This is a genomic window from Sporolactobacillus kofuensis, assembly GCF_024125425.1.
Taxonomy (GTDB): Bacteria; Bacillota; Bacilli; order Bacillales; family Sporolactobacillaceae; genus Sporolactobacillus; species Sporolactobacillus kofuensis.
Genome location: NZ_JAMXWN010000016.1, coordinates 1 through 57,671, shown reverse-complemented (window position 1 = coordinate 57,671; position 57,671 = coordinate 1). Strand labels below are relative to the sequence as shown.

The 57,671-nt window shown below is 42.3% G+C and carries 50 protein-coding genes and 1 riboswitch (1 of these 51 running past the window's edge); of the genes, 35 read left to right on the top strand and 15 right to left on the bottom strand.

The window, feature by feature from the left end; all coding sequences use genetic code 11:
- The 3 genes from NIE32_RS12310 to NIE32_RS12300 all read left to right on the top strand — a co-directional run.
- Positions 1-566, top strand: the 3' portion of a protein-coding gene (locus NIE32_RS12310; protein ID WP_253077193.1) for a metal ABC transporter solute-binding protein. Its footprint begins 346 nt before the window's first position; 566 of the gene's 912 nt are visible here — the last part of the coding sequence; the start codon falls outside the window, past its left edge; the stop codon is at positions 564-566.
- A gap of 26 nt (positions 567-592) precedes the next feature.
- A complete protein-coding gene (locus NIE32_RS12305; RefSeq protein ID WP_253077192.1) occupies positions 593-1,366 on the top strand; it encodes a metal ABC transporter ATP-binding protein in 774 nt (257 codons plus the stop codon).
- A gap of 68 nt (positions 1,367-1,434) precedes the next feature.
- On the top strand, positions 1,435-2,253 hold the full coding sequence (locus NIE32_RS12300) for a metal ABC transporter permease (protein ID WP_253077191.1): 819 nt from the start codon (positions 1,435-1,437) through the stop codon (positions 2,251-2,253).
- A gap of 123 nt (positions 2,254-2,376) precedes the next feature.
- On the opposite strand, the gene NIE32_RS12295 is transcribed toward NIE32_RS12300, so the two are convergent.
- Positions 2,377-3,237 carry a CvfB family protein gene (locus NIE32_RS12295; protein WP_253077190.1) on the bottom strand — a complete coding sequence of 287 codons (861 nt, stop codon included), beginning with the start codon at positions 3,235-3,237 and terminating at the stop codon, positions 2,377-2,379.
- 175 nt (positions 3,238-3,412) lie between these two features.
- Here NIE32_RS12295 and NIE32_RS12290 point away from each other — a divergent pair, with 175 nt between their 5' ends.
- Together NIE32_RS12290 and NIE32_RS12285 are read left to right on the top strand one after the other, a co-directional pair.
- Positions 3,413-4,183 (top strand): Crp/Fnr family transcriptional regulator, encoded by a 771-nt coding sequence (locus NIE32_RS12290; RefSeq protein ID WP_253077189.1) that lies wholly within the window; start codon positions 3,413-3,415, stop codon positions 4,181-4,183.
- A gap of 273 nt (positions 4,184-4,456) precedes the next feature.
- Positions 4,457-5,383 carry a thermonuclease family protein gene (locus NIE32_RS12285; protein ID WP_253077188.1) on the top strand — a complete coding sequence of 309 codons (927 nt, stop codon included), beginning with the start codon at positions 4,457-4,459 and terminating at the stop codon, positions 5,381-5,383.
- A gap of 56 nt (positions 5,384-5,439) precedes the next feature.
- Here NIE32_RS12285 and yvfG read toward each other — a convergent pair whose 3' ends face one another.
- Positions 5,440-5,685, bottom strand: coding sequence for a protein YvfG (gene yvfG / locus NIE32_RS12280; RefSeq protein ID WP_253077187.1), 246 nt, complete (start codon positions 5,683-5,685; stop codon positions 5,440-5,442).
- A 42-nt stretch (positions 5,686-5,727) separates the two neighbouring features.
- Positions 5,728-6,396, bottom strand: a complete 669-nt coding sequence (locus NIE32_RS12275; RefSeq protein WP_253077186.1) for a B3/B4 domain-containing protein — start codon at positions 6,394-6,396, stop codon at positions 5,728-5,730.
- A 176-nt stretch (positions 6,397-6,572) separates the two neighbouring features.
- On the opposite strand from NIE32_RS12275, the gene NIE32_RS12270 reads away from it, so the two are divergent.
- The 7 genes from NIE32_RS12270 (at position 6,573) to lepB (NIE32_RS12240) (ending at position 12,909) form a co-directional block, all read left to right on the top strand.
- Positions 6,573-7,118 carry a methylated-DNA--[protein]-cysteine S-methyltransferase gene (locus tag NIE32_RS12270; protein WP_253077185.1) on the top strand — a complete coding sequence of 182 codons (546 nt, stop codon included), beginning with the start codon at positions 6,573-6,575 and terminating at the stop codon, positions 7,116-7,118.
- Positions 7,119-7,177: 59 nt separating this feature from the next.
- Entirely contained in the window at positions 7,178-8,074 is an 897-nt protein-coding gene (locus NIE32_RS12265) for an amidase domain-containing protein (protein ID WP_253077184.1), read from the top strand.
- A 250-nt stretch (positions 8,075-8,324) separates the two neighbouring features.
- Positions 8,325-8,798, top strand: coding sequence for a tRNA (cytidine(34)-2'-O)-methyltransferase (locus NIE32_RS12260; RefSeq protein ID WP_253077183.1), 474 nt, complete (start codon positions 8,325-8,327; stop codon positions 8,796-8,798).
- Between the two features lie 230 nt (positions 8,799-9,028).
- Positions 9,029-10,924 carry a PrkA family serine protein kinase gene (locus NIE32_RS12255; RefSeq protein ID WP_253077182.1) on the top strand — a complete coding sequence of 632 codons (1,896 nt, stop codon included), beginning with the start codon at positions 9,029-9,031 and terminating at the stop codon, positions 10,922-10,924.
- Positions 10,925-11,034: 110 nt separating this feature from the next.
- Positions 11,035-11,607: a signal peptidase I gene (gene lepB / locus NIE32_RS12250; RefSeq protein ID WP_253077181.1), complete on the top strand. Its 573-nt coding sequence runs from the start codon at positions 11,035-11,037 to the stop codon at positions 11,605-11,607.
- Positions 11,608-11,873: 266 nt separating this feature from the next.
- Positions 11,874-12,122 carry a hypothetical protein gene (locus NIE32_RS12245; RefSeq protein WP_253077180.1) on the top strand — a complete coding sequence of 83 codons (249 nt, stop codon included), beginning with the start codon at positions 11,874-11,876 and terminating at the stop codon, positions 12,120-12,122.
- Positions 12,123-12,339: 217 nt separating this feature from the next.
- Positions 12,340-12,909, top strand: coding sequence for a signal peptidase I (gene lepB / locus NIE32_RS12240; RefSeq protein WP_253077179.1), 570 nt, complete (start codon positions 12,340-12,342; stop codon positions 12,907-12,909).
- 206 nt (positions 12,910-13,115) lie between these two features.
- Here lepB (NIE32_RS12240) and yhbH read toward each other — a convergent pair whose 3' ends face one another.
- Complete coding sequence (yhbH, locus tag NIE32_RS12235) at positions 13,116-14,270, bottom strand: sporulation protein YhbH (RefSeq protein WP_253077178.1); 1,155 nt, start codon at positions 14,268-14,270, stop codon at positions 13,116-13,118.
- Positions 14,271-14,520: 250 nt separating this feature from the next.
- Here yhbH and NIE32_RS12230 point away from each other — a divergent pair, with 250 nt between their 5' ends.
- The 3 genes from NIE32_RS12230 (at position 14,521) to NIE32_RS12220 (ending at position 18,954) form a co-directional block, all read left to right on the top strand.
- A complete protein-coding gene (locus tag NIE32_RS12230; RefSeq protein WP_253077177.1) occupies positions 14,521-15,195 on the top strand; it encodes an HAD family hydrolase in 675 nt (224 codons plus the stop codon).
- Between the two features lie 195 nt (positions 15,196-15,390).
- Positions 15,391-17,133, top strand: a complete 1,743-nt coding sequence (locus NIE32_RS12225; protein WP_253077176.1) for a phospho-sugar mutase — start codon at positions 15,391-15,393, stop codon at positions 17,131-17,133.
- A 243-nt stretch (positions 17,134-17,376) separates the two neighbouring features.
- Positions 17,377-18,954, top strand: coding sequence for a peptide chain release factor 3 (locus tag NIE32_RS12220; protein WP_253077175.1), 1,578 nt, complete (start codon positions 17,377-17,379; stop codon positions 18,952-18,954).
- A gap of 217 nt (positions 18,955-19,171) precedes the next feature.
- Here NIE32_RS12220 and metE read toward each other — a convergent pair whose 3' ends face one another.
- On the bottom strand, positions 19,172-21,475 hold the full coding sequence (gene metE, locus NIE32_RS12215; RefSeq protein ID WP_253077174.1) for a 5-methyltetrahydropteroyltriglutamate--homocysteine S-methyltransferase: 2,304 nt from the start codon (positions 21,473-21,475) through the stop codon (positions 19,172-19,174).
- Positions 21,476-21,566: 91 nt separating this feature from the next.
- Positions 21,567-21,682, bottom strand: a riboswitch (SAM riboswitch).
- 190 nt (positions 21,683-21,872) lie between these two features.
- Here metE and NIE32_RS12210 point away from each other — a divergent pair.
- The 6 genes from NIE32_RS12210 to NIE32_RS12185 all read left to right on the top strand — a co-directional run bounded on the left by NIE32_RS12210 (position 21,873) and on the right by NIE32_RS12185 (position 31,839).
- Positions 21,873-23,729, top strand: a complete 1,857-nt coding sequence (locus NIE32_RS12210; protein ID WP_253077173.1) for a putative bifunctional diguanylate cyclase/phosphodiesterase — start codon at positions 21,873-21,875, stop codon at positions 23,727-23,729.
- Positions 23,730-23,888: 159 nt separating this feature from the next.
- The gene (locus tag NIE32_RS12205) at positions 23,889-25,175 is read left to right on the top strand and encodes a globin-coupled sensor protein (protein WP_253077172.1); all 1,287 of its coding nucleotides are present in this window, start codon (positions 23,889-23,891) and stop codon (positions 25,173-25,175) included.
- 443 nt (positions 25,176-25,618) lie between these two features.
- Complete coding sequence (locus NIE32_RS12200) at positions 25,619-26,584, top strand: AAA family ATPase (RefSeq protein ID WP_253077171.1); 966 nt, start codon at positions 25,619-25,621, stop codon at positions 26,582-26,584.
- Positions 26,581-27,756 carry a DUF58 domain-containing protein gene (locus NIE32_RS12195; RefSeq protein WP_253077170.1) on the top strand — a complete coding sequence of 392 codons (1,176 nt, stop codon included), beginning with the start codon at positions 26,581-26,583 and terminating at the stop codon, positions 27,754-27,756. Before NIE32_RS12200 ends, NIE32_RS12195 begins: the two co-directional genes overlap by 4 nt.
- A gap of 1 nt (position 27,757) precedes the next feature.
- Entirely contained in the window at positions 27,758-30,034 is a 2,277-nt protein-coding gene (locus NIE32_RS12190) for a DUF4129 domain-containing transglutaminase family protein (RefSeq protein ID WP_253077169.1), read from the top strand.
- A gap of 386 nt (positions 30,035-30,420) precedes the next feature.
- Positions 30,421-31,839: a SpoVR family protein gene (locus NIE32_RS12185; RefSeq protein WP_253077168.1), complete on the top strand. Its 1,419-nt coding sequence runs from the start codon at positions 30,421-30,423 to the stop codon at positions 31,837-31,839.
- A 168-nt stretch (positions 31,840-32,007) separates the two neighbouring features.
- Here NIE32_RS12185 and NIE32_RS12180 read toward each other — a convergent pair whose 3' ends face one another.
- The 4 genes from NIE32_RS12180 to NIE32_RS12165 form a co-directional block, all read right to left on the bottom strand.
- Positions 32,008-33,072, bottom strand: a complete 1,065-nt coding sequence (locus NIE32_RS12180) for a DUF871 domain-containing protein (protein WP_253077167.1) — start codon at positions 33,070-33,072, stop codon at positions 32,008-32,010.
- Positions 33,073-33,160: 88 nt separating this feature from the next.
- Positions 33,161-34,540, bottom strand: a complete 1,380-nt coding sequence (locus NIE32_RS12175; RefSeq protein WP_253077166.1) for a PTS transporter subunit EIIC — start codon at positions 34,538-34,540, stop codon at positions 33,161-33,163.
- A 5-nt stretch (positions 34,541-34,545) separates the two neighbouring features.
- Entirely contained in the window at positions 34,546-35,439 is an 894-nt protein-coding gene (murQ, locus tag NIE32_RS12170; protein ID WP_253077165.1) for an N-acetylmuramic acid 6-phosphate etherase, read from the bottom strand.
- Positions 35,440-35,578: 139 nt separating this feature from the next.
- Complete coding sequence (locus NIE32_RS12165; RefSeq protein ID WP_253077164.1) at positions 35,579-36,427, bottom strand: MurR/RpiR family transcriptional regulator; 849 nt, start codon at positions 36,425-36,427, stop codon at positions 35,579-35,581.
- Positions 36,428-36,654: 227 nt separating this feature from the next.
- On the opposite strand from NIE32_RS12165, the gene NIE32_RS12160 reads away from it, so the two are divergent.
- A complete protein-coding gene (locus NIE32_RS12160) occupies positions 36,655-37,224 on the top strand; it encodes an LOG family protein (RefSeq protein ID WP_253077163.1) in 570 nt (189 codons plus the stop codon).
- Between the two features lie 62 nt (positions 37,225-37,286).
- Here NIE32_RS12160 and pflA read toward each other — a convergent pair whose 3' ends face one another.
- Positions 37,287-38,045 carry a pyruvate formate-lyase-activating protein gene (gene pflA, locus NIE32_RS12155; protein ID WP_253077197.1) on the bottom strand — a complete coding sequence of 253 codons (759 nt, stop codon included), beginning with the start codon at positions 38,043-38,045 and terminating at the stop codon, positions 37,287-37,289.
- A 51-nt stretch (positions 38,046-38,096) separates the two neighbouring features.
- Positions 38,097-40,352: a formate C-acetyltransferase gene (gene pflB, locus NIE32_RS12150; RefSeq protein ID WP_253077162.1), complete on the bottom strand. Its 2,256-nt coding sequence runs from the start codon at positions 40,350-40,352 to the stop codon at positions 38,097-38,099.
- Positions 40,353-40,589: 237 nt separating this feature from the next.
- Here pflB and NIE32_RS12145 point away from each other — a divergent pair, with 237 nt between their 5' ends.
- Positions 40,590-40,895 carry a TFIIB-type zinc ribbon-containing protein gene (locus NIE32_RS12145; protein WP_253077161.1) on the top strand — a complete coding sequence of 102 codons (306 nt, stop codon included), beginning with the start codon at positions 40,590-40,592 and terminating at the stop codon, positions 40,893-40,895.
- 70 nt (positions 40,896-40,965) lie between these two features.
- On the opposite strand, the gene NIE32_RS12140 is transcribed toward NIE32_RS12145, so the two are convergent.
- Both NIE32_RS12140 and NIE32_RS12135 read right to left on the bottom strand, forming a co-directional pair.
- Positions 40,966-41,799: a Cof-type HAD-IIB family hydrolase gene (locus NIE32_RS12140; RefSeq protein ID WP_253077160.1), complete on the bottom strand. Its 834-nt coding sequence runs from the start codon at positions 41,797-41,799 to the stop codon at positions 40,966-40,968.
- A gap of 46 nt (positions 41,800-41,845) precedes the next feature.
- Positions 41,846-42,607: a DeoR/GlpR family DNA-binding transcription regulator gene (locus NIE32_RS12135; RefSeq protein ID WP_253077159.1), complete on the bottom strand. Its 762-nt coding sequence runs from the start codon at positions 42,605-42,607 to the stop codon at positions 41,846-41,848.
- A 614-nt stretch (positions 42,608-43,221) separates the two neighbouring features.
- On the opposite strand from NIE32_RS12135, the gene NIE32_RS12130 reads away from it, so the two are divergent.
- From NIE32_RS12130 to NIE32_RS12085, 10 genes are all read left to right on the top strand, one after another.
- Positions 43,222-43,422 (top strand): cold-shock protein, encoded by a 201-nt coding sequence (locus NIE32_RS12130; protein WP_253077158.1) that lies wholly within the window; start codon positions 43,222-43,224, stop codon positions 43,420-43,422.
- A gap of 177 nt (positions 43,423-43,599) precedes the next feature.
- Positions 43,600-44,145: a beta-class carbonic anhydrase gene (locus tag NIE32_RS12125; protein ID WP_253077157.1), complete on the top strand. Its 546-nt coding sequence runs from the start codon at positions 43,600-43,602 to the stop codon at positions 44,143-44,145.
- 108 nt (positions 44,146-44,253) lie between these two features.
- Complete coding sequence (locus NIE32_RS12120) at positions 44,254-44,448, top strand: alpha/beta-type small acid-soluble spore protein (protein WP_253077156.1); 195 nt, start codon at positions 44,254-44,256, stop codon at positions 44,446-44,448.
- Between the two features lie 195 nt (positions 44,449-44,643).
- Complete coding sequence (locus NIE32_RS12115; protein ID WP_253077155.1) at positions 44,644-45,480, top strand: Cof-type HAD-IIB family hydrolase; 837 nt, start codon at positions 44,644-44,646, stop codon at positions 45,478-45,480.
- Between the two features lie 126 nt (positions 45,481-45,606).
- Complete coding sequence (locus NIE32_RS12110) at positions 45,607-46,845, top strand: metallophosphoesterase family protein (protein ID WP_253077154.1); 1,239 nt, start codon at positions 45,607-45,609, stop codon at positions 46,843-46,845.
- Positions 46,846-46,904: 59 nt separating this feature from the next.
- Positions 46,905-49,712: an ATP-binding protein gene (locus tag NIE32_RS12105; protein ID WP_290443612.1), complete on the top strand. Its 2,808-nt coding sequence runs from the start codon at positions 46,905-46,907 to the stop codon at positions 49,710-49,712.
- A 102-nt stretch (positions 49,713-49,814) separates the two neighbouring features.
- The gene (locus tag NIE32_RS12100; RefSeq protein ID WP_253077152.1) at positions 49,815-50,492 is read left to right on the top strand and encodes a response regulator transcription factor; all 678 of its coding nucleotides are present in this window, start codon (positions 49,815-49,817) and stop codon (positions 50,490-50,492) included.
- A complete protein-coding gene (locus NIE32_RS12095; protein ID WP_253077151.1) occupies positions 50,489-51,883 on the top strand; it encodes a sensor histidine kinase in 1,395 nt (464 codons plus the stop codon). Before NIE32_RS12100 ends, NIE32_RS12095 begins: the two co-directional genes overlap by 4 nt.
- Before the next feature lie 97 nt (positions 51,884-51,980).
- Complete coding sequence (yhaM, locus tag NIE32_RS12090) at positions 51,981-52,964, top strand: 3'-5' exoribonuclease YhaM (RefSeq protein WP_253077150.1); 984 nt, start codon at positions 51,981-51,983, stop codon at positions 52,962-52,964.
- A gap of 97 nt (positions 52,965-53,061) precedes the next feature.
- Positions 53,062-53,355: a sporulation YhaL family protein gene (locus tag NIE32_RS12085; protein WP_253077149.1), complete on the top strand. Its 294-nt coding sequence runs from the start codon at positions 53,062-53,064 to the stop codon at positions 53,353-53,355.
- Between the two features lie 299 nt (positions 53,356-53,654).
- Here the strand turns inward: NIE32_RS12085 and NIE32_RS12080 are convergent, their stop codons facing one another.
- A complete protein-coding gene (locus NIE32_RS12080) occupies positions 53,655-54,545 on the bottom strand; it encodes a peptidylprolyl isomerase (RefSeq protein WP_253077148.1) in 891 nt (296 codons plus the stop codon).
- A 434-nt stretch (positions 54,546-54,979) separates the two neighbouring features.
- On the opposite strand from NIE32_RS12080, the gene NIE32_RS12075 reads away from it, so the two are divergent.
- Positions 54,980-55,576 carry a YpmS family protein gene (locus NIE32_RS12075; RefSeq protein WP_253077147.1) on the top strand — a complete coding sequence of 199 codons (597 nt, stop codon included), beginning with the start codon at positions 54,980-54,982 and terminating at the stop codon, positions 55,574-55,576.
- A 104-nt stretch (positions 55,577-55,680) separates the two neighbouring features.
- A complete protein-coding gene (locus tag NIE32_RS12070; RefSeq protein WP_253077146.1) occupies positions 55,681-56,913 on the top strand; it encodes an aminopeptidase in 1,233 nt (410 codons plus the stop codon).
- A 164-nt stretch (positions 56,914-57,077) separates the two neighbouring features.
- Here NIE32_RS12070 and NIE32_RS12065 read toward each other — a convergent pair whose 3' ends face one another.
- On the bottom strand, positions 57,078-57,491 hold the full coding sequence (locus NIE32_RS12065) for a YtxH domain-containing protein (protein ID WP_253077145.1): 414 nt from the start codon (positions 57,489-57,491) through the stop codon (positions 57,078-57,080).
- Positions 57,492-57,671: the final 180 nt, after the last annotated feature.

The window sequence follows — 57,671 nt, the reverse complement described above, 5'->3', positions numbered from 1 at the left end:
ATCAGGTGATTCGTGTTGGTGAAGACGTGATGAACAAGAAGAATGGTGACAACGAACATCTTTGGTATCAACCAGAAACATTGCCTGCACTTGCTCATCATCTCGCTGATCAACTTGCCAAAATTGATTCCGCCCATGCAGATCAATATAAAGAAAATGCCGCAACGTTCATCACAACCTTGAAACCTATTAATGAAGAAGTTGCAAAACTAAGAAAAAGATCGGATAATAAATTAGTTGACGTTTCCGAGCCTGTGTTTGATTACATGCTTGAAGCGCTCGGCTATAAAGTTGCGAATAATCACTTTGAACAAGCGGTCGAAGAAGAATCCGATCCTTCGCCAAAGGATATCGCGCAAATGCAGCAAGACATTAAGAAGAAAAAGATTGCCTTCTTCGTTACGAATACTCAAGAGATGAGTCCAACGGTTGAAAAAATGGTTAGTCTTGCAAATAAGCACAGCGTTCCGGTCATTAAAGTGACGGAGACACTGCCTGCCGGTAAGAATTATAAATCGTGGATGCTTGATCAATTAGCTCAGATAAATAAAGCGCAAAACAAGTAATGATAAGAAGCAAGGGGGGATTTTTGATGCTGAAGAACGTTCGTGTGGATCATTTACAAGTCAGTTTTAACGGCCAAGACGTGCTTCAAGATCTGTCTCTCGATGTGTCTGCGGGCGAACTCTTTGCCGTTATTGGTCCAAACGGGGCGGGAAAATCCACCTTGTTGAAATGTATTTTGGGCTTATTAAAGCCCCAATCTGGTTCGGTACAGATTGAAAGTGATCAGAAAAAAGCGGTTATTGGTTATGTGCCACAATCGCGCGTCATTGATGATGAGACACCAATCGAAACAAAAGACTTTATTTCTCTTGGTCAGTCTTCAGGATTATTGCCATGGCTTTCGAAGAAGGAAAGAAAATCCTTGAAAGAGATCATGGAATTTACAGATACACTGCGTTTTGCAAAGAAATCGATTGGAAAGCTGTCCGGTGGAGAAAGGCAGCGCGCTTTTCTCGCACAAGCACTTGTCCGTTATCCGGATTTATTGCTTTTAGACGAATCAACAGCAAACCTAGATCCTGCAGCGCAAGAAGAAATGATGAAGCTTGTGAAAAAAGTTGCACGAGAATGGCATGTTGCGGTCATCTTTATTAGCCATGATCTGCACCTTGTTAAAGAGTATGCCGATCGGTTATTACTGATTGCACCCGGACGCTACGAGATTGCTGAGAGTACAGAGGTTTTGGATCAGCCGGAAACGTTGCACTATTATTATCATTCCGAACTGTCAATGGATCATGAATCTACCATCTCGGTTGATCCTATGATTCATGCTCAATTCAGTGAAACGGTAAAGTAAAAAAGTAATTAAACGAGAACTAATGATCGATCAACCGGTCATTTTGCAGCCTGGAGGTTTCCATTCGAATGTTTCAATACGATTTCATGCAGCATGCGTTTATCGCTGGAACGTTGATCGCCATTATGTGCGGTGCGATTGGTGTTTTTATCATAGGAAGAAATCTTTCTTTTATCGCGCATACATTTTCACATATCGGTTTCGCAGGTGCCTCTTTCGCTGTATTTGCCGGCATTGATCCGCTCCTTGGATTATTACTCTTTACACTTCTTGGCGCGTTAGGGGTTGGGCAACTCGGTGTTCGCATGTTTCGGCGGGATGCTTCTGTGAGTGTGATTCTCAGCCTTGCCCTCGGTCTAGGTATTCTTTTTCTGTCCCTATCGAATGTCCAGGCGACTTTTACCAAGACCATTTTGTTTGGTAGCGTTGTCGGCATCGACTTACAGGATGTCGGACAGATCATTATACTCACTATCGTTGTTCTTCTCGCACTGGCGATTGGGTATCGATGGCTTAAATTCGATTCCTTTGACCAGTTAGGCGCGCAAGCGGCCGGGTTGCCGATTCGCTGGATTTCGATTGGCTTTCTCCTACTCATGGCCATTGCAGTGAGTGTCACCGTACAAATTGTCGGCGCGTTGCTCGTATTCGCACTCATGACGATACCGGCTGCTGCTGCTCGTTTCTATACACAGTCGATTTTTATCATGATTCTGCTCTCTGTAGTGATTGCTGTACTCGGTGTCTGGTTCGGCTTAACGGTCGGGTATTATACGAATGCCCCCGTCAGCTTCTTCATCGTATGCTTTGTATCGATCGTCTACTTTATCGGGATGATCTATCATCGCCTTATGGAGCGCAGGCGCACAGCGGTCACAAGAAGTTGAAAACGAATCATGAATGCGTGGAGAGAAAAGGTTGATCTTTTCTCTTCACGTTTTTTTATTGAAAAAGAGGCTGTGTCATCCATCGGTTTCGATGATGAGACAACCTCAATTTTCTCCTACAATTCACTCTTGTTTCAAATAACTCCATCCGTCTTTCTGATCGAGTTTTCCTTCTTTCATTAATTGACCGAGTGCTTTCTTAAAGTCGCCTTTGCTGATGTCAAAGCGCTGTTTGATATCTTCGGGTAGGCTCTTGTCCCAATAAGGCATGGCGCCGTCGCGACTTTCCATGTAGGACACAATCTTGTCCACATTCTGATCAATTGTCTCGTAGCTTCTTGGACGCATGGAAAGATTCAACGTTCCATTTTCCTTAACAGCAATAACGCGACATTCCACTGCTTCTCCGACACGCAGACGATCGGTTGTTTCGGATTGATGGATGAATCCAATGTACCCTTCGTCGGTCAGAACATGCGCACCGTTTAGGAGCAGGCGATAAACTTTTGCCTGAACATTTTTATTCCGTAATTCAGCAGGTGCCGGTACGGACAATGTATTGATTACCGTCTCGTCAGCTAGTCTGGCGAATAACCGCTGCTTTTTGTCAAACTTCAGGCTGCAGTAGATCTTGTCTCCAGGCTGTGGCCAGTAGAACCATTCATCAGGGAGATCATCTTTTGAGAGTAAAATATCTTTACTGATCCCAATGTCGACGAAAACCCCATATTTCTTCCTTAATGTGACGGCGGTTGCCCAGCCAAAAGTGCTCATCGTAATTTCAGGAATGGTCATCGTTGCCGCAAGTCTGCCCTGATGATCTTGATAAAGAAATACGGTCGCCTTTTCCTTCTCAGTAAGTTTGCCGGTCACATCATTGTCGTGCAGCAACACTTCTTGATTGCCATCGGTAAGAAAATAGCCGAAAGGTGCCTTATGTGAAACTTCAAGTTCGGCAACTGTTCCGGCGATAAGCTCTGCCAAATGATTTCCTTCTTTCTAACGTTCATCGTCGTTCATGCAACGTACTGTTCCTATTATAACATGACCGTTTCTTGCTCGATTCAAACGAGAAACGAAATTTTACCATCAACGCAAATCCGATTGGCTCAGGTGTATGATTTTCGTCACACTTTCGAGAAAAAATTAAGGATTCCTCTTGTATAATGAAAGAAAAGGGTTATTGAATGATAAGGGCGTGAATGCTATGGAAGAAGTCGCTTGCTTGAAACAGGACGGATTGAACAATACATGCATGTTTTCACGACAGAGTTTGCAGACGCTGAAATCGATGATGACTGAGACGACTTTCAAAAAAGGTTCGAATATTTTTTGGGAAGGCGATCATTCCGACAAGCTTTTCTTTGTGATTAGCGGTCGTGTGAAAGTATTCAAATCGGCTTACGATGGAAGAGATCTCGTGCTTCACTATTTCATGGACGGGGACTTATTTGGTGAGATCAGTTGTTTGGGGAGCATGGAGTGTGCTTATACAGCAACTGCAGTAACAGAGTGTACGATCGGCTTGATTTCAGAGAAGGATCTTGAGCCGCAACTACTTACGAATTCAAGTCTATCCTTTGAATTCATGAAATGGATTGGCATGATGGGGCAATTCACTCAAGTCAAAATGCGTGATTTGCTTTTCTATGGTAAGAATGGAGCACTCGCATCAACGCTACTTCGCATGCTTCATGGATACAGCAAAACGGAAGAGGATGGCATTCACTATACGATTAGTTTAACAAATTCCGATCTGGCTCAATTAATTGGCTCGACACGTGAAACGGTGAATCGCATGTTGCAATCGTGGAAGAATGATGGCGCCATCGACTATTATCATGGGTCGATTGTGATCAAAGACTTGAAGTATATTAAAGAAATTTGTCATTGCGAGGATCGTTGTCCACTGAACATTTGCCGATTATAATGCAGTTGACTGTGGGAGCGCGAGCCAAGTGAGACCCGGCAGATAGCATGGTTGACCGAGGAGGCTCACGGATCGCCCACGAGAAGCGAGCATCGAAAGCTCCAACCGAGAAAAAGTTACTCGATACTGTGCGCATCACTAGGTAACAAAGAAAGTTTGAATTTAGTATAATAGAATTCAGGACTTGGCTACGCCAGGTTTCTACGAAGCGACCCATTGACAGGTGTGGTCGCTTTTACTGTCCGGAAGGAAAAGAAGTGAGCGGGGGAAGAAATGATTAAAAACAAGATTGTTCAAGGGCTATTTATCCTATGCTCCGTACTGCTACTCGTGGGCTGCGAGCCCTTAGCAGATGGAGGAACTACTGACAGCACAAGCACAACACAAACGGCATCACAGTCAACAGACTCCAGTTCAGTGGAGTCTCGTTCAGCAGATGCATCGGTGGCGAGCAGTGGAACAGCCGTATCAGTAAAATCGAATCAGACACCTGCACAAGGTGTACGCGCAAAGATCGTTAAGGTTGTTGATGGTGATACATTTCAGGTGCTGTATCAGCAGAAGGTGACAACGGTACGCGTCCTCTTGATTGATACACCGGAAACCCACCATCCTCGGCTTGGCGTGCAGCCCTATGGACCTGAGGCAAGTGCGTATGCTCATCAATTGTTGGATGGGAAGACGGTGACACTTGAACTTGCGAAGAATGGTGGACATGATAAATACGGGCGGCTGCTTGCGTATGTGTTTATCGATGGAAAATCGTTTGAGGAGTTACAGCTTGCGCGTGGGCTTGCACGGGTTGCTTATATATTTCCGCCGAATACAAAGTACTTGGATCAGTATCGGGCGGTTGAACAGCAGGCGCGAGAGAAGAAATGGGGCATCTGGTCTGTCGCTGGGTATGCTCAAGCCAATGGTTACCATCCGGAAGTCATGAAAGGGACTCAGGCCTATGAAGAGACGAAGCATGGGCGTAGTCAGAGTCAGACGACAGGCAGCGCATCTGCTGCTCGGGGTCCAGGGCAATTTTCACCCGATCAAAATGGAAACTGTAAGGGTTCGATAAAAGGAAATATTTCTGAACGCGGAAAAATATATCATATGCCCTCAGATCGTTATTACAAGGTGACGAAAGCGGAGATTTGTTTTCAGACGCGCAGTGCAGCAACGAAAGCCGGATTCCGGGCAGCTCAATAAAGAACGGTTATAGAAACAGCGCAGTGAGTACTCACTGCGCTGTTTGCGTCTCTTGGTTATTGTTGAGGGATGTTTTGGTGTTCGGAAATTTCTTCTTTTACCGATTTATACGCACTATCAAGATTGCGGATTCGTCGTATCAATTCAAAGTTCTTATTGATTCGATCCTGAATGATCGCTGAAATCACGGTATGGTAATAACTATTCATGGTCTGCACAGGCGTTTGAACACCATTATTTTTTTTGATCTGCAGGTGCAAGGCCTCTTTGAAGTAATCAATGCTGAACAGGTCAGAATTCATTTTTCTCCCCCTAATCGAAATTTCTCTACAAATAAATGTATTCTAGTTCATTAATTTCCATTCATGATTTCCACCATGGACTTGCGTGAACATTTCCGCCATTTTTTGAATCAACTGCTTGGCTTCTTCCAGTTCCATGGAAGGACGGATGTAGACGATTTGCAATGCATTCGTTGTTTGTTCGGTTACGCACGTACGCTTTGAATCGACGATCGGGCTGCCGAATGCGCCGGTACGATCCACAGAAACGATTTTTCCAGATAGATGCATCACGCGGCCATTTAATCCCGGATAGCTGTCCTGATCTGATCCAATGGTAATCTGAATGGGTTCGGAGAGATGATCCAAATCGTAAATCCCCATTGGAATGCCATGCTGAACACTGAAGAAATTAATCAGATCAACGGCAGAATGGACGAAATGCGGGACACCATCCTTTTTGATCTTACGCAATAGTGCCTCTTGCGATGGACGATAGCGTGATGGATCTGTGCCGACTTTCTTAAAAATAGATCGCCACTCTGCAACACCAGGTACTTCACTGACCGGATGCTCCTGCAAAGACAGCTGAATAGTTTCATAATAGAGTGGCAAGCGATCACCAATAAGCGGAGGTAGCGTGTCAACGACGATGTTTTGATAATGGATGACACCAATTTTAAAATCGTTCACTGCATCTTTCAAGGAAGAAGAAATGGAAATTTCAAGCATGGCGAACCTCCTGATTGAAAAGATCGATCTACAGCTAGTGTATCACAAATGATCGGAATTTCTTGAAAAAGTCGATCATTTGTACGTATGGTTTTGTTAAAATGAGTGTAAGAGGATGTTACTCGGTTGTTCCTAAGATGATCGTATGAAAAAATTGTGAGTAGAGGAGTATAGCGATGAACAGACAAGACTATCTTGCAGTTGATGAAATCGAAACGGTGATCGGTAAACTGACGCTCACGGTCTATGAAGGACAATTATGCCATCTTGATTTCGGTTCATTGGCTGACAATAAAGAGCAGTTATTGCGCTGGGCGGAAAAATATGATTTTCCTGTGCTTCTGAAGATGGATGAGGTGCAGTGTGCGGAAACGGCGAAGCAATTACGGGAGTATTTTTCAGGTTCACGTACCTCTTTTTCACTCAAACTTCTGATGAAAGGTACAGATTTTCAGCAGAAGGTCTGGACCGCACTTGCAGACATTCCCTATGGCGAAACAAGATCCTATAAAGACATAGCCAAAGCCGTTCAGAATCCGAAAGGTGTCCGAGCAATTGGCATGGCAAATAACCGTAATCCGATCCCAATTGTTGTCCCTTGCCACCGTGTGATCGGTTCCAATGGAGCATTGATCGGCTATGGTGGAGGGATCAGTGTAAAAAAGGCATTATTGGAACTTGAAACGAACGGACAGGAAATTCAAACAATTATAAATGGATAACATATTCTGGAATGACCTCGCGTAGGCTGTAACGATACCATACAAAGCGGGGAATTCAATTGGATTGGACAGAGGCCTTTCAGAAACATTTAGAAATGTTGGGTGATTGCTGGGTTGACGACAAAGAAATGCATCAGCTTCCAATAAAAGATGAGGAACAAAGATGTGTAGGGAATAAGAAACAAGCACTGCAGGAGCAGGGGGCAGAGATCGAACATGTTCTTGTTCGTGCCGAAAAAACAGCGCTTGAAACCAAGCGTGAAGATCTCATTCTTGATTACACGCTGCATAGCCAATGGTTAATTAAGTTAAAAGATGATTTCTATCTGGAAGAAAGAAATGAACTACGTCGGGCTGTCATTCGAGAAAATCGTCTAGTCGCTGACCAGCTTATCCCATTAGGTACTGATCACGAAATAATTAGCAGTCGTGAAACGGCATATGAGCCACCGCTGAGCAGCCGATCACGTAAGTATGACCGTCTTAAAGCGGTTCGCTATGCCGATCTCTGGTGGAATCGCAGAAATCCACAGTATCCGATGGTACTTGATGATTGCACTAATTTTATCTCTCAATGCCTTCATGCCGGCGGTATTCAGATGTGGGGCGAGCCGATACGCAGTAGAGGCTGGTGGCAGCAGCAAACCAATTGGAGCTTCAGCTGGACAGTTGCGAACAGTCTGCGCTGGTATTTGAGCCGAGATAAAAGCGTTATTGGTGCACTCGAGAAAAGCAGTGCCGATCAACTCGTGCCTGGAGATGTGATCTGTTACGATTTCGAGGGGGACGGGCATTGGAACCATAACACGATTGTGACTGCTATGGATCCTGCAGGTTTTCCTTTGGTTAATGCGCATACCTATGATGCACGCCATCGTTCCTGGGCATATACAGATTCGCCGGCTTATACGAAACAGATTAAGTACAAATTTTTCCATATCCAAGATGAACTATGATTTTAGTGCGTGTGGTTGTGCTATAATTAGTTCGGTTTTCACTGTGTTTATTATTTATGCAGTTGGCCACTCCGGCCTTTTTTTATGCGATAAAATTTTAGCGGATGGCTTGGATTATGCTTGAAAATCCACATTTGCGAAAAAATAAAGCGCGCGAAACGATAGTCAAACCACGCAAATAGCGATACCTAGTTATTATTTTGAATAAAGACCACGGAAATTGAACAGAACTTAGGAGTGTTTGTCACATATGGGTAATCACGTTGTTCTCTATCAACCCCTTATTCCACCAAATACAGGAAACATTGCTCGGACTTGTGCCGGCACACATAGTGGTCTTCATCTTATTCGTCCACTTGGATTTTCAACAGATGATAAGCATTTGAAACGGGCGGGGCTGGATTATTGGTCTTCTGTAGACCTTCATTATTATGACTCGCTTGATGATTTTTTCTCGAAGCATCCGGAGGGTGACTATTATCTTGTTGAGACTGATGGTAGCCGTCCCTATGATGATTTTGATTATAGTGATCCGAGTAAAGAATACTTTTTCTTTTTCGGCCGCGAAACAACTGGATTGCCAAAGGAATTTATCAGCCAATACCAGAACCGTTGTGTGCGCCTTCCCATGACCGGTGCGATTCGATCACTCAACTTATCGAATTCGGCGGCGATTATCATCTATGAAGCGTTGCGTCAGCAGCGTTTCCCAGGTTTATCTTGAGGGCGCATCTTTTCTCATATAGATTTTAGATGATGATCTGTGCGTGACGCGCAAACAAATTATTTTTTATAGGCATCTTCCCGGTTTTATTGTTGAATTGATCGGTTTACCTATCAAATCATTAAGGACATTCTGTATCCGTCCCTAGTTTCCATGAAAGATTAGCAACTGCCTGCATACACTTAAGTACATGAGTGAATCTTAGGTGATTCTTTTCTGGGGGGGATACAATGAACTTTCTTGATAAACTCAAACAATTCCGCGACTATGAAGAACAGTTGAAGTGGGACGGTACGTTTGCAGACTACTTGGAACTCGTGAAGAAGAATCCGATGATTGAACAATCCGCACACTCGCGCGTCTATCAGATGATCATTTCTGCTGGTGTCACCGAGAAGGATGGGCACAAGCATTATCATTTCTTTGACGGTCAGATCTTTGGCTTAGATGAAGCGATCGAACGATTGGTCGAGGAATATTTTCATCCGGCAGCCAGAAGATTAGATGTGAAAAAGCGCATTTTGCTCCTGATGGGTCCGGTAAGCGGTGGAAAATCGACACTTGTTACCATGCTTAAGCGGGGACTTGAAAGATATTCATGGACGGATGAAGGGGCAATCTACGCCATTAAAGATTGCCCGATGCATGAAGACCCGCTGCATCTGATCCCGCCACATCTTCGCGAAGACTTCTTCAAGGAGACGGGTATCCGAATCGAAGGGAATCTTTCACCACTGAATGCGATGCGCCTTGAAAAAGAGTATGGTGGAAAAATCGAAGACGTACCGGTCGAACGGATCTTTCTGTCCGAAGATAAACGCGTGGGTATCGGCACGTTCAGCCCTTCTGATCCGAAATCGCAAGATATTGCCGATTTGACAGGGAGTATTGATTTTTCAACCATCGCTGAATATGGTTCAGAATCAGATCCACGCGCGTATCGTTTCGATGGGGAATTGAATAAGGCAAACCGTGGATTGATGGAATTTCAAGAAATGCTCAAGTGCGATGAGAAATTTCTTTGGCATTTGCTCTCGCTCACACAGGAAGGCAATTTTAAGGCAGGACGGTTTGCACTGATTTCTGCGGATGAATTGATTGTCGCTCATACTAATGAAACCGAGTATCGAACGTTTATCAGCAATAAAAAGAATGAAGCCCTTCATTCACGTATGATTGTCATGCCTGTTCCTTATAACCTCAGAGTGAGTGAAGAAGAGAAGATCTATGAAAAACTGATCTCTGAGAGCGATGTTGCTAATGTCCATATTGCGCCACACGCATTGAGAACGGCAGCTGTCTTTTCAATTCTGACCCGCTTAAAAGAATCGAAGAGCAGAGGCATTGATCTACTTAAGAAAATGCGCTTGTATGACGGAGAAATTGTTGAAGGGTTCAATGAGGCGGACATTAAAGAACTGAAGTATGAGTTCTCCGATGAAGGGATGAGCGGCATTGACCCGCGCTACGTCATTAACCGAATTTCTTCGGCAATTATTAAGAAGGGAATTCCGTCAATCAATGCCCTGGATATTCTGCGCTCAATAAAAGAAGGACTTGATCAGCATCCGTCGATCACGGACGAAGACCGTACCCATTTCTCAGAGTTCATTGCGCTTGCGCGACGTGAGTATGATGAAATGGCAAAGAGTGAGGTCCAGAAGGCGTTTGTCTATTCTTTTGAGGAATCGGCGAAGACATTAATGGATAACTATCTGGATAACGTAGAAGCGTATTGCAACAGCAGTAAAATTTTTGATCCGATTACTGGAGATGAAATTGATCCTGATGAAAAGCTAATGCGTTCGATTGAGGAACAAATCGGTATCTCGGAAAATGCCAAAAAAGCATTCAGAGAAGAGATCTTAATTCGTATTTCAGCCTATGCAAGGAAAGGAAAACGATTTAATTATCAATCTCATGAGCGCTTGAAAGAGGCGATTCAGAAGAAATTGTTCGCTGATTTGAAAGATGTAGTTAAAATCACGACATCGAGCAAGACCCCGGACGAGAATCAGCTCAAAAGAATTAATGAAGTTATTGCCAGACTTGTTGATGAATACGGTTATAATACGACATCGGCAAACGAATTATTAAGATATGTAGGAAGCTTGCTCAATCGCTGATCGCTGAGGTCAACTGTTGTGGGGATTGGTATTGGCAGGCAAATAAAGGGCCAGTTCGATTCCCAGTCTTTCGAACACACCCTCTTGAAGAAGGGGCATTTAATCCATCCATGAGTAAAACGAAGAGAGAATTTTGGAGTTGGATCAGAGCAATTGCAATTGCTGCATTGATCGCTCTACTCGTCCGCCATTTTATTTTCAGTAACTACATTGTCCGCGGCGAATCAATGATGCCGACATTACAAGACGGTAATCGATTGATCGTCAATAAGATTGGATACAGGATTTCCAGTCCGCATCGGTTTGATATCATCGTCTTTCACGCGACCAAAACCGATGATTATGTGAAACGGATCATCGGTTTGCCTGGTGACACGATTTCTTACAAGGACGACCAACTCTACGTCAATGGAAAGGCTGTTCCAGAGCCATACTTGCAGGAATACAAGAACGCTCTGCCCAAGGGAGAGCAGCTCACTGAAAATTTCAGTCTAAAATCGAAAACAGGTCAGCTGCGTGTGCCTAAGGGTGAATTATGGGTCATGGGTGACAACCGCCAAAATAGTGAAGATAGCCGATACTTTGGCTTTATTCAGGAAAAATCAGTTGTTGGCAAAGTTGCGGTTCGCTACTGGCCATTTAATGAGTGGACAGTACTTCATCTCATTTCCTTGCCAAGATAATCAATTCAAGGGCGTCGTACTCGGTCGACGCTCTTTTTCATTTATTCGTGTCGGAAAAGCTGAGTGTATGGTCCCCAAAGAGTGAAGACGGGTGTCTAGCAGGCATGATTAAGCTTAAGCTTGCTTCTCTTTGCGGAAGGTTCAATTCTGTTAGAAACGATAGCTGAACTGATACGCAAAAACTTTGAAAACTTTCATGCAATACAGTCAATTGCAAGACTATGTGCTTAATCATGATAATGAGTACCCATAAGGGGTGATGCTTCATGGTGAGGATTAGACTAACACCGGAAGATAGAAAACATTATGAACAAACCGCAGAAGGCAGAGCGTACCTAGAATATAACGATAAGGTAGGCGGGGAACCAATAGGGCTGATGGTACCAACCGGCTACCCACAGGGAGTTCATGAAATGGGCGGAGTGATCGCCGTTTATAACGAGTGTATCAGGCGCGGCATGACGTGGAAAGAACTTCTTAATTATCAAGAACCCCCTGATGATGCGCTTATCTAATGCACAAGTAAGGGGTGGCAAGGGTGCTGCTGATGAAGAAATGCTACTTATATATGAAACATGTAACAAGAGTAAAGGATCATACGTATATCAAATATCCGTAAGAATTCAGGGTGTGTTTCATACGTCATCACCTTGTGAAGAGTTCTCGGATAGGCATAATCAGATCTAGAGATCGTGAATAATCTACTGAATGTACTATGGGAGTCGTTGCCGCATGAGTCAAAAGAAAAAGAGAAGCGAAACATTTGCCTGGTTCCGGGCGATTGCACTTTCGATCCTGATCGTTATTGTTGTTCGGACGTTTATACTGGGCAACTACATTGTTGATGGACCATCGATGGAACCTACACTAAATAATGGCGACCGGTTGATTGTGAATAAAATTAATTATAAATTATCTCAGCCGAAACGATTTGATGTCGTAATCTTCCATGCGACCAAGACGGATGACTATGTAAAACGCGTGATCGGTCTTCCGGGCGACTCGATTCGCTATAAGAATGATCAGTTGTATGTTAATGGGAAACCGATCAAAGAACCGTTTTTAAATGAAGAGAAGCGCCATATGCTTTCCGGTCAATTGACTTGGGATTTTACATTAAAAGAGTTAACCGGAAAAGAAAGAGTTCCGAACGGGATGCTCTGGGTTATGGGGGATAACCGCCAAAATAGCACCGACAGCCGTGTCCCTCAGATTGGGTTTATCAGCGAAAAGAAAGTCGTCGGTAAAGTAGATCTACGGTACTGGCCGTCAAATCATTTTGGAATCATTAATCGTAATTAAAACGCCTTCTCAGGCGTTTTTGTCATATTTAAAAGTATAAAATTTTGGACTTAGTCACTAGGATGAACGGCAACCCTTCACCAAAATTTAGGCGCACCACGAAAGTGCAAGATTCCTGTTGATCGCGAGCAACTGAAGTGTCATGTAAAGCACAAGTTAAGTGAATGAAGCGTATGAGGGTGACAGCCAAGAACTGGGCGGTTTCGTTAAATGACTTGATTTTCAGGATTCTTCTGAAAGAAATACTTCATCGCATGATAGACGTCGCTTTTCTGTTTGAGAATAAATGAGTGGAAGGCATCATTTTTGATCGTCCGATAAGCGCTCATTAGCGTGCTTGATCGATGGTAGGGATTGATTTCACCATAACCGAAGAAGTCAGTGATATCCATAATCTCATTAACAAGCCGGGTACATTTCGGATTATCAGATGAGAGATTATCCCCGTCGGAAAAATGAAAAGGATAGATATTATATTTGGATGGTGGGTAAGTAGAATTAATTAATTCCAACGCTTTGACATAAGCTGAGGAACATATTGTTCCGCCACTTTCCCCTTTTGAAAAGAAATCTTCTTCACTGACGACTGTTGCTTCGGTATGGTGGGCAATGAATTGAATAGAAACCTTTTCGTATTTTGTTCGAAGGAAACGGCTCATCCAGAAGAAGAAACTTCGGGCAATATATTTTTCCCACACCCCCATGGAGCCACTAGTATCCATGAGCGCGAGAACAACCGCACGGCTTTCGGGTTTGACAATTGTTTCCCAAGTTTTGAAGCGCAAATCTTCTTCACGAATCGGATGAATTTGAGTTTTTCCTGATTTTGCGTTTCGCTTAATTGCTGAAAGGATGGTGCGGCGTTTATCAATGTTGCCCATAAGTCCTTTACGTCGAATATCCCGATAATCAATGCTCTCGACGACAATGTCCGGCTCCTGCTTTCTTTTCAAATGCGGAAGTTCAAGTTCTTTGAAAAATAGATTTTCGATTTCCATTATCGAAACTTTTGCTTCGTAATAGTCGATACCGGGTCGATCTCCTGCTTTATCTTTACCAGTGCCTGGAGCTTGCTGTTTGCCTGGGGCTTTGCCAATGACATCGCCAACTTTGCTTTTTCCATCTCCTTGACCAACATGCTTGGTTTTATCATAGTTATAACGCAGTTTATACTCGTCCAAGGAGCGGATGGGGATTCGCGTCATTTTCTTTCCATCGGACAGGATGATGCTCTCACTGCTGATCAGATCCGGGAGATTATTCTTGATTGCCTCTCTTACTTTTTCTGTATGGCGGCGCTGATCTTGTTCGCCTTTTTGATGAAGATCCCACTGTTCTTCGGAAATTAGAAAACTACTCATAAGAAATCCCTCCTTTAATTTGAATCATGATCCAGTCTCAAGTGACGGTCTGCTTTGAGGGTTGATTAATTTAGTGTATGCACGACGAATCAAACTTTGCTCGCTTTAACCTAAGAAAAATAAAGAAGGTGCCTAATTCCGTGAGATGATCATGAAAACAATTAATTAAAAAGAATTTGTGACTTATGTAGAAATAGAAAACACACATGTTAAAATGAACAAAGAGACCAACTAAGAAGGGTTGTATTTGATGATTAAAGCAATTGTATTTGATTTCGACGGTGTGATCTTAGATAGTGAGCGTCTCATGTACCTCGTGATGCAAAAGATGTATCGGAAATATAATTTGGATTTGCCGTTGAGTATTTGGAGCCAAGCCATTGGCACGCAGCATGGATTTAATTCGATCGACTACCTTGAAGAGCACGCACATGTGACTATAGACAATGAGGCTTTTTATAAAGAACGTGATGCACTTTTTAATCAGCTTGTTGATGAGGAAGAGGTACTTCCTGGTGTGAAATCAGTACTTGAACAAGCCAAGCGCCTTGGATTGAAAATCGGCCTTGCAACCAGTTCGAAAGGCGAGTGGCCACGCAAACATCTGAGCCGCCTCGGCATTTCCGATTACTTTCAGAGTATAAAATCTTGGGATGATGTTCTAAAAGTGAAACCAGATCCCGCTCTTTATATAAAATCATTAGAGAGTCTTGGTGTACAGCCGAAAGAAGCCATTGCGATTGAAGATTCTTTTAATGGGTCCTTGGCTGCCAAACGCGCGGGTATGTATTGCATTGTCGTACCGAATGCCGTCACGAAGCAAATGCCTTTTGGTCACGTGGACGGTTGTTTCAAATCGTTGCAAGATATGTCTTTGGAGAAAATAGTCCGTTACTTCTCTCCTGAGCTCAGAACGAAAGCATAAACATAGTGTTAATTAGGACATGTACATAGCTTTTTCACTAGGTTTATTAATTTCTTGTGCTGATTTTCGGCTCAGAGCATTTATTTGCTTTAACCTCCTTTAAAAAGCATGACAGCGTTCTATTTATTTTTGGTATATAATAGAATTGGCATCAATAGGGTAGACTGTAGATTTTCTAATTAACGGGGTGAACTTATGGGTTGGGAAACAGTATATGAGAAATGGCTGAAAGATGATCATCTGGATCCGGATCTTAGAACAGAACTGGATGCGATTGCAAAGGATCCGGCAAAATTGGAAGATTGTTTTTATACAAATTTGGAATTTGGTACAGGTGGTATGCGTGGAGAAATCGGTCCTGGGACTAACCGCCTGAATATCTATACCATCCGCAAGGCTTCCGAAGGTCTTGCCAGGTATATTCTGAATGCTGGGGAGAAGGCAATGCAACGCGGCGTTGTCATTGCCCATGATCCAAGACATTTTTCTGCTGAATTTACGTTAGAAGCGGCGAAGACATTAGGTGCGCATGGGATCAAAACGTACATTTTCGATGCGCTCCGCCCAACGCCTGTTTTATCTTTTGCGGTTCGTTATCTGAACGCTTTCTCAGGCATTGTGATAACAGCCAGCCATAATCCGCCTCAGTATAACGGATATAAAGTCTATAACGAATTCGGAGGCCAGCTGCCACCTGCAGAAGCTGATGAAGTGATTCGTTATGTCGCTTCGGTTGAGGATGAATTGAAAGTTAAAGTTGGAGACGAGCAGGCACTGAAAGATTCAGGTTTACTGGAAGTCATCGGTGAGACGGTTGATCAGGCTTATCAAGAACAAGTAAAGACGTTGTCTCTGAATCCGGAAACGATCAAAAAAGTCGGATCAGATCTCAAAATTGTCTATACGCCGCTCCATGGCACCAGCTATCATCCAATTGTGAATGGTTTGAAAAACTGGGGCTTTTCAAATGTGACGGTCGTGAAAGAACAAGCCGACCCTGATCCTGAATTCTCAACGGTGAAATCACCAAACCCTGAAGAGCATGCTGCGTTCAAAATTGCGATTGACTATGGTAAAAAATTGAACGCCGACTTGTTAATCGGCACGGACCCTGACTCCGACCGGTTAGGTGTTGCCGTAAAGAACGAGCAAGGCGAATATGTTGTATTGACCGGAAATCAGACAGGCGCTGTCCTTTTAAACTATCTCTTAACACAGAAAAAGGAAAAAGGATTGCTGCCGGAAAACGGTATCGTAGTGAAGACGATTGTGACCTCTGAGATCGGTCGTACCATCGCTGCAGCGTTTGGTATTCCAACGCTCGATACACTCACTGGTTTCAAATTTATCGGCGAAAAGATTCATGAATATGAATTGAGCGGGGCACATCAGTTTCTGTTTGGCTATGAAGAAAGCTATGGCTATTTGATCGGCGCTTTTGTCCGTGACAAAGATGCGGTTCAAGCTGCTCTGTTCGCTTGCGAAGCTGCAGCTTATTTTAAAGCGCAAGGGAAGTCTTTCTATGATGCATTGCAGGATGTCTATAAGACTTATGGCTATTTTGAAGAAGGATTGGAATCATTGACTTTGAAGGGCATTCAAGGTAAGGCAGAAATTGACTCAATCATGAACGATTTCCGCACACAACCGCCTGCTGAAGTTGCCGGCGTACCGGTGGCTGTCATTGAAGATTATAAGAAGTCAGAATCCGTGAACGTTCTGACAGGAACAACATCTGCCATAACACTTCCGGTTTCCAATGTTCTAAAATACAAGCTGGCTGATGGTGCATGGTTCTGTCTTCGTCCTTCAGGTACCGAACCAAAGATTAAGTTTTATTTTGGTGTAAAGGGCAGTGACGCGAAGGATCGTGATCAGAAGTTTGATGCATTGAAGAAAGCAGTTATGGAGCGTGTGCACGGTCTGGTCAGCAAATGAGCAACATCTTACTACTCTTTGAAAATTGATCCCAGATCCATGCATGTTCGGGATTTATGAATCAAGTGTTTTATGTATATAATTAAAAGAGAATGAATGAAAAAGCATTCGCAATAATGGCAACATGAGATCAAAGGCCACGTAAATCGGGCACTTTGGCGATGGAAGCCGGCGAGTGCCTTTTTCTTGAGTGCGGGACTTACTTCTGTCCCGGACGATTTGATATTTAAGTAGGAGGAAAACATGAATCAGTTACAGCAGGAATTAAAAAGACGTCGAACCTTCGCAATTATTTCTCATCCGGATGCCGGTAAAACGACGTTGACAGAAAAACTGCTGGTACTCGGTGGGGCCATTCGAACGGCTGGTGCGGTGAAGTCGCGAAAAGCTGAAAAATTTGCGACATCAGACTGGATGGAACTGGAAAAGAAGAGAGGAATCTCAGTCACATCGAGTGTCATGCAATTTGAATATGATGGATATAAAATAAACATTCTGGATACACCTGGGCACCAGGACTTTAGTGAAGACACCTATCGAACGTTAATGGCTGTAGATAGTGTCGTGATGATTATCGATGCCGCTAAAGGGGTCGAACCACAGACGATCAAATTGTTCAAAGTCTGCCGAGATCGCGGCATTCCAATCTTCACATTTATCAACAAGTTGGACCGACAAGGCAAAGAGCCACTCGAACTGTTTGAAGAGATTGAAGAAGTGCTCGGAATTGAATCTTACCCGGTGAATTATCCCATTGGTATGGGACAGGCATTTCGCGGTGTCTACGATCGTCAAGAACACAAGATTGAGTGGTACAACGAGAAGCGAGAACGTCAGGTTCAGGCGCTGGGTGAGGTTGATGAACTGAGTGACATTCTCAAAGATACAGTTGATGATTATACGCTCAGCCAACTCGAGGAAAATTTGATGCTCTTGGATGAAGCAGGGAGCAGCTTTGATCTTGAAGCAGTGAAAGCCGGCAAGCAGACACCTGTTTTCTTTGGTAGTGCCATTTCGAGCTTTGGTGTGCCGACATTTTTGGAACATTATCTGAAACTTGCACCACAGCCGCAGCCTCGTCAGTCGAGTGAAGGGGTTGTTCAGCCTGATGATCCAAATTTCTCCGGATTTGTATTTAAGATTCAGGCAAACATGAATCCGGCACATCGTGACCGAATTGCGTTCTTGCGCATATGCTCCGGAAAGTTTGAAAAAGGGATGAGTGTCTATCTCGATCGAACTGGCAAACAACTGAAGCTTGCACAACCGCAACAGTTCTTTGCAGATAGTCGAGAATTGATTGATGATGCATATCCTGGAGATATTGTTGGTCTGTATGATACGGGATTCTATCAAATTGGCGACACGGTATGCGGCAACAAAGATACCTTTAATTTCGGAGCACTGCCGCAGTTCTCCCCAGAACATTTTGCTAAAGTACGTGCAAAAAATGCAATGAAACAGAAGCACTTCTTGAAAGGAGTTAGCCAGCTCGCTCAGGAAGGTGCGATTCAAGTCTATAAAACCCAATATGAAGAAACGATTCTTGGTGTTGTCGGCACGCTGCAATTCGATGTGTTCGTCTATCGTATGCAGGCGGAATATGGGGTGGATCTGGACATTGAACATATGCCGCATCAGGTTGCCAAATGGATCGCAAATCGAGACGACGCAGAGGAATTACGCCGCAATTCAAACAACCTAATTGTTGCAGATTATAAGGATCGACCGGTCATTATTTTTGAAAATGATTTTTCGCTGCGCTGGTTTCAGCAAAAGCATCCGAAAATCGAACTTCGAGATTCAAGTCATAATATGTAAAAGCGAACCATTAAAAAAAGAGCCGCAGGGCTCTTTTTTTACAAGTAAAGAAACTTTTTTGCGTAAAAATGCAATGACCGGATGACAATAAATTGGACTGATCATAGCGAGCGATCGAAGCACAATTAATAGAAAAGAAAGACTGGGCAGTTTTTGCCCAGTCTTTATCAATGCTGAAAAATATCAAATCGTCGTAAAATGTTCCTATAGTCAATGATTAGCCAACAGGGTTGCTGAGTTCTTTACGCACTTCATGGGCGGCTTCAACCATATTTTTCAATGCAGGAATGGTTTCTTCAATCCGGCGAGTCTTCAGTCCACAGTCTGGATTGATCCATACCACCTTCGGATCAAGTACCTTGAGCGCACGTTCCGCATAGCTTTTCATTTCCGCAACACTTGGAATGCGCGGGCTGTGAATATCATAGACACCGAGACCGATTCCCTTCTTGTAAGCGAAATCCTCAAATGTAGAAATGATTTCGCCATGACTGCGTGCAGCTTCAATGGAGATCACATCGGTATCTAGAGCGTCAATTGTATCAATGATTTCATTAAATTCGGAATAACACATATGTGTGTGAATTTGCGTGTCGTTATTCACAAAGGATGTTGCAAGCCTGAATGAATAAACAGCATCATGAAGGTAGTCTGCTTTCTTTTCGTCTTTCAGCGGTAATCCTTCACGCAGCGCTGGTTCATCGACCTGGATCATCCGAATATTTGCTTCCTCCAGTGCATGTACTTCTTTCCTCAGAGCAAGTGCGATCTGATTGAAGACATCCGCTTGACTGATATCATTTCGAACAAATGACCAGTTGTAGATGGTCACTGGGCCGGTAAGCATGCCTTTAACTGGTTTCTGAGTCAATGATTGCGCATAAGCGCTCTCCCTGACTGTCATCGGTGCGATCCATGATACGTCGCCGAAAATCAGTGGTGGCTTAACACATCGCGACCCGTATGATTGAACCCAGCCAAAGCGTGTAAAGGCAAAACCAGCCAACTTTTCACCAAAATATTCAACCATGTCATTTCGCTCAAATTCACCGTGAACGAGCACATCGATTCCGAGATCCTCCTGAATTTGAATCCATTTTGCTGTCTCATCGTTAACAAATTGTTCGTACTGTTCCTCAGTCCAGTCTCCTTTTCTCCAATTTCGTCGTGCTTGACGAACTTCAGTAGTCTGAGGAAAACTACCAATGGTTGTTGTCGGTAGCGGCGGGAGTTTGAATGCATCTGTTTGGATTTGCTGGCGCAGTCTATAAGAGCCCGGACGTGCAGGCAATTCTTCGCCTAATTGGCTCAGTTCTTCTTGAACCTCATTATTATTGCGGTGTGCGGACTGCTGAAGAGCGAGAAGATCATCACTATTTTTATCGAGCTCTGTTTCTATGGCGCTTTCGCCCTTATTTAGTCCATTTACCAAAGTGACGATTTCTGTTATTTTTTCATCTGCAAAAGAAAGGGCATTGGCGAGCACTGGATCAAGCTCGCTTTCATTTGAAACGGTCACCGGAACGTGGAGCAGACTCGATGAAGCAGTCACCCACAGTTTGTCATTTCCGCCGGTAAATCCGAGCAGTGTTTTCAATTCTTGAAACGCAGCTGATAAATCTGTTTTCCAGACGTTTCGACCATCTATGACGCCGGCAGCGAGTACTTTTTCTTTAGGAAATCCAAAAGTTTTAATGGCTGCCAAATTTGCTTCCTTTCCATAGACAAAGTCAAGTCCGATACCATCAACAGGAAGTTGAACCACCTTCTCATAGTCATCCACCGCTTCGAAATACGTTTGCAGGAGTAGATTAAGATTAGGAACGCCGTTCTTGATTGTCTGGTAGGTGTCCTGGAAAAGCACCAGATCTTCTGCGGTTTGTTCTTTGACAAGAATAGGTTCATCAATCTGTACCCATTCTGCGCCTGCTGCTTTCAATTCACTAAGAACTTGAACATAAAGTGGAATTAAAGCAGTAAGAAGTGTCTGGAAATGATCTTGATCATAGCCCTTTGCTAATTTAAGCAATGTGATCGGCCCGACAATCACAGGTTTTGTGGTAATCCCGAAAGCTTCTTTAGCTTCATTAAATAACGCAACAAGTCGATTGCTGGTCAGATAAGGTTTTGTATCGTTGCTGATTTCCGGAACAATGTAGTGGTAATTTGTATTGAACCACTTCGTCATTTCAGATGCTTCTGCATTCTTGCTGCCTCGAGCGATAGAAAAGTAGGTTTCTAGTGACACTTCTTTTTCATCTGTCCGGAATCGTTCAGGAACCAATCCAAATAATACAGCCGTATCAAGCACGTGATCGTATAAGCTGAAATCGCCAACCGGAATGAGGTCAAGTCCGAGATCCTTTTGTTTCTTTAAATAGCTGAGGCGCAATGTCTTTACGGTTTCCAAGAAGTCTTCCTTTGTGATTTTACCCGCCCAGTAGTGTTCAAGTGCCTTTTTCCATTCCCGCTTCTCACCAATCCTTGGATAACCAAGATTGGCACTTTTTACTTTGCTCATCCTTTGTCCTCCTGTACATCGTAGGGTTTGTTTGAGGGAACAAACAAAAGCCTCTCTATATTCTAGAGAGGCTTGATCAATCATCCGCACCCTCTTATCTTTCAAGACCTCTTGAGATGAGATCTTGCTGGAATTAGCACCTTTTCATTAGAAATGAAAGGTTGCCGGGCTTCATTGGGCCAGTCCCTCCGCCACTCTTTATAAGAGTTTTCATTTAATTAAGAGTTAGCTTAGCATGAAATATTATTATCGTCAACGCTTGGTTGTCACAAAAAAGTACATAAAAGTACGGTTCAGTTCATTCACATTTCGATACGGTGTGACGATAAAGACATTGTGGACAATTCTCCATAAGAAGGTCTTTGCAGCTTTGAAACCACGAGGGTGAACGAGAACAATGAGCGAGTTTATGGATCAAGAGAAATGGTTGAAAGAGATTAAGACTCAGGAAGTTGATCTTTCAATCAATGATGAGCATACGCGGCAGCAGATTAGAATTTTGCATCTTGAGCAATTAGATCTGCAAATTTTGAATTGGGTAAAGCCGTTAATGATGAGATACCGTGAGCCTATTGCGGAGCAGATGAGTCAAGTTGTTACTGAGTTGTTTAGAGGACAAAGTACGATCATTCCACAAACAGTACTCGAGAAATTACAAATTGTCTATCGTGGACAGGTAGAAGTGGTTTTCAGTGGAAGGATTGATCAAAACTTTATTATTAGCTGCAAAGCAAAAGCGGACTTTTTTTATGAACAAGCATTCAGTCTTGCGGATCAGGTAGCTTGTTTCTATCATTTTCATAAATTTCTTTTAGAAAGCATCAAACAAGTAGTCGGACCATGGAACTATGTCGAAAGCATTGAGCATTCATTGGGAAAAATCTTGAATTTGGAACATCAAGTGGTGATGGATCGCTATCAAATCAAGAAGGCGGCTATTGAAGCGAAAAAAGAAGAACAAATGCGATTCAAAGCCTATCATGATGCACTTACTGAACTTCCAAATAATCTGTTGGCTGATGAAACCATTGCTCGATTGATTGACATGCGCACACAGACAAAGCGGACTTTTTCATTGCTTAAAATCAATATAAATCGACTAAAAATTATCAATGAGATCTTCGGGCGAACATCAGGAAATGAATTGCTGATTTCATTATCAGAGCGAATAAATGGCGTTCTCAGAAACTACAATGCCGATCTGTTCCGGATAAGCAGTGATGAATTCATGATTGTTTGTGAAGATTGTCTGAATAAGCGAGGATTGGTTTATTTGGCGGAGACGCTCATTCAGGCATCTGAGAATCCCTTTCATATAGGGGGAAAAGAAATCTACGGGACATTTAGTATTGGTATCTCCGAATATCCCTTTGACGGAGAAACGAGTGTTCAAATTCAGGCGAGCGCCGACGCTGCTTTACGTGAAGCGAAGAAGAGAAACCGGGACAGTTATTTCTTTTACAACAATCACTTGCATCAGCAACTTCTAGAAAAAGTGAATACAGAAAATGAATTGCAGACAGCCTTATACAATCATCAATTTGTTCTTTATTATCAACCTCAAGTGAATGCGCAAAGCAGCAAACTTACTGGCGTAGAAGCCCTCATTCGATGGATGCATCCGAAGAAGGGGGTTGTTCCGCCGAGTGGTTTTATCTCCGTCGCTGAAGAAACAGGGATGATCCGAGATATTAGCTGGTGGGTGTTGAAAAAAGCATGCAAACAGATGAAGTATTGGCATGATCATGGAGCACCAAAGGTTCCGATTTCGGTTAATCTATCATTTAATCAATTTCATGATGACATGCTTGTAAAAAAATTGTGGCATATCCTTGAAACAAGTGGACTTAACCCTAAGTACCTTGAACTGGAAATCACTGAATCGACCATGGCAGATGATCTCGACCGTTCAATGCGGGTATTAAGTGAGATTCGATCGATCGGTATAGGGGTCAGTCTCGATGATTTTGGGACCGGTTATAGTTCGCTCAGCTATTTGAAAAGCTTGCCGATCAATCAGTTGAAAATTGATCGGTCCTTTGTGATGGATATTGCTGAAAGTAGTCGAGATCAAGCAATTGTTGCTGCGATTGTCTCCATGGCTGAACATTTGTGGATCGATGTTATTGTGGAAGGAATTGAAACAAAGGAGCAATTAAAAGCGATCGAATCTTGTCGCTGTCAGGTGATTCAAGGCTACTATTACAGTCAGCCCTTGGCAGAGGATGAATTTTCCATTAAATATTTGGCGTGAATTATGGCTAAATTATGGCTAAATTGTGAAGAATCGTCGGTTTTCATAAAAAACTGGTACACTGGAACTATCATACATTTGATCAATGTACTGATCTTGTCTGTGCGTGGAGCAGTGCTTTTGTCGCATGCCATAAGGACAAGATAGGGGAGGGCAAAGATGCCGTTATTAAAAAAAAGAGCAAGCAAGCAATCTTGGATTGATAAAGCGAAATCAGAGAAAGTGACCATTGATGTCACGGATTCACTTGTCCTTGAGAAAATCCAGATGCTTCGCATCACCGATGCAGATCTTCAAGTCATGAAGATGCTTCATCCACTCGTTGAAAAAGAGATTAATCGAATAGCGGAAGAATTTTATGAGAGTTTTTCTAAGATTGACTCATTGCGAAAAATCATTGATAACTATAGTTCGGTTGAAAAGTTAAGCAGGACGTTAGCGACGCATGTGCTGGAACTGTTCTCTGGGGTCATTGACAAGGCTTTTCTGGATCGAAGATACCGCGTTGGGGTTATGCACTTTCGTATTGGCCTGACACCACAGTACTACATGGGGACATTTCAAAGTTTATTATCGAATTTAATTGAAATCGTTTTAAAACATGGTCCATCTACCCAAGATGTTGATTGCGCGATTCGCTGCATTAATAAATTGATCAGTTTCGAGCAACAGCTTGTCCTCGAAGCCTATGACAACGAGTATGAGAAATCACTGAAGAAAGAATATGAAATTGGTCGTACTGATTTGAAAACATCCATTCTTGGTGTCAGTGATGACTTAATCGCATTATCCGAGCGGAGCAAACAACTGGTCGATCATTTGCAAAATCAGTTCAAGAGGGTAAGAGCGAATTCAAACCAAAGAAGTGAGTACTCCGAGAATACAAAAAAGCATGCTGCGGAGGGTCAGGAGCAGCTTGAACAACTGTTTGTTCAAGTGATGGCTGCCAATACTTCCGTACAAGATACAGGAAAAATGGTTGCGGAGTTGGAAACCTCATCGAAACAGATCGAAGAAGTTACGGTACTCGTCAAAGACATCTCCGAACAGACACATATTCTCGCAATTAATTCAGCGATTGAAGCAGCGAGAGCTGGTGAATACGGCAAGGGATTTACGGTCGTGGCTCAGGAAATTCAAAAATTAGCTGAAGCAACCAACAACGCGATGGGCCAAATTTCTGAACTGATCAAAAGATCGGCAACAGTTACAGGCAATGTCGTCGGTTCTCTTGAGAAGACCACCTCAATCATCCAGAAAAGTATGGAGGAGTCGACGCACACTGGAGAACGCTTTGAAGGAATTATCGATTCTGCTGATCAGAATAGCCGTCTTTCTTCTGTGACGGATCAGAGTATTGACAAACTTGCTGAAATTACTCATGAGTTAAGCAAAGGTGTTGAAACATTGGTTGCGTCAGCAGAACAATTGAAGAACAAATTATAAGTGTTCCTAACGATACAAAATAAATACGGAAAAGAACAGACGGATAAGCCGTGTGTTCTTTTTTCATTGTTTAGGAATTTCATTTTAATCGTGACGTGTTGATGCTGCACAAAAATTTATGTTTATGACAATGGGATCGGGCTTATGCTCGAAAAACAACAGATACGCGCGAACAGTGTAATGTTTCTTCTTAATTTTTTTATGAGCAAGCTGACGCAAATGTTTTGAAGAAACTAATCTGAATCTGACAAACAATAAGAATTCTATTAATCGTGACAGACGAGGACCGGGCTTAGCCCGGTTTTTCTTACTACTCGTTTCGTTCCAATATGTTTGCATTTTGTAAGTAAATGACTGATAGTTTTGGAAATGCGCGCATGATTTCTGTACAATAGAATTAAATGGTTGAAATAATCGGAAAATTATCGGAATCGAGGGAAGTTATGAATTCACGTGTAGCTATGCACCATTTGATTTCAGATCTTATTGATCATGTGGAAACTGTTGTTGTTGGAAAAAGACATGTTGTGAAACTAATATCCGTTGCACTTCTGGCAGGCGGTCATGTATTGATCGAAGACATCCCTGGTGTAGGCAAAACGGTCTTGGTTCATGCGATTGCAAAGTCTGTAGGTGCGGACTTTAAACGTATTCAATTCACGCCTGATTTGCTCCCGTCCGACATTACCGGATTGTCGATTTACAATCAAAAAAAAGGACAATTTGAGTTTCGACCTGGACCACTCATGGGGAATATTATTCTTGCAGATGAGATCAACCGAACATCACCGAAGACTCAATCTGCACTGCTTGAAGGAATGGCCGAGGGTCATGTTACGGTTGACGGTGTGACTAGGGATCTTCCTGAACTCTTTTTCGTTATGGCGACGCAGAACCCTGTAGACTATGAAGGAACCTATGCATTACCTGAGGCTCAGCTTGATCGTTTTTTAATAAAATTATCAATGGGTTATCCGGATCGTAAGGATGAACTGTCTCTCCTGAACCGTGTTCAAGATCAAGATCCTCTTCGCCGGTTAACACCAATTTTGTCGGTTACCGATATCCTGAAACTTCGCCATCAGGTTTCTTCTGTCTATGTATCTGAAGAAATGAAAAACTACATTATGGATCTTATTGAAGCGACACGTGCTCATCCTTTAATCACACTTGGCGTCAGTCCGCGCGGGACAATCGCCTTATTTCAGGCGGTACAAGCGTATGCATTTATTGAGCAGCGTGATTATGCAATCCCGGATGATGTGAAAGCTGTAGCTCCTTATGTTCTTGGTCACCGTTTGCTCTTGAATCAAGAAGCACTTTATGATCACCAGAATGGTAAAGAGCTAATCGGGGATCTAATAGAAACCATTAAAGTTCCGGTTATGAAGAGAGAAACAGTGAAATGATCGGCACTGTAGTGACTAAATGGATGCAGGGCACTGCTGGACGTTTCGTACTTCTCTTCAGCGTTGGTGCCCTACTGTTTCTTTTTGCACTTAGTCAAGGAGGCTTTTTGGGCTGGTTTCTCTTCTCCTTGTTTCTTCCAATTGTGTTCTATGTTGCGCTGCTTCTTCTTTATCCTTTTCAATCCGTTCAAGTGGAGCGCTCCATTAAGAAATCACACTATTTTTCTGGAGATACGATCCATACAGAGATTAAGTTAAAAAGACGTTGGCTGCTCCCATTCTTTCTTGTTACGGTTCATGAGGACACTAAGCATCCTTTTGTCTTATCAAATGAAAAGTCGGATGGTCTACTTGTTTGGTTCGGACGTGAAGCTACGTTTACTTTGATGCTCACTCATGTTCAACGGGGAAAATGTGTTTTTACTGGCGTTGTTCTTAACGTGAGTGATCCATTCGGATTCTTTGAGAAGACCGTCCGTTTACCGTGTACATCAACGGTCTATGTCTATCCACAACTTCACTATCTCTCGCTATCGGCTCTTAGTCTTCGACAGCAAGGATTGTATCAAACCGCACAAGAAACGGATCGATCCGGTTTTTCCGGGGTACGGACTTATCGTCCGAATGATCGTCCTTCCTGGCTTGATTGGAAATCAACAGCGAGAACGAACGTGCTTGTAACCAAACAGTTTGAAACTGAACGTGAGCTTCTTGCCTCTGTTGCCCTTGTATGCAGTGATCAGGATTCAGATCAACTTTTTGACGATGCAGTGTCATGCACTGCCTCTTTAGTTAAAGCATTGATCGGACAGGGTGTGACTGTGCTTTTGACGTATCGAATAGAGGGAAAACCGCTCCTTCTCCATGCGACTGCACGGCAGGCATTAACCTCTGCTTTTCGTGCCCTTGCAGAATTAACGAAGGAACAAGCGCTGACCATTGAAGATGTGGTCATGTCTGGAAATAAGAGGAAAATGGGTTATGCGGTAAGTACGGATTCCAAACTCGCAGCGTCAATGAAACAGTTTGCCAACATTTCAAGACAACACCAAACCATGTTCTTTCTAACTGAAAACACTGGTCACACGAAGATGAAACACATGAACACTGCTTGGTTTACCTTAAATGTTCTGCCAAGAGTTGAGCAATCTCGGGAAAAGGCAGGTGAGTGAAATGCACATCTTTTCAATGCAACGGTTGGTACGCTTTCTGATCTATCTCTTGACATTCATTATCTTATGGACAAGTCTGCAACCGGTCTTTGTATTGACAATCCTGAATTCTACTCGGCTGTGGTTCCTCTTTATTCTTGCAATGGTGCTGATGTTTTATTTCAAATGTCCAAGATGGGTCAGTGCGAGTACCTGCGGAATTATGATTCTGTTTCAGTTACATTTCTATTTCTATCGAAATGAACAGCTGTTTTCGCTTCATTGGATGCGTCCATTGTATGCAGAGCTCATAAGAAATTTTGGTCATGTGTGGCAAGGACAATTCTATTTACTCAGTGACCCGTTCACTGCATTTCTGTTTTTCATTCTTTTCGGATTTATTTTGTTTGGCATTCGACATTGGCTGGCTAATGGACACGTGGGTCTTTTGATCACTCTAGCGATTCTAAGCCTTGCCTTAATCGATACATTTACCTCTTTTAACGCCGATCGATCAATGATCATGGTTACGATCGCATCACTGCTATTAGTGATACTCAATAAATGGACTCTATTCACGTACAGTACGTCTAAGCCACAAACGATAAAACAAACAATTTCATGGTTTACCTCCGGACTTGTTCTTGGAGTCGTGCTGTTGCTGTTTGCACTATTGGTACCGAAGCCTACCGTACATTGGAACACACCTTCCAATTACTTGAGCAGTCTTTCATTCCCATTCGTTCAAAAGGGTTCTTTCTTCTCAGATAATCAGCGTATTGGTTATGATCAAGATGACTCACGGCTTGGTGGATCGCTCAATATGGATACAACACCGTTGTTTACAGCGAACATCAGCGGCAACCCCGGATATTGGCGTGTCGCATACAAAGATTACTATACGGGACATGGTTGGGATGATAGCAATCATTTCTATTTGCCAATTAACGAAAATCAGTCCTTATCATCATTGGTTGGCTTATATGGGAAGCAAACGCGAACAAATCGCGAGACAGCTACAATACATTTTTCTAAAGAAAGCCCGGCAATCCTGCCCTACACCGGCCAACCAGTGCAGGTTCGTGTACCTGGGAGACACTTGAACTATGAACAGACAACAGGTCAGGTATTGACCACGAATGAGCAATGGGTGTCTTCGGAACAACTGGTCTATGACGAGCCAATTTATCAAATGCAGCGCTTGCGTCAATCAACGGCCACAACTGATCCTGAGGTAATCCGTAAACGGTATTTACAGCTTCCCGATTCATTACCGAGCCGTGTCATCAATTTGGGACAAAGTCTGACAGCTGGGAAGTCTAATCGATATGATCAAGTAAAGGCGGTCGTCGATTACTTACGTTCCTCACGCTTCACCTATTCAACGGAACATGTACCGCGTCCGGCAAAAGGACAGGACTATGTTGATCAATTTTTATTTGATTCAAAAGTCGGATACTGTGATAATTTTTCTACGTCCATGGTTATTCTGCTTCGAGCAAGCGGCATTCCTGCTCGTTGGGTGAAAGGGTTCACGACTGGAGAGTATCAAGGCCAAGTTAAAGATAAAGTGAAGGGTAAACAGGTCTATCTCAATAAATATCAAATTACAAATGAAGATGCCCATTCTTGGGGAGAAGTCTATTTTCCAGGAAGTGGTTGGATAAGCTTTGAGCCAACTCCGTCGTTCAACAATCCAAATCAGTTTGCCAGTTCGTCTTCCACGGATAAGACAAAAGCATCGCAATCAGGCAAATCTGTGCATGGTTCGGAAAGCAAGCAGGGTCAATCCTCTGGTACATCTGCATCAACAGACCGGCGGCAACAGCAAGCGCAAAAGCACACAAATGAATCACAGCAACAACGTAGTGATCAGAAAAACAAGGCATCACAAGAACACATATCGAAAGGACATGTGAATGGGTTGCCTATGGCATGGATTGTATTTGCCCTTATTATTACATGCACGTTTGTTGCGGTATGCACACGAAAACGGTGGCTGACCAAAATTAAATTGAAGAAAATCCAGCACATCAATGTACACAACGAGCAGGATTTTCAGCGGGCCTATCTTGGACTGCTCAGCCTTATGGCTTTACATGGCTTAAAACGCAAGGATACTGAAACATTAAGGGAATTCGCCAATCGAGTGGATGAGAAGTTATCGGACACTAAAATGCAGAAATTAACAGATGCCTATGAGCAACTCCTTTATGAGAAACACACGCAAGGGTCATTGATTGATCATCAATCGCTTCATAGACTAATTCAGGATCTTGGCTCACACTTTGAAAAGTAAAGTTATGGATTAGGCGCGTAGCAATAAAAGACGATCCAGCTCTTTGATATAGGTAAGAGGCATTCATGATCTGCATGGGCTGCCGGACACCACTCGAATGAAACGATAAAATGTGCTACTTAGTTTTAAAAAATACAGCGATGATGCGAGACGCTTGCGGCAAGAGAGTAATCGAAACATAATGGATTCAAAGTAAGGATTGAGCGTTTTTTTCCCAGCTTTTTTTCGTAGAAATAAGGCAACCAGCACATGTTGGCTTGCCTTATTTTTTTTGTGAAATGTATTTTCCTACCGATTCTCGCGGCATATTCCGATTGGTCAGGTTCATAAGATGAAGAATAAAGTCATTTTCTAAGGTGAGACAGTTCAGAAAGGATGCTGTATTCATGAAAAAAGATGATCATCAGGAACTTGAACGATCAATCAGCGAAATCACGGAAATTGCTAAAGGATTCGGTCTGGACTTCTACCCCATGCGCTATGAAATCTGTCCTGCAGAGATTATTTATACATTTGGTGCTTACGGAATGCCGACACGCTTCTCACATTGGAGCTTCGGCAAGCAATTTTATAAGATGAAATTACAGTATGACCTCGGGTTAAGTAAAATCTATGAATTAGTAATTAACTCGAACCCTTGCTACGCATTTCTACTCAATACAAACAGCCTGATTCAAAATAAGATGATTGTCGCCCATGTGCTGGCCCATTGTGATTTTTTCAAAAATAATGTGCGCTTTATCAATACGAGACGTGACATGGTAGAAAGTATGAGTGCGACGGCAGAACGGATTCATAACTACGAGGAAAAATACGGGAGCAAGAATGTTGAACATTTTATCGATGCGGTACTGGCTATTCAGGAACATGTCGACCCTCGGATTATTCGCAAAGGTGATTGGCTAGATAGCAAGCCGGGAAAACAAATTAAGAAACGAAAGAAACCGTTGTCTGAATATCAGGATCTTCTCAACTTGGATGATCCTGAAGACGCAACAAAAGAAACAGTGGAGTCAACCAAATTTCCGAACCGACCGGAGAAGGATTTGCTCTTTTTTATTGAGGAGTACAGTAAAGTGCTTGACGATTGGCAGAGAGATATATTGACCATGCTTCGTGAGGAGATGCTCTACTTTTGGCCTCAGCTCGAAACAAAAATCATGAATGAGGGATGGGCTTCTTATTGGCATGCCCGGATTATACGTGAATTAGATCTGACATCGTCGGAGGCTGTAGAGTTTGCGAAATTGAATGCTCAGGTTGTGCAGCCTTCCCAGCAAAGCCTTAATCCCTACTATTTAGGGCTGAAAATTTTTGAGGATATTGAAGAAACGTACAATCATCCCAGTGAAGAGATGATGAACGTTGGTGTTAAGGAAAATTCGGGACGCGATAAAATTTTTGAAGTTCGAGAACTTGAGTCTGATCAATCTTTTATTCGAAATTACTTATCTAAGAAACTGGTGCAACAAGAAGATCTGTTTCTGTTTGAGAAGAAAGGGGACAATTACACCATTACCGATAAGGAATGGATCAGTGTCCGTGATCAGCTTGTGTCAATGCGGATTAACGGTGGATTTCCCTATATTGTTGTTGAAAATGGTGACTACCAGAACAATGGCGAATTGTTATTGAAACACCGATACGAAGGTACAGAACTGGATACTCGAGACTTGGAAGGTGTACTGAACTATCTCGTTCAGTTGTGGGGGAGACCCGTCCATCTTCAGACGATCATCGAGGATCATCCGACATTGTTTAGTTTTGAGAGTGGTGAAATGAAACGGAAAAGATTAGATAGCTAATCTTAAAGGTGCAAGCTACAGATATACCAAAATCCATGATTTGATACGGAACAAAAAAATAGAGCACCTGTTCAGAATCATACACATGTGTCTGAACAGGTGCCCAAGAATGTCTATGTCTTGCACCGATAATGAACGAATTCCCTGAGAGGGTTTTCTATTTCGTCCTTACTTGATCCACTCAATTTGAAATTTAGTGCGCCCATGAATGAAGGACAGCAGAGGGAGATCTTCATCAATAATTTTGCCAATGACAGTTACTTTTGGATCCAAAGGTAACTGTCTTTTTGTAATCTGAATTTCACCTTGATATCGTCCGTAAAGCTGATTGTCAACAGTTACAGAGCCGATCGGTCTTGGTCCCGCATTGTGAGAGAAGACCGGTGGCTTAATCAGTTGCTTTTGTCTGGACTCCTGAGAGCGAATGCAATCGCGTGCTTCGTCCGGACGATTTGACTGCACTACAGACGCCGCCTGGAGTATGGCAGCATCACTTATTAGGGGGTGTGCATGAAGCAATACGCTTCCTTCTTCTTTCCATTCGGAAATTTGGTGAAGTGCACGATTACTTATACCTGGGTCACCAAGTATCACTAGATCAACATCTTCTTGGCATAAATCTAAAAAAGCGGTAAATGGTGAGCATTGGCGGTGATCTTCGAGTGTTGGCAAGCCTTTATAGATCGGTCCACGCAAGTCTTGATCCCCTGGGAAAAAAGCGGCAACCGACAAACCTGACTTTTTAAACAGTTGATTACTTTTTTGGAACGCTTCTCGGGACAGACCGGTCTCAGGACGTGGATAGAAATTATGGCAGGCGGTAACCTTGTTGGTATTCAATCCCTTGTCCGCCATTTTTTTTAATGACTCGGCAGTGAGTGTGCTGGCATTCAGCACGATTGGCATTTGATTCGATAAGGCAGCAGTGGTTTCCTCATCAAATCCATCGTCTAAACGAAGAGCAGTAATACCAAATTGTGTGATGTGATTGACTTCATTTAGAGAAAGATGGAAATCATTTAAAGAATGGGCATCGATATCAACGATTACATCCAATTTAAACGCTTTTGCCAACGCACCCAAATCATAAAGACGCTGCTGATACACTCCAGCATCTTCTTCAGGAATGTGCAAAGAAGTGAAAATCATGTCAAAGCCATGTGCCTGATAATTTTCAATTCTTTTCTGCTGCTTGTTTATGGATTGATTTAAATAAATTGAGAAACCAAGCATTTGGCTACTTCCTTTCAGAGATAAATAATGAGAGATGAAGGAGGTCTTGTCGTTAACCTACTCCATCTCTCATTAATACTCAAATCTTTTATTTAATATTTTCTGCCATTTTTTCATTGTAACCGAACAAGTAGGTTAGGATAAACCCTACGACGTACGCAATGACAAGACCGATAAAGTAATAGATGTATTTATTTTGTGCAATCAGCGGGATTAAAGAAAGACCAGAAACACCGATGCCTACTGCGCCAGTGTGCATGGCTGCTTGGAATGCGCCGCCAAATGCTGCACCAATGCAGGCAGTGATAAACGGTCTGCCGAGTGGGAGGGTGACACCGTAAAGCAGAGGTTCACCGATACCAAGAAATCCGACGGGAAGCCCGCCTTTGATATTGTTCTTTAATTTCTGACTTTTTGTTTTCACATAGATCGCAATAGCAGCACCGACTTGTCCTGCTCCGGCCATAGCTAGTACTGGGAGCAAACTCGTATACCCGAACCGATGAATCAGGTCGAGGTGGATAGGTGTCAAACCTTGATGCAAGCCGACCATGACTAAAGGAAGGAAGAAGCCAGAGAGCAGTGCCCCGGAAACAACGCCACCAATATTTAGTATGGCTTGAATACCACTCGTAATTCCATCTGAGAAGATACCGAATAGCGGCTGAATGGCATAGAGAGAGAGAAGGCCGACAATTAAGAGTGAAATAAGAGGCGTTAGGATAATATCGATGCTCGTTGGAACGCCTTTTCGGACTTGTTTTTCGATGACTGTAACAAGCCAAGCTGCAAAGATAACGCCAAACAGGCCACCACGTCCGGGGGTTAATGGTGCTCCGTAAATGGTGATATTTGCGAGCATTGGATTAAATAAGATCATGCCCATGATGGCGCCAAGAACAGGAGTTCCATTAAATTCTTTGGCTGTATTCCAACCGACAAGAATAGCAAGAAAGGTGAAAATACTGCTCCCGATCAAAACCAAGATGGAAAGTAGGGTTGATTTGGGATTTGCCCCAGCGTTTATTGCAAAGTTAGCAATTCCGTTAATGAGTCCGGAGGCAACGAGACCGGGAATGAGTGGAATGAAGATGTTGCCAATCTTTCTTAACAGCTGTTTAATTGGTGTCTTCTTGGTTTTGTCTTTGATGTTTTGTTTATTTATCGCTGCGCGTTCGCTAAGCGTTAAATCATCAGGATTATTTTCTTCGCCAATAGCAAGTCCGGTTAAGGAACTTAATTCATCAGCAACTTTGTTAACTGTTCCTGGGCCGACAACAACTTGAATCGTGTCATCATCAACAACACCCATGACTCCATTGATCCCTTTGATTTTTTCAAGATCAGCAGAATTTTTTTGAATGACGGACAAACGTAATCGTGTCTGGCAAAACATAATTTTCTGAATATTATCTTTGCCACCAATGTACTCCATAATTGATGCTGCCATCTGTTGTTCCTTTTTCATTTCATTCATTCCTCCTTCAAGGTTTTTCGAATAAAGCCCTTTGCTTCGTGTAATTGATCAATCGCATTTTCATAGGAACAATTAAGTAAGATCATGACGATAGCAGCTTTAACATTGTGATGCGCATCTTCAAATTGATGCTGCGCCGTTTCAAAAGCGCAACCCGTAGCCTGCATAATGATGCGCTTCGATCGCTCGATCAACTTTTTATTCGATGGCTGCAGGTCTACCATTAAATTTCCGTAAACTTTTCCAATCTGAACCATGGCTGCAGTGGAAATCATATTAAGGACCAGTTTCTGAGCGGTACCGGCTTTTAGTCGCGTTGAGCCTGTCAGCACTTCTGGACCTGTTTCAATTTCAATAGCGACATCTGCATCGTGACTAATTTCTGCGTGCGTATTACAGGCAAGACTTATCGTTTTTGCTCCTTGGCTTCGTGCATAATTAAGTCCGCCAATCACATAGGGTGTTCGCCCACTAGCAGCGATACCGATAACAGTATCCAATTTACTGATCGCTTGTCTCTGTAGATCTTCACCTCCCAGTTTCTCGTTATCCTCTGCGCCTTCGATAGCCGTCGTCAATGCCTTTTCTCCACCAGCAATGATCCCTTTCACCATCCGTGTAGAAACGCTGAATGTAGGCAGACATTCCGATGCGTCGAGAACACCGAGTCTTCCACTTGTACCCGCACCTATGTAGATTAACCTGCCTCCTGCTTGGAATGAGGAAACCACGCATTCGACAGCTTTTTTAATCGCTGGTAGCGATTTTTGAATGGCTAGAGGTACGGTTTGATCTTCATGATTCATTAATGCTAATAATTCATGCAGGGACATGGTGTCGAGGTTCATCGTGTTCTGATTTCGGCTTTCGGTAGAGAGGTTTTCAGTCACTGCAAACACACCTTTTCTGTTTTCTTTATTATGTTTATTACTAATATTCTATTAAATTGAAATAAAAAGTCAATATATTAGATAAAAATAATGAAATTAAGTTTCATAAATGAGCAAATAAACGCTCATGGTTGGCCATTTATCGTCGAAATTTAATGACTGCTTCACGCGCTTCACGGTATTGGTCAACCAGTTGATTACCGGAGAGATGGAACACGCTGAGATAGAGTGCATCGATGATGTTCAGTTGTGTCATGATTGATGCAATACTGCCGATCCGAAAGTCTTGCTCCACAACGGGCGTACAAAGTTGAATATCAGATAGCTTAAAAAGTGGAGAATTTTGCGCATTGGTAATCGCTATGATACACGCGTTTTTATTCTTCATCAGTTTTGCAAGTTGGAGTATGTCTTTTGTTTTTCCTGACATACTTACCGCAACGAATACGGATGAGGATGTTAGAAAGGGGATTGTAGCGGCGAGTTGATGAAAATCCGGAGTCATTACTGAATGATAACCCAGTCTCGAAAATTTATAACTTCCGTCAATAGCAGCAATGGATGATCCGCCAACACCAAAAAAAATAATCCGATCTGCTGACAGAAGATGTTCCACAGCCTTTTCAAAATTTTTTCTTTCGAGGGAAAGCTGGGTTGATTCAATTGCTCTTTTATTTAATTGGGTAACTTTACAGAAAAGATCGTAAGGTGAATCCTTTTTCTGAAGGCTTGAAAAATCGGTGAGATCTTCATGAGAAAGTGTGAGTTCTTTTGCCAATTCAAGTTTAAAGGTTTTGAAATTTGCTGCACCAATCGATTTACAGAAGCGTACAACACTTGCTTCACTTACATCGGCCTTAATCGAGAGGTCTTTGGATGTCATGTTTGGCACAAGTTCCGGATACTTCGTAATATAAGCGCCCACTCTTTTTTCTGCTTCGGATAAGTGGTTCAGACGATTTTTTATTTGCTGTATCAGTGAACTCAATTGGTCGTCCTCCATTAAGGAATGCATGCGCATTGCTCCATATTTACCTAATCATATTATTGATTGAGAAGGGTTGCAAGAAAAGAAGAAAAGAGTAGGGAAAATATAGTCGATTAGAACTGATGAAGTTAGGTACTACTTGTAAAATGCTAGTTCTCGATGTGCCAATGCGATGCGCTATCCATGTTATATTAATCATAGAGTTTGTAAGAGAAGGGAGAACAAACGTGAAAAGGATTGCAGTGTATTGTGGTGCGAGCAAAGGGAAGAACCCGATTTATGAAGACTATGCGGTAAAACTAGCAAAATGGATCACGGACGCGCAGTGTGAATTGGTCTATGGCGGTGGGAAAGTAGGCTTAATGGGAATCGTTGCTGATACGGTGCTGGATCATGGCGGGAAAGTAATAGGCGTGATGCCCCAATTTCTCGTTGATCGAGAAATTGCCCATGATCAATTGAGCCGGCTAGTCGTTGTCAATGATATGGATGAACGGAAAAAGAAAATGATGGATTTATCTGATTGCTGTATGGCATTGCCTGGAGGGCCAGGAACACTTGAAGAGATATCCGAAGCAATTTCTTGGGCTCGGCTTGGAGAGAATGCCAGCCCATGCATTTTCCTTAATGTGAATGGTTATTACGACTTAATCGGTCGCTTTTTTGATCAAATGGTGGATGAAGGGTTCCTTTCATCAGAAGATCGCAAAAAAGTTCTTATTTCTGATTCATTTGATGAAATCAAGACGTTTATCGAGACCTATGTTCCACCTCATGTAAGAACGTATTCAAAATAAGTGTTTTTCCACACAGAAAGAGAGCACCACGCATGTACTGCGCAGTGCTCTCTTAATTAATGTTATTGAGGTATTGCAACGAGCGGCTTTGCCAGATTTTGCTGAATGAACTGTGCCGCACGCTTCACATCGGAGTCTGTTGGAGGTTCGATGCCTTCAAGTGGATAGTCAAGTCCCATCGCTTCCCATTTGAACACACCCATTTTATGATAGGGCAGTATTTCAACACGTTCAACATTATTCAGCGTGTTGATGAACGCGCCAAGATCAGTTAAATCTTTTTCAGAATCGGTAACGGTTGGGACGAGCACATGTCTGATCCAGACCGGAATTTGTTTCTCAGATAACAATTTTGCAAAAGCAAGAATATGTTTGTTTGGCTGCCCGGTCAGCCATTTATGACGTTCGGCATTGATTTCCTTAATATCCAAAAGGACAAGATCCGTGTATTTGGCAAGTTCGTCAAATTGCTTGTGGAAGAATGGAGCATCCACATAGCAGCAACCAGACGTATCAAGTGCAGTATGAACACCAATTGCTTTGCATGCCTTGAAAAGCTCTTGCAGAAAAGGCATTTGCAGCAATGCTTCGCCGCCGCTTACGGTGATACCACCGCCTGAGGACTGAATAAACGGCAGATAGTCTTTCAATTCACTGATGATCTGGTCCACGCTGATTTGTTTTCCCGATCCAATAGTTCGAGTATCGACATTGTGGCAATACTTGCATCGGAGTGGGCATCCTTGCATAAAGACAACATATCGGATGCCAGGTCCATCAACGGTGCCGAACGATTCAATTGAGTGAATATTTCCGAGAATCACAAGCAGCACCTTCCTTCTCAAAACGCATGCCTAGCAAAAGAATAGAACTCATATTGATTGGTGGAACGTACGATGCAGCACTTCCAATTGTTGCTCACGTGTAAGTTTAATGAAGTTTACGGCATACCCTGAAACACGAATCGTTAGTTGCGGATACTTCTCCGGATGATCCATCGCATCAATCAGTGTCTCGCGGTTAAATACATTGATATTAATATGATGACCCCCTTTTACCGCGTATCCATCAAGCATTGCATCCAAATTAGCTTCACGTACTGCGTCATCTTTTCCCAGAGCTTGTGGAACAATCGAAAATGTATTTGAAATACCATCGAGCGAATAACGGTACGGCAGTTTTGCAACCGATGATAGAGAAGCAAGTGCACCTTTGCTATCCCGACCATGCATTGGGTTCGCTCCAGGGGCGAAAGCTTCACCGCGTAAACGTCCATCCGGAGTGCTACCCGTTTTCTTGCCGTAGACAACGTTTGAGGTGATCGTCAATATTGATAAAGTCTGAACAGAGTCACGGTAGGTATCAACTTTCTTAAGCTTATTCATGAACCGTTCAACAAGGTCAACCGCAATGGAATCGACGCGATCATCATTATTTCCGTATTTTGGAAAATCGCCTTCAATGGTAAAACCGACTGCAAGGCCATCATCATCACGTTGTACATGAACCTTTGCATATTTTATGGCACTGAGTGAGTCTGCGGCAACACTCAGTCCAGCAATACCGGTTGCCATCGTGCGCAGAATATGCGTATCATGGAGTGCCATCTCGCTGCGTTCGTAGGAGTACTTATCATGCATATAGTGAATGACATTTAATGTATTGATATAAAGATCAGACAACCAATCCATCATCCGATCAAATTTCATCATGACCTCATCATAATTCAGGACGTCACTTGTGATTGGAGCAAGTGCTGGAGCAACTTGAACCTTCTTGATTTCGTCAATGCCGCCATTAATCGCATAGAGCAATGTTTTTGCTAAGTTTGCGCGTGCACCGAAGAACTGCATCTGTTTCCCAATCCGCATAGCAGATACACAGCAAGCAATGCCATAATCATCGCCGTATTGTACGCGCATCAGATCATCATTCTCATACTGAATTGCACTCGTTTTAATCGAGATTTTGGCACAATATTGCTTGAATGCTTTTGGTAGTTGTTCAGACCAAAGAACAGTCAGGTTAGGTTCTGGAGCTGGGCCGAGATTTTCCAGTGTGTGCAAGAATCGGAATGAATTTTTCGTAACGAGTGTGCGTCCGTCAACAGACATTCCGCCAATGGATTCTGTTACCCATGTCGGATCACCGCTGAATAATTCGTTATAATCTGGTGTACGTGCAAATTTCACCAAACGTAATTTCATCACAAAATGGTCGACCAGCTCTTGTGCTTCTTCTTCAGTTAAACTATGGTTCGCCAAATCACGTTCAATATAAATATCAAGGAAAGACGAGGTTCGACCAAGGCTCATTGCAGCGCCGTTTTGTTCTTTGACGGCAGCAAGATAACCGAAGTACAACCATTGGAATGCTTCATGTGCATTTGATGCCGGCTTGGAGATATCAAAACCATAGCTTGCAGCCATTTTTTTAATATCTTCTAAGGCACGAATCTGTTCAGTCAGCTCTTCTCTCAGGCGAATGATGTCTTCGCTCATTTTGCGGCTCGTGGTTTGCTTGTCGATTTTCTTTTGATCAATCAGAAAATCAATGCCGTAAAGCGCGATACGGCGGTAGTCGCCAATGATCCGTCCACGCCCATAAGCATCAGGAAGACCTGTGATAATGCCCACGTGACGAGCAAGTTTCATTTCATCAGTATAGGCATCAAAAACACCTTGGTTATGTGTTTTTCTATAGTCTGTAAAAATATGATTCACTTCGTCACTCATTGTATATCCATACGATTCACAAGCTTGTTTTGCCATACGAATGCCACCAAAAGGCATCAATGAGCGTTTGAACGGCGCATCGGTTTGTACACCGACAATTTTCTCGAGTGATCGATTTAGATAGCCTGGCTTATGGGAGGTAATCGTCGATACAATTTCAGTGTCCATATCCAGAACGCCGCCGTTTTTTCGTTCCCGTTCAGAAAGTTCCATAACCTGTTTCCAAAGTAATTCAGTATTCTTTGTTGGTCCGGCAAGGAATGACTCGTCTTCCGTATACCCGTGTATGTTTTTCATAATAAAGTCTCGAACGTCAATTTCATTTTTCCAAATGCCATCCACGAATCCATCCCAGGCGGATCCGTACTTACTTCCCTTAATTACTGCTTCCATGTCGTTCATCTCCTCATTTAAATGGTCGATTATTTGAACGCATTATCCTTGAGCACATCTTAATTATATAATATCAGATGATAACGCTTACAATTCGATTATGACTTTTTTGTTAACAATACAACTGTATATTATTGGCTATTTTGTGAATGGAGTTGTGAAAATGATTTAGAAAGAAAGCGCAACCATCAAATTTCTGGTAATCTATAAGTAAATCATATGGGAGGAAGTGGTTTCATGTTTTGCCCAGTATGTGAAGCTGTACGAATGAAAGAAGTTGAAAAGGATGGCGTGCTGATCGATATTTGCCCAAGTTGCAAAGGTGTTTGGCTCGACCGAGGAGAACTGGATAAAGTATCAAGTAGGGTAAAGGAAGCACGTTCGTCCTATGATGACAAATATGAGGATCATGACGATCGAAAAATGTACAATGATGATTATCGAAAGGGTAACTATTATGATAAAGAACATTATAAAGGCGGGTACGCGCACAGAAAAAAGAAAAAATCGGTTATGGATATGCTTGGCGATCTCTTTGATTGACAAGGAAAGATCAGAAGGTCCGATGAAGGGGTTCTTCCCTTTATCGGACCTTTTCTAATGATAAGAACCATTACTCATTGTGAAGAAGACCAAATCGATCCAAAGCTGCTTGAATGCCGTCTTGATCATTGGAGAGCGTCACGAAATCTGCAGCGCCTTTTACAATTCCTGGGGCGTTCTCCATAGCAACACCGATCCCAGCGAAGCGAAGCATATCCAAGTCATTGTAATTATCGCCAAATGCAAGGGTTTCATCACGACGAATGTTATAGTTGTTCAAAAGTAGTTGCATCGCACTTGCTTTGCTGACATGATCAGCCATAATTTCGAGATACGTAGGTTTTGACTTGACCATCACTACTTGTAAATCAAGTGCACTCAGGGATTGATGGAAGTGATCAATTTGCACCGGATCACCCATACAGAGCACCTTATGGATTGGAGGAATTTCTGCGGCCGAATGTTCATCATGAAAATCATACAAAGTCATTGGAGTACCGGCAATTGCGTATTCCTGATCGATCCATGGATCATCAGTGTTTGAAACGAGCCATTGATCAAAGCTGTACGCAGAAAAGCTAATATTAGGAAAGCGATTACAAATTTGTCCGTAAATCGTATTAACACTATCGGTACCCATGGACACGTTCAATAATGGTGCGTCTGTCAGCTCTGTTTGTTTTGAATGAATAATAAGCGCTCCGCTGTAGCAAACAATAGGGTCGGTTAAACCCAGTTGCTTCTGCAGAGGAAAAATGCCCCTCGGCATGCGTGCAGAAACGAGGATGAATGGAATGTTACGCTTCGTGCATGCCTTGATCGCTTGAATTGTTTTTGTTGTGAGGACATGATTTGAATTTATGAGTGTTCCATCAATATCACTGAAAATCATTTTAACAGACATAGAAAGCACTCCTTTATTAAATTCATGGATGATGGGTTCCTGTGATTTATTTTGCAATCACAACTTGTGTCCCATTTTCTAAAGCGATCTTATTCATCTGATCAGGTAAAGGCTGATCCGTGATGAGGACATCAAATTGTCCCCAATTTAATGATTTGAATCGTCCCTCTGCACGGATTTTCTTATGATCTGCAAGAATGACGGTGCATGCAGATTGTTTTGCGACGAGTTGCGTGATCCACGCATCTTCCTGATCTTGATAATACAGACCATCTTCAGTGATTGCTGCAACGCCGAGAAAAGCACTGTCAAAATGAATGTTTTCTAGTTCTTTCATACTTGTGAGACTAAAGAAAAATCGATTGCTTGTGTTCAGACGTCCACCAAACAAATGGACAGTTGAGTGGTGTTCGTTCCGTGATAAAAGTTCAGCAACATCCAAAGATTGGGTAAATACTGTAACGTTCTTATCCAATTGTTTAGCCAAACAGGATATGGTGGTTGATGCATTGAAAAAGTAGCAGCCTTTTTCTTGGAGTAGCGTCGTTGCTTGTTGACCGATCCTCATCTTTTCATCGGAATAGGTCTGCAGTCGATCTCGATATGCAAGAATATCATGATGCAAATTGAGCAAGGCAATGCCGCCATGGGTACGAATAGCTGCCCCTTGTTCAACAAGTCTTACGATATCTCGACGTGCGGTATCCCGCGATACGTGATAAAGGTCGCAAATGTCTGATGTGGACATACTCCGATTTTCTTTTAAATAGTTAAGAATAGTGACGAGACGTTCTTCCTGATAAATCATTACCACCTCCCATTAATGCATAAGTAATTATAAGCATATATACGTGTTTATACAACTTTTGCGCGCTTATAAATTGATGAGAAAAGGCTTTTTCTTATTTGACTTTTTGAATTGGAGCATCTATACTAAAATAGACCTAATGTGAAAGACAAGATTTTTATGGTTTTCATGAATATACTGTCGTTGATTTGGAGATACTTTGAAACGAATAGTATGAAAAGCTGATTGCACATTGCGCTGAATCATACTGGCTCGGTCAGAGGAACCGTAAGGATGGAAGAGAGGTAGGGCTTTCGTTGTTTCGGCGCCGAATATGCCGATTATTGTTTTTGGTTTTGGTTTGTTTCGATTAGGTCTAAATTTTATGATTGAACGTATGATAAAGAGGAACATTTATAATTCACGTATTATAAAAGGATTATCAATGTGTGGTACTTTTTTATTGATACTTTTTATAATATGTGAATTTTTTATTTCTGCGGGAAGAACCTTAAAGTGCCGGATATACATTCGACGCTGGTGGGAAAAGTTACGCCAGATAAAACATACGCATATATCAAACTTAAGTGCGTTCAAGCATTTGAACATCCACTTATTATTAGGAGGTTTTCTTCGTGAAAACAGGTACAGTAAAATGGTTTAACAGTGACAAAGGTTTCGGCTTCATCGAAGTTCCGGGCGAAAATGACGTATTCGTTCATTTTAGCGCAATCCAAACTGACGGATTCAAGACTCTTGACGAAGGTCAAGCAGTAGAATTTGAAATCGTTGAAGGCAACCGTGGCCCTCAAGCAGCTAACGTTACAAAGCTGTAATTAATTTTTTACAGAAAAAACCGTTTCCTCGAATAGAGGGGACGGTTTTTTCTTTTCTTTACGAACGACGAGAAAGTAGTTAAAAATGTAGAAAAAGTAAGGTTGAGTATTGGCATATTGTTGCATTTTATTTTATGATTAACTGTGATCTTTATACTTGACTTGGAGGAAGTAACTATGTCACAGCTAGAAGAAATACTGGATTATAATCAACACTTTGTTAAAAACGAATCCTATAGACCGTATGAAGCGCCGAGTCGTCCAGTAAAAAAAATGACAATTGTCTCATGTATGGACTGCCGATTAATTGAACTTTTGCCTAAAGCATTAGATGTTAAAAATGGCGATGCGATTATGCTGAAGTCCGCCGGCGGGATGGTTGAGTCTCCGTACAGTAATACGATGAAGAGTATTCTTGTGTCACTGTATGAGCTTGGCTCTGAAGCAGTGTACATTATCGGACACACGAATTGTGGCATGCATGGATTACATGGACATAAAATGGTTGACGATATTAAACAACGCGGTGTCAGTGATCAAAAGTTTGCTACGGTACGTGAGCAAGGTGTGGATCTTGACCAATGGTTAAATGGTTTTCAATCAGTTGAAGAAGAAGTCCAAAAAAGCGTGACGATCGTTAAAAATCATCCTTTACTTCCGGAAGGAACTCCGGTAATTGGTCTGGTCATTGATCCGAAAACGGGTGAGCTCAAAAAGATCTGATTGCGTGTACCTCTCGCCAATCTTCTGTTTCCTAGAACTTTCCAAATGTTATTCTGCATATGGAAAACAGAGACGGCACAGAATAGGCGTGTAAGGGAGGTGAAACACATGGCAAATTCAAATCAATTAGTCGTGCCAGGTGTACAACAAGCAGTTAATCAGATGAAAGAAGAAATTGCTCGTGAATTTGGAGTAAACCTGGGACCGGATACAACATCAAGAGCAAATGGTTCGGTTGGTGGAGAAATTACGAAACGTTTGGTAGCTCAAGCTCAATCTCAATTTGGTGGGTACCAGAAATAATCCGAATAAATTTAAATAATTAATAAAGGGAACGGTTGCTTACTGTTCCCTTTTTGCTATTTAAAAAAAGGACCTAGACCGAATCGGATGAGATTTCGCAGGACATGTAGATGCCTGGTTCTATTTCATTCGCCCAGCACATAAGCTGTTGACAGGAATGAAGTACTGATATGGATTCCGAAGAGGGGGATAACCTTGGTATATCGCTTACTTGCACTGGACATCGATGGAACCCTGTTAAGCAGCAATAATCGGCTTAATCGGCAAACAAAGGATGCCATTCAGTATGTGCAGAAAAAAGGTGTCATTGTCACGTTAGTCTCTGAACGTCATTTTCACTCCGCTGCAAAAGTTGCACGCGCCTTGCGATTAACACAACCCATCATCACGCACGGCGGTGCCTTTGTTTCTTCTTCAATGGATCATCCGGTATATACAAGCAAAATTGATCACAGTGTGCTGATGCAGCTTGCTGAGTTTTTAGAAACCTATCCATGCCAAATACAGATGTCACATGAACGGTTGTCGATTAGCAATCGGCCGCTTCAAAAAAATTTGATTGCTAAAATGACTATTGGAATGAATGAACCCCTTTTTTATCCGGTCACCTACGTCGATTCTCTTAGTCAATATCTTCTCGAGAATTATGAAGGCGCTACAGATGTTAAAGTGAAACTGGAAGACAAGAAAGTGATGGATGACTTAGAAAAGTCAATCAATGATTATTTTCCTTCCCTCGATGCCTGGCGAACAAGTTCGGACAGTTTAACATTAGTACGTAAAGGCACATCTAAATTTAATGGGCTGCTCTTTTTTGCGGGTCAGCTCGGAATTCCTCTCCATGAAATTGTTGCCGTAGGGGACAGTGTGCAGGATGCGGAAATGATTGAAAAAGTTGGGCTTGGTGTTGCGGTGCGTAATGCGCCTGCGGAAGTCAAAGCGAAGGCAGATTGGGTTACACGCTCCAATGATATGGAGGGTGTTGCCTATGTTGTTCGTGAAGTGTTCAGAAAACAGATTCGTGTACATTAATCACGATACTGTTATTGAGGCAGCCGTTGGTTACGGCTGTTTTTTTGTATTCTTGTGAAATAATTGAGAACATGTGATCGGCTATGATAGAATGAAAGCAAACGAACATACGGAAGTAGGGATTCGATGATTCGGTTTGTTCACGCTGCTGATTTACATTTGGATCGCCCATTTGAAGGATTGACAACGTTACCTGAAGAAATTCACAAACGTGCGGCTGAGAGCACGTTTCAAGCGCTCCGGCATTTGGTCGATAAAACAATTCATTCGAAAGCGGATTTTCTTATCATAGCTGGAGACATCTTTGATAACAGTCATCGCAGTATTAAGGCACAACGAGCGTTTATTAGCGAAATGGGACGGCTAGAGCAAGCTGGAATTCCAGTCTATATATCCTATGGCAATCATGATTTTATCAACCAGTCATGGAATCATCTTACACTTCCAGATAACGTGCATGTCTTTCCTGAGACGCCTTCGATGTTTTCACTTCAGACCACACATGGATTGCACGTCCATTTGTATGGTTTTAGTTATCAACAAAGATGGATCCATACGGATATGGCTGCTCAATATAGCCGTACAGGGCAAGCAGATTACCACATTGCTCTCTTGCACGGAGAACAACGCAATCCTAATGATTCGGGTAAGTATGCACCCTTTACCCAGCAAGAATTAATCGAGAAGGGATTTGATTATTGGGCTCTGGGTCACATTCATAAGCGGCAACAGCTTGCAGTCCCGGCACCAATTTGGTATCCCGGCGATATCCAAGGTCTTTCTTTTAAAGAATCGGAGTTGGGAGAAAAGGGCGCATCACTTGTTGAACTGGATGCTCATGGTGCTCACGTACATTTTTTTCAAACGTCGGTTATTTACTGGGACCGTGAAAAGCTGCCCTTCACCGGTCCATTAACTGCAGAAAATCTGGAAGAAGCGTTAACTAAACTTAAAGAAAAATTTAGAGAAAAGCATCATGCTTGCTTCATACGCGTCGCGTTCTCATTTGCCGATCCAGGGCGAGAACGCAATGACGTTGAAGATATGGTTAAAGAATTAATTGATGCTGTAAATGAAGATGAATCAGATCAGTCTGATTTTATTTGGCTGATTCAGGGGGAATGTTCGTACAAGAGTGTATGGGACAAACAGGAAGTGATGACTAGTTCACATTTTGTTGGAGATCTTTTTCGATTTATTGAAGAACAAGACAGCGTGGATCGTGCTACGGAACTCCTTTATCATCACCACTCCGCAAAAAAGTATTTGACCGCGCTCACGCCCTCTGAACAACAACAGATCAGAGCAGAAAGTGAGCAACTGCTTGCAGATGCACTCCTTTCTCTAGACATCGAGAAGCAATGATAAATAAGAATGTCAGGAGGTGAACGGAACGGCTATTCGCATAAAGCCGTCATTTACCTATGAAGATAACCTCATTGGAAATAGCACAATTCGGCCGTTTTACGCAGAATAAAATAATTTTGCCGTCTTCCTCTTTTGCAATCATCTATGGTAAGAATGAAGCTGGAAAATCGACAGTGATGCAATTTATTCTTAGTCTTCTCTTTGGTTTTCCGCAAAAAAAAGTGCTGGAAAAATGGAAAGGGAAGCACCAATCCGGACCATTCGGCGGTTCATTATCCTTTATTGCCGATGATGGAGTTACCTATCGATTAGATCGATCACTTGGGGAAAATCCACACCTAGTTTCGGCAAACGGTACACCTGGAGATTTTCACGCATTCATGCGCGGCATGGATCAAATACTGTACAAGAATGTGTTTTGTTTTGATCTCGACGGTTTGCGGAATATTGAGCAAAAAACACCAACAGATCTGAATGATCTTCTACTCGGTGCAGGAATGATCGGCAGTGGAGCACTTGGAAAATTAGAACAGATGCTTGAGAAAAACTGTGGCCAATTATTTAAAAAAAGTGGGAAAAAGCCGCAGATCAATCAACTCTTTGCGGATCTTAATAACTGTTCGGCAGATCTTAAGTTGTGGGAGCAGAAACTTGATACTTTTCAGACCTTACAGGAAAATATTAACACCAATAAAATACATTTAGCAGAGCTTGAGAATCAGGAGAAAAATTTGCAGCAACAGTATCACCAATGGACATCTTTCTCCGCAACGAAACCGCTCCTTTTAAACCTTCGAGCCATGGAATCCGAAATGAAGGATCTAGAGAATTTACCTGAATTTCCGTTAAACGGGAAAGAAAACTATGTTGATTTATGCAAAACGGAACGGACCTTGCACGATGAGTGCACTACTTTGAATGATCAGATTGAGACCCTTGATGAGTCGATTCGAGTGATTCATGTTGATGCGCAATGGTTAGAGGAAGAACCGGCATTAAATCAACTTTTCCATCAGGCAACGGTTCATGAACAGAATGAACGTGAACGTTATCGATTAAAAGCTGAACTGCTCGAACAACGTGCACAATTTGAAACGCTTGTTCGCCAGCTTGGTCCGAAATGGTCGATTGAGTCCATCCGAAATGCTTCAAGCTCATTTTCTCTTAGTGCGGAGTTAAAAGAGAAATTGGCTGTCTGGAAGGAGAAATTGAAGGATTGTCAAGATAGTGAAAGAGATATTAAGCGTGCTAAGGAAAAGGTGCACTTTCTAGAAAAACGAATGCAAGAAATGCGTGCGGATTCATTGACTGTCGGGAGCCGCACGACTTCTAGGGCACAGAGTCCAGCAAATCATTCTTCACAGAGATCTTTTGTATTTTGGACAATTCTTGTCATAGCCATTGCCCTAAGTATTAGTTCTGCATGGTTGATCACCCCACTCACAGCTATTCCTGTTTTCCTATTTGGTGGAGTGATGGCAGGCGGTTTCCTTATTTTTTCCAGACAAGGCAGTGGGAACAGCTCTTCGGCGGATCAACAAGAGCAACGACACTTAGCGGAATTCTCATTGATTGCAGATCAATTGACGACTGAGAAAATGAGCATCGAAGCAAAATCTGAACAGCTTAAGGCCTGCGCTCAGTTATGCAAGGAACGAGAAGAAAAATTGCACGTGTGGCTTGGAGAAAATGGGTATGCAGTGGATCATCTAGAATGGGCAGAAGATATCGTGCACTTGGTTGAGCGTGCAAAAGAAAAAGATCATAGAATCGCACTGTTAATGAAACAGATCCAGCCATTGCTGCAAGCTCATGAAGCCTTTGAACAGGAGAGCATCAGAATCGCTCAGAAGTTCGGGCTAACAGAAGGCGATGTCCCTTATATAGAGAAGTGTTACCATCAGGCCCGTGAAAAAAGGAATCAAAGAGACGATCTGCTGACTAAACGTGTGATGCTTATAAATCAAAAGGAACGCTACACCAAACGAATGATTAAGCTTGCCGAAGATAAAACGCATTTACTTCATCTTGCCAATGTGGAAAATGAGCAGCAATTTTATCAAGCGGCTGAGTATGCTGCACGTGCTCATGAACTAAAAAAACAAATCCGAGAATGCAGAAGTCAGCTTATTACTTTGGCCGGTTCAGAAACACGCCTTAAAGCGCTTTTTTCCTACTTAGATGATCACAAATGGGAAGGCAATACGGAACAAGCGTTTAAAATGCGTAGCGCAGAGCTTAAGGAAAAAATGAGGACGATACGTGCACAACTGGCTAATGATCAAGCCAGCTGTGACAACATGGAAGAGAATGACTCATATCGTCAGACACTTGATCGTTATCAAGCATTACGCACAGAAGCAAATTTAACTGCAAAAGATTGGGCGGTCTATCAGACAGCATTTTGGGCCATTCAAAAAGCAAAAGAGCAATACAGGCAACATCGGCTGCCAAGGGTCATGAATGAAGCATCACAGTATTTCCAAATGATTACGGATAAACGTTATGAAAGTCTTCAGCTCGATGAAAATGGCTTTAGTGTCCGCCGAAGCGATGGGCAGAACATTTCAGCTGTTGAATTGAGCCGAGGAACTGCAGAACAATTGTATCTTTCACTTCGCCTCGCACTGATGGGGATGTTTGGTGATTATGAGACATTTCCGCTAATTATCGACGATGGTTTTGTGAATTTTGATCAGGACAGGTCACAAAAGGTGTATCGCATACTGAAAGAGGTTGCGAAAAAACGCCAAGTCATTTTATTGACTTGCCATGAGCACACCTTCATGCACGAACATCCCGAACAAGTACTCGTGCTTAATGAACAAACGAATGTACAGACGAATAGTTCAATAATAGGCTAATTTTGAACGTATTCTTTGTGAAATTTATTTCATTTATCTTATTGAGTTCGCCTGCATGCTATAATTTGTTTAGAATATGTTGCAAATAAGGATGATTTCACTATGACTGAGACACACTATAAAATTAATCTAGTCGAAGATGAGGAGAGTTTGTCTTCCATTCTAAAAGCGTACTTGGAGAATGAAGGATGGGAAGTCTCTGTTTTTCATACAGCTGAAGAAGCGTTGGACTATATGCATAACGGCGTCCATTTATGGATATTGGATATTATGTTACCCGGTATGTCGGGGTATGACTTGATTCGAAAGATTAAGGAGAATCATTCGGAACAACCTGTAATCTTCATTTCAGCAAGAGATCAGGATTTGGATAAAATTCTTGGACTGGAATTGGGCAGTGATGATTATCTGGCCAAGCCTTTTCTACCAAAAGAACTTGTAATTCGAGTGAAAAATCTACTTCATCGTGTCTATGGGGCAGGTATCCATGAAAACCGTATGGTGGTTTCCAAATATCAACTTGATGTCGTTCGCCGAAAGGTTTTTGATGAAGAAAACCAATCCATCGAACTGACCACCAAAGAATTTGATGTATTACTCTACTTGATGGAAAATGTAAATGTTGCGAAATCAAGACAAGATATTCTTACCGAGGTATGGGGTGAGGATTATGTAGGTTCGGATCGAGCTGTGGATGACGTGGTTCGGCGAATTCGTAGAAAAATGGGGCGTTTATCACTTGAAACCGTCTATGGCTCAGGATATAGGATTGTCTCATGAAATTACCTTTTAAAATGACTCTGACGAAGCGAATCTGGATATGCTTTGCGTCGCTTGAGTTACTCATCGGAATAATTCTGATCATTGTCTATCCTTACTCGATACAAAGCACATTAAAAGAAAATACTTATCGAACCATTGAAGTGCAGCAGATGTTGGGGTTTCAAGAGTTAACCGGGGGCTATGGTGTTGATAATCCAGGAGCAAAAGTTCATGATCATGAATCAACCAGCTCTATTTGGACGCTAATGGTAAATAATCAATTTGAAACGATTATCGGTCGTACACAATTGAATCATTCCACATTGATGAAGATGAAACGAAAGATCGGGCATCAGAAGAGTCTACTTGCTCGCTATACGCTTAAGACCAATAATTCAACAATGTATTTCGTTGTGAGACGCATTCGAATAGATGGAATGAATGGTTATCTGATTTCATATATGTGGGATACTTATAATAATGAGTTAGCAGAAAGCTTGTGGAGTCGTCTTATTTTCACATTTGTTCTCGCGAGTATTCTCAGCTTATTCTTGGCTTTCTTGTTAGCACGTTATTTGAAACGTCCGCTGGATATACTGGGTAGGCGATTTAAAGAAATCTCGAAACTGAATTGGGAGAAGCCGTTTGAGTGGAAAGGTGACGTAGAATTTGAACGTCTTTCTGCACAATTTGAAGAAATGCGTCTCAACTTAATAAACTATGATCAATCACAAAAGGTGTTTCTCCAACAAGCTTCTCACGAATTAAAAACACCGATTATGATCGTGCAGAGCTATGCGCAATCGGTGAAGGATGGCATTTTTCCTAAAGGCGGATTGGATGATTCAATGGACATTATCATTCGAGAATCGCAACAAATGGAGAAACGTGTTCGAAAATTACTGTATTTTACTCGTTTTGATTCATTAGGGAACAAAGCGATGCGTTACTCTAGGATTCGTTTCGGGGAACTTGCAAGCCTCGTACGAAAACGATTAATGGTTCAGCGATCGACAATAGAAATTCACGTCACTGGTGGCGAGACCATCGTCTATGCAGATCGGGAACAGCTCCAGACTGTACTTGAAAACCTAGTAGAAAATGCCTTGCGCTATGCTGTTCATAATATATGGATGGAAGCTGATGGAAATGGCTCATTAAGAACAGTGATTACCGTAAGGAATGATGGGCAACCTATTCCGGATCATGAACGAAAAGTGATGTTTGAGCCATTTCAAAAAGGCGAGAAAGGTCAATTTGGTTTAGGTTTGGCAATTGTCAAGAAAATTGCCAATAATCATCATGGTACGATCAATGTTAGGAACATTGCTGATGGTGTTGCGTTTGAAATGAATCTGCCTGCACCACCTCATGAGAAACAAAACGGAGTATCTGATAAGATAGAATAGAGAAGACCTGACTGACGCGTGTTTCTAACCGTCAATCAGTGCATTTTCATGGAGAAAAGAATGGCTGCACAGAGCGCCATTTTGAAAGGAAGGGTTCATGGTGAAAGGAATCGCATTTTATAAAGAAGGCGAGCACGTTCATGAATACCTGTTGATAAAAAGCGTGTCTAAAGGATTGGCAAGTAATGGAAAACCTTTTCTTACGATTATGCTTCAGGATAAGACAGGCGACATTGAATCGAAGCTTTGGGGAAGCACGAATGAGGATGAGAATAATTATGTACCTGGGGTTGTTGTTTTGGTTGAAGGTGACATAACGACCTTTAGGGGCAGAAATCAATTTAAGATCCGCACCATTCGTCCGGCTTCGGAAGAGGATGCCATTAATAAAGCTGACCTGGTTATGGCAGCCCCATTATCTATTGATGAGCTAAATGAGAAGATTACTCAATATCTTTTTGAGATTAAAAATCCAGTTATACAACGTTTGACACGTGCTCTATTAAAAAAGCATCATAAAGACTTTTTTGAATATCCTGCTGCTGTGAGCATTCATCATAATTTTCTTTCAGGGTTAGCCTATCATGTCTGCTGCATGCTCGATATGGCTAAAGCGGTCGTCAACATGTATCCGGAAATCAATAAAGATTTACTTTATGCCGGAATCATTATTCATGATATGGGCAAGCTTGTCGAGTTATCCGGAGTTACAGCGACGAGCTATACGCTAACTGGTAATCTTCTCGGCCATATATCCATTATGATTGATAATATTGGCAAGACGGCCGATGAATTGGGGATTAGCGATCGAGAGGAAGTTTTGTTGCTACAACATATGGTACTTAGTCATCATGAAAATCCAGAATGGGGAAGTCCAAAACCGCCGCTCTTTAAGGAAGCTGAGATCCTGCATATCCTTGATGATATGGATGCGAAGATCAATGTGATGACGCGTGCAGTTCGTAAGACGCGTCCTGGTGAATTCTCAGAACGAATTTTTGCTATGAATAATCGTTCCTTATATCGACCATCTTTTGATTCAAGCGAAGCGGAAAGTGGCATAAACCAGAACGAAGATTAAGGACGGAATAGAGCATAAACGCCTTGTCTCCCGCATAGAGTATCTATGTGAAAACAAATGATGGACAAACGTCATCGAGCTTGATGGAGGCGAGACAATGAAACAAGCCAAACGTTCACTGGTTGCAGTTGCTTTGCTTTTCTTACTGTTCATGATGCAACAATTCGGTTTGATCGGTCCGATACTTGATAAAATTGAAAGTGTTGCTTGGTGGGTGTATTTGGTCGTAGCCGGAATTATCTTCAGCGGTTATCAAGCCTTTCACTTATCAAAGCAAGATAAGGATCTTGATGAGGAATGGGTTGAACAGCAAGGTAATGTGTATATGAAAAGAATAGACGCTGAAAAAGAACGTCGTAGAAACCGCAAAGATCCGAGAGCCATGTCTTAATTGACAGGCTTTCGGATCTTTTTTCGTTTCGATTATGTTTCGGTTACCCAGTGGTTAAAGAAAGACCGGGCAAAAAGCCGTCCAGTCCTTATGTTGTCTTCATTACATTCGATTACTCGCTTGCCACGATGGAACCGTGAGTCTTCCTTGTACAGGCTGAGATCTGCGGGATCTCGCTGGCACCTGATTCCGTAGGCGTCTCGCATCTTCGCTACATTTTGAGCAAGAAGGTTTATGCTATCTTTTCTGTCAAAAAGAGCCTCAACAGAATCACTTGATTCTTGCTGAGGCTCTTTGTTTTATTGCTGTGTAGTTGTTGGAGTTGATGTTGTTGCAGAGCTATCAAAGATGTCCTTGAATTCTTTATCTTTAACTTGAACATCCGCTTTCTTGATCAGGCTTTTAATCACTTCATCTTGTGATTTTTCCTTGCTTGCAAGATAAGCTTCTTTAACTGAAGATTTTAGATCTTTATAAGCATCTTTTTTTCCTTCAAGTTTAATGATATGATAACCGCCATCAGTACTGGAATAAACAAGCGGGCTAATCTGTCCAACCTTAAGTTTCATCGCTGCATTACTGAATTCCGGTACCATTGTTGATTGTTTAAACCAGCCAAGCTCGCCGCCTTTATCCTTGGATCCGGTATCAATGGAGTATTGTTTTGCCAGTTTTGCGAAGTCAGCTCCACTTTTAACTTTTTTCAAAACAGACTGGGCAGTCTTTTTGCTCTTGATTAAAATGTGGCTTGCTTTAAGTTCAGTTAATTGAATCTTGTTCTTATTGTAGTAATCTTTAAGAACTTTATCATTAACCTTGACGCCGTCTTGCTGTGCTTTAGTCATCATTAAAGAATCTTTGATCTGACGTCTAAATTGAGCTTCAGTCAGATTATTTTGAGCAAGTGCTTGTTTGAATTGAGCTTCAGTAGAGAATGTTTTGCGTACTTGATTGAATTTCGCGTCGACTGCTTTTTTCGAGACATTATATTTTTTTTCAAGCAATTTTTCATAGACGAGATTCTGAAGTACCGCTTCACCATTCGTTTTCTTCAATTCATTATAAAAATCTTCTTTTGTAATATTGCCGCTTTTCGTTTTTACAACAACGGCGTTATCTCCACCGTTACCGCAGGCTGCAAGGCTTGCGAGTACAATAACGGCAGCTAGAACCATCATTAGCTTCTTCAAGACGTCCACTCCTATTTTATAATGTTCCACATTACAACAGTATTTCGCATCAACTTGCGGTTATCCGTCGCATGACGCAGTAATATTTTCTACTGTGTTCTATGAAATACAGCTTGTAAACACTGTCCATTTTAACGTATTAGAGTATTGATTGTCGAGGTCGGGTTAGAAATTGTATGTGCCAAGCGATTCTCGGAATGTCATCTGAATAGTAAACACTAGGCAAAAACCGCTCGTTTTTATTTGTATCCATTGCGCTTCGATTGCTCGCTTGCCGCGGGCAATCCGCGAGTCTCCTCATCGATGCGCGTGATTTGGTTCGCACAGCATTAGAAATGCGCTATAATAAGAAAATTATAGAAAACGTAATTGTGGGCAAAAGTTATGCGTGCCTCAGTTTTCTTATAAGGAAGAAATAGAAAGGAAGTATTCGATTGAATTCAGCGAGACATGTCGGAAAACTTAATATGTGGAAATTTGCATTTCTAACTTTTCTCATTCTTGAAGTGGTTGCCTTATTGGTTATTGTAGGGATGATTACAAATGGCTTCTCAACGAAAGATGCACCACTGCCGCGTACAGACCGGACGCAAGGACATGCTATTTTTTCTGTACAGGCAAATAAGCAGCAACTCGAAAACATGATCAATGATCAGATCGATTCAAATCGCAATAAACGGCTATCCTATCATGTCGACATTAATGACCAGCTGGTACTGAACGGAAAATATAAACTCTTGTTTACAGCAATCCCTTTTTCATTAACGTTTACGCCAACCGTCTCCAATGGTGACGTGGTATTGAAAGAGACAAATGTCAAATTAGGCAGTTTGCCCTTGCCTGACAAACAAGTGCTGAGCTTCCTAAAGAGCGGTTCAAAATTCCCTAAATGGGTCGTTATTCAACCGAATAAGCGCCAAATCTATATTAATCTGACTCGTGTTCAGGTTCAAAAAGGCCTTTATTTACGAGCGGAGACGATGAATTTGCCGAAGAATGACGTGACGTTCAGCGTACATCAGACAAATTGAGGTAGGATCTAACCTTGATACCGCTTGCATTAATAGCCTATACAAGTGTTAGAATAGACAGAGAAAGTTGATGCTTTGCACGAACCATATTAGGGGGGATTGCGTTGAAAACCTTTGCTCAGAAACTGGAAAAATACGCAGAATTAGCAGTAAAAGTCGGTGCGAATGTACAAAGCGGACAAGAAGTGCTGATCAAGGCACCGATTGATGCTGGAGAGCTTGTTCGGATCGTCACAGAGAAAGCCTATCAAGCCGGTGCGAAACGTGTGTATTTTAATTGGACTGATGATCACCTGACTCAATTACGCTTGAATTATGCATCCGAAGATGTCATTGGTGAGTATCCGATCTGGAAGGCAAATAAACTGGAGGATCTTGTAAAACGTGGCGCTGCATGCATCGATATTCGAACGACGGGAATCGGTATGATGGATGGCATTGATCCAAAAAAGGCAGCCCTTGACCAAGAAACAATGTGGCGTGCTTTAAATACTTACTATGATTATCGTATGTCTGATCGGGTCAGCTGGACCATCTTGATCTATCCTACGGTAGAATGGGCAAAGAAATTATTCCCGGGAAAGATCCGCGAACTAGCACTTGCCGATCTTTGGGATGTTATTTTCAAGATGACCCGCGTTGATTGCGCAGATCCGGTTCAAGAATGGGAACAACATAAGAAGACGCTTGCTGAGAAAGTAGCCATTTTAAATAAGAAAAAATATAGAAAATTGCATTATAAGGCACCAGGGACGGATTTGGAAATTGCTTTTGATCCTGCTTATCTTTGGAGTGGTGGGGCAGCTGTGAACAGTGCAGGTACGACATTTGTTCCTAATATCCCTACAGAAGAAGTATTCACATTACCACTGAAAACAGGAGTAAATGGCACGGTTATGGCAACACGCCCACTGGTCTATGGCGGGAAACTGATTGAAAAATTGTCCATCAGTTTCGAGAATGGACGCATCACCAGCGTCAATGCACGGGAAGGCGAGGAACTGATCAGTCATATGATCGAGACGGATGACGGCTCACATTATCTAGGCGAAGTAGCGCTTGTTCCGAACAATTCTCCTATATCCAAATCCGGTCTCGTCTTCTTTACTACTCTATTTGATGAGAACGCTTCTTGTCATTTGGCCATTGGCAAAGCTTATCCGACATGTTTGGATGGCGGAACGAAAATGTCTACGGATGAACTAAAGAAACATGGAGTCAATGAAAGCTTGATCCATGTTGATTTTATGATCGGTTCCGATCAATTGGATATTGATGGAGAAAATGCTGAAGGTGATTGGGAACCTGTATTCCGCAATGGCATGTGGGCATTTTAAAAAGAAAAAAAAGTACTGTACTTTTAACGTAATAAAGGAGCGATTGGAGCACAATTGATGCAAAATCCGGACTGGATTTTGGCCCAATTTTTGTTAATCGATCAAAAAGAGCGTCCGAACCTTAGAGGTCACATCCTCATCTGGTCGGGCGCTCTTTTAATGAATTAAAGTGAAGGCGGTGTTTCTTCTTCTCCGGGTTTCTTCTCAGGAGAATGTTCTGTCATTTTGTTTGCTAATTTATCTTTCGCAGCCTCTAATTGAACCACATTATTTTTAATTTTGGTCAGATAGGGCTGCACATCTTCTTTCCATTCCTGCAAAAGATTACCAAGGTCGCTGACTGTTGATTTCAATATTGGCATACTCTCATCTTTCAAAGCAATAACACGATCTTTGACCATTGAGATACTGTTGGCCGCATCTTTAAGTGGCTGTTGAATGGTGCTTGCCGCATCCTTTATGTCATTTCTGAATTCCTCACCTTTCTTTGGTGTGGTCAGCAAGACAATGGTGCCGCCAACAAGTCCACCAACAACAGCGCCGATTGTGTACGAGAAAAATTTACCCAAATTGTTCACCCCTCGCTAATTTTGCCTTCTTTTCTTAACTCTATTATACCCTAGAGCCCGATGCTTATCACTTAATTGAATGGTAACCATGAAAAAACCCTCGTTTTGATATGAACCCCAAAAGTTGGACATAGTTTTAAGCGACTTGCTCGGTGGTTGAAATCCGATATTCAATCGGACTTTGACCAT

What these genes read in the sequence shown, in the direction of transcription:
- NIE32_RS12305 (WP_253077192.1), top strand. Translation starts at nt 593, where the DNA reads ATGCTGAAGAACGTTCGTGTGGATCATTTACAAGTCAGTTTTAACGGC.
- NIE32_RS12300 (WP_253077191.1), top strand. Translation starts at nt 1,435, where the DNA reads ATGTTTCAATACGATTTCATGCAGCATGCGTTTATCGCTGGAACGTTG.
- NIE32_RS12285 (WP_253077188.1), top strand. Translation starts at nt 4,457, where the DNA reads ATGATTAAAAACAAGATTGTTCAAGGGCTATTTATCCTATGCTCCGTA.
- yvfG (WP_253077187.1), bottom strand. Translation starts at nt 5,685, where the DNA reads ATGAATTCTGACCTGTTCAGCATTGATTACTTCAAAGAGGCCTTGCAC.
- NIE32_RS12275 (WP_253077186.1), bottom strand. Translation starts at nt 6,396, where the DNA reads ATGCTTGAAATTTCCATTTCTTCTTCCTTGAAAGATGCAGTGAACGAT.
- NIE32_RS12270 (WP_253077185.1), top strand. Translation starts at nt 6,573, where the DNA reads ATGAACAGACAAGACTATCTTGCAGTTGATGAAATCGAAACGGTGATC.
- NIE32_RS12260 (WP_253077183.1), top strand. Translation starts at nt 8,325, where the DNA reads ATGGGTAATCACGTTGTTCTCTATCAACCCCTTATTCCACCAAATACA.
- NIE32_RS12255 (WP_253077182.1), top strand. Translation starts at nt 9,029, where the DNA reads ATGAACTTTCTTGATAAACTCAAACAATTCCGCGACTATGAAGAACAG.
- lepB (WP_253077181.1), top strand. Translation starts at nt 11,035, where the DNA reads ATGAGTAAAACGAAGAGAGAATTTTGGAGTTGGATCAGAGCAATTGCA.
- NIE32_RS12245 (WP_253077180.1), top strand. Translation starts at nt 11,874, where the DNA reads ATGGTGAGGATTAGACTAACACCGGAAGATAGAAAACATTATGAACAA.
- lepB (WP_253077179.1), top strand. Translation starts at nt 12,340, where the DNA reads ATGAGTCAAAAGAAAAAGAGAAGCGAAACATTTGCCTGGTTCCGGGCG.
- yhbH (WP_253077178.1), bottom strand. Translation starts at nt 14,270, where the DNA reads ATGAGTAGTTTTCTAATTTCCGAAGAACAGTGGGATCTTCATCAAAAA.
- NIE32_RS12230 (WP_253077177.1), top strand. Translation starts at nt 14,521, where the DNA reads ATGATTAAAGCAATTGTATTTGATTTCGACGGTGTGATCTTAGATAGT.
- NIE32_RS12225 (WP_253077176.1), top strand. Translation starts at nt 15,391, where the DNA reads ATGGGTTGGGAAACAGTATATGAGAAATGGCTGAAAGATGATCATCTG.
- NIE32_RS12220 (WP_253077175.1), top strand. Translation starts at nt 17,377, where the DNA reads ATGAATCAGTTACAGCAGGAATTAAAAAGACGTCGAACCTTCGCAATT.
- metE (WP_253077174.1), bottom strand. Translation starts at nt 21,475, where the DNA reads ATGAGCAAAGTAAAAAGTGCCAATCTTGGTTATCCAAGGATTGGTGAG.
- NIE32_RS12210 (WP_253077173.1), top strand. Translation starts at nt 21,873, where the DNA reads ATGAGCGAGTTTATGGATCAAGAGAAATGGTTGAAAGAGATTAAGACT.
- NIE32_RS12205 (WP_253077172.1), top strand. Translation starts at nt 23,889, where the DNA reads ATGCCGTTATTAAAAAAAAGAGCAAGCAAGCAATCTTGGATTGATAAA.
- NIE32_RS12200 (WP_253077171.1), top strand. Translation starts at nt 25,619, where the DNA reads ATGAATTCACGTGTAGCTATGCACCATTTGATTTCAGATCTTATTGAT.
- NIE32_RS12195 (WP_253077170.1), top strand. Translation starts at nt 26,581, where the DNA reads ATGATCGGCACTGTAGTGACTAAATGGATGCAGGGCACTGCTGGACGT.
- NIE32_RS12190 (WP_253077169.1), top strand. Translation starts at nt 27,758, where the DNA reads ATGCACATCTTTTCAATGCAACGGTTGGTACGCTTTCTGATCTATCTC.
- NIE32_RS12185 (WP_253077168.1), top strand. Translation starts at nt 30,421, where the DNA reads ATGAAAAAAGATGATCATCAGGAACTTGAACGATCAATCAGCGAAATC.
- NIE32_RS12180 (WP_253077167.1), bottom strand. Translation starts at nt 33,072, where the DNA reads ATGCTTGGTTTCTCAATTTATTTAAATCAATCCATAAACAAGCAGCAG.
- NIE32_RS12175 (WP_253077166.1), bottom strand. Translation starts at nt 34,540, where the DNA reads ATGAAAAAGGAACAACAGATGGCAGCATCAATTATGGAGTACATTGGT.
- pflB (WP_253077162.1), bottom strand. Translation starts at nt 40,352, where the DNA reads ATGGAAGCAGTAATTAAGGGAAGTAAGTACGGATCCGCCTGGGATGGA.
- NIE32_RS12145 (WP_253077161.1), top strand. Translation starts at nt 40,590, where the DNA reads ATGTTTTGCCCAGTATGTGAAGCTGTACGAATGAAAGAAGTTGAAAAG.
- NIE32_RS12140 (WP_253077160.1), bottom strand. Translation starts at nt 41,799, where the DNA reads ATGTCTGTTAAAATGATTTTCAGTGATATTGATGGAACACTCATAAAT.
- NIE32_RS12135 (WP_253077159.1), bottom strand. Translation starts at nt 42,607, where the DNA reads ATGATTTATCAGGAAGAACGTCTCGTCACTATTCTTAACTATTTAAAA.
- NIE32_RS12125 (WP_253077157.1), top strand. Translation starts at nt 43,600, where the DNA reads ATGTCACAGCTAGAAGAAATACTGGATTATAATCAACACTTTGTTAAA.
- NIE32_RS12120 (WP_253077156.1), top strand. Translation starts at nt 44,254, where the DNA reads ATGGCAAATTCAAATCAATTAGTCGTGCCAGGTGTACAACAAGCAGTT.
- NIE32_RS12110 (WP_253077154.1), top strand. Translation starts at nt 45,607, where the DNA reads ATGATTCGGTTTGTTCACGCTGCTGATTTACATTTGGATCGCCCATTT.
- NIE32_RS12105 (WP_290443612.1), top strand. Translation starts at nt 46,905, where the DNA reads ATGAAGATAACCTCATTGGAAATAGCACAATTCGGCCGTTTTACGCAG.
- NIE32_RS12100 (WP_253077152.1), top strand. Translation starts at nt 49,815, where the DNA reads ATGACTGAGACACACTATAAAATTAATCTAGTCGAAGATGAGGAGAGT.
- NIE32_RS12095 (WP_253077151.1), top strand. Translation starts at nt 50,489, where the DNA reads ATGAAATTACCTTTTAAAATGACTCTGACGAAGCGAATCTGGATATGC.
- yhaM (WP_253077150.1), top strand. Translation starts at nt 51,981, where the DNA reads ATGGTGAAAGGAATCGCATTTTATAAAGAAGGCGAGCACGTTCATGAA.
- NIE32_RS12085 (WP_253077149.1), top strand. Translation starts at nt 53,062, where the DNA reads ATGAAACAAGCCAAACGTTCACTGGTTGCAGTTGCTTTGCTTTTCTTA.